General features: G+C 44.4%; 49 protein-coding genes and 2 pseudogenes (2 of these 51 only partly in view). 13 read left to right on the forward strand and 38 right to left on the reverse strand.

Features of this window, described 5'->3' with window-relative positions:
- Together P4S58_RS14550 and P4S58_RS14555 are read right to left on the reverse strand one after the other, a co-directional pair.
- Nucleotides 1-314, reverse strand: the beginning of a protein-coding gene (locus P4S58_RS14550; protein WP_337164393.1) for a LacI family DNA-binding transcriptional regulator. It extends 703 nt beyond the left edge of the window; only the first 314 of its 1,017 coding nucleotides appear in the window; it begins with the start codon at nucleotides 312-314; its stop codon lies off the left edge, out of view.
- Between the two features lie 104 nt (nucleotides 315-418).
- On the reverse strand, nucleotides 419-3,496 hold the full coding sequence (locus P4S58_RS14555) for a GH116 family glycosyl hydrolase (RefSeq protein WP_337164394.1): 3,078 nt from the start codon (nucleotides 3,494-3,496) through the stop codon (nucleotides 419-421).
- Nucleotides 3,497-3,560: 64 nt separating this feature from the next.
- Here P4S58_RS14555 and P4S58_RS14560 point away from each other — a divergent pair, with 64 nt between their 5' ends.
- Nucleotides 3,561-4,502: an aldose 1-epimerase gene (locus P4S58_RS14560; protein WP_337164396.1), complete on the forward strand. Its 942-nt coding sequence runs from the start codon at nucleotides 3,561-3,563 to the stop codon at nucleotides 4,500-4,502.
- 49 nt (nucleotides 4,503-4,551) lie between these two features.
- Here P4S58_RS14560 and P4S58_RS14565 read toward each other — a convergent pair whose 3' ends face one another.
- The 10 genes and pseudogenes from P4S58_RS14565 to P4S58_RS14610 form a co-directional block, all read right to left on the reverse strand.
- On the reverse strand, nucleotides 4,552-6,963 hold the full coding sequence (locus tag P4S58_RS14565) for a GH36-type glycosyl hydrolase domain-containing protein (protein ID WP_337164398.1): 2,412 nt from the start codon (nucleotides 6,961-6,963) through the stop codon (nucleotides 4,552-4,554).
- 76 nt (nucleotides 6,964-7,039) lie between these two features.
- Nucleotides 7,040-8,131, reverse strand: a complete 1,092-nt coding sequence (locus tag P4S58_RS14570) for an ABC transporter ATP-binding protein (RefSeq protein ID WP_042488066.1) — start codon at nucleotides 8,129-8,131, stop codon at nucleotides 7,040-7,042.
- Complete coding sequence (locus P4S58_RS14575) at nucleotides 8,131-9,480, reverse strand: GH1 family beta-glucosidase (protein WP_337164581.1); 1,350 nt, start codon at nucleotides 9,478-9,480, stop codon at nucleotides 8,131-8,133. Before P4S58_RS14575 ends, P4S58_RS14570 begins: the two co-directional genes overlap by 1 nt.
- Nucleotides 9,481-9,489: 9 nt before the next feature.
- Nucleotides 9,490-10,296, reverse strand: coding sequence for a carbohydrate ABC transporter permease (locus P4S58_RS14580; protein WP_373279509.1), 807 nt, complete (start codon nucleotides 10,294-10,296; stop codon nucleotides 9,490-9,492).
- A 91-nt stretch (nucleotides 10,297-10,387) separates the two neighbouring features.
- Nucleotides 10,388-11,377 carry a carbohydrate ABC transporter permease gene (locus P4S58_RS14585; protein ID WP_042488058.1) on the reverse strand — a complete coding sequence of 330 codons (990 nt, stop codon included), beginning with the start codon at nucleotides 11,375-11,377 and terminating at the stop codon, nucleotides 10,388-10,390.
- Nucleotides 11,378-11,440: 63 nt separating this feature from the next.
- Nucleotides 11,441-12,685 (reverse strand): ABC transporter substrate-binding protein, encoded by a 1,245-nt coding sequence (locus tag P4S58_RS14590; RefSeq protein WP_042488055.1) that lies wholly within the window; start codon nucleotides 12,683-12,685, stop codon nucleotides 11,441-11,443.
- An 18-nt stretch (nucleotides 12,686-12,703) separates the two neighbouring features.
- Nucleotides 12,704-13,710 (reverse strand): annotated as a pseudogene (locus P4S58_RS14595) (LacI family DNA-binding transcriptional regulator).
- Nucleotides 13,711-13,965: 255 nt separating this feature from the next.
- Complete coding sequence (locus P4S58_RS14600; protein WP_337164400.1) at nucleotides 13,966-15,990, reverse strand: methyl-accepting chemotaxis protein; 2,025 nt, start codon at nucleotides 15,988-15,990, stop codon at nucleotides 13,966-13,968.
- A gap of 161 nt (nucleotides 15,991-16,151) precedes the next feature.
- Nucleotides 16,152-17,435 (reverse strand): carbohydrate porin, encoded by a 1,284-nt coding sequence (locus tag P4S58_RS14605; protein ID WP_102962986.1) that lies wholly within the window; start codon nucleotides 17,433-17,435, stop codon nucleotides 16,152-16,154.
- A gap of 344 nt (nucleotides 17,436-17,779) precedes the next feature.
- Nucleotides 17,780-19,120: an MATE family efflux transporter gene (locus tag P4S58_RS14610; RefSeq protein WP_042488047.1), complete on the reverse strand. Its 1,341-nt coding sequence runs from the start codon at nucleotides 19,118-19,120 to the stop codon at nucleotides 17,780-17,782.
- A 206-nt stretch (nucleotides 19,121-19,326) separates the two neighbouring features.
- Here P4S58_RS14610 and P4S58_RS14615 point away from each other — a divergent pair, with 206 nt between their 5' ends.
- Nucleotides 19,327-20,226 (forward strand): helix-turn-helix domain-containing protein, encoded by a 900-nt coding sequence (locus P4S58_RS14615; RefSeq protein WP_102962987.1) that lies wholly within the window; start codon nucleotides 19,327-19,329, stop codon nucleotides 20,224-20,226.
- Nucleotides 20,227-20,339: 113 nt separating this feature from the next.
- Here the strand turns inward: P4S58_RS14615 and P4S58_RS14620 are convergent, their stop codons facing one another.
- The 4 genes from P4S58_RS14620 to P4S58_RS14635 all read right to left on the reverse strand — a co-directional run bounded on the left by P4S58_RS14620 (nucleotide 20,340) and on the right by P4S58_RS14635 (nucleotide 23,290).
- Complete coding sequence (locus P4S58_RS14620; RefSeq protein ID WP_042488042.1) at nucleotides 20,340-20,927, reverse strand: YhgN family NAAT transporter; 588 nt, start codon at nucleotides 20,925-20,927, stop codon at nucleotides 20,340-20,342.
- 134 nt (nucleotides 20,928-21,061) lie between these two features.
- Complete coding sequence (locus P4S58_RS14625) at nucleotides 21,062-21,298, reverse strand: YecH family metal-binding protein (RefSeq protein ID WP_081878745.1); 237 nt, start codon at nucleotides 21,296-21,298, stop codon at nucleotides 21,062-21,064.
- Between the two features lie 83 nt (nucleotides 21,299-21,381).
- Nucleotides 21,382-22,026 (reverse strand): lysoplasmalogenase, encoded by a 645-nt coding sequence (locus P4S58_RS14630; protein WP_180980134.1) that lies wholly within the window; start codon nucleotides 22,024-22,026, stop codon nucleotides 21,382-21,384.
- A gap of 895 nt (nucleotides 22,027-22,921) precedes the next feature.
- Nucleotides 22,922-23,290, reverse strand: coding sequence for a DUF4145 domain-containing protein (locus tag P4S58_RS14635; RefSeq protein WP_102962989.1), 369 nt, complete (start codon nucleotides 23,288-23,290; stop codon nucleotides 22,922-22,924).
- Nucleotides 23,291-23,524: 234 nt separating this feature from the next.
- Between P4S58_RS14635 and P4S58_RS14640 the strand changes: the two are divergent.
- A pseudogene (locus tag P4S58_RS14640) lies at nucleotides 23,525-23,853 on the forward strand (DUF2500 domain-containing protein).
- Between the two features lie 39 nt (nucleotides 23,854-23,892).
- Here P4S58_RS14640 and P4S58_RS14645 read toward each other — a convergent pair.
- The 6 genes from P4S58_RS14645 to P4S58_RS14670 form a co-directional block, all read right to left on the reverse strand.
- The gene (locus tag P4S58_RS14645; RefSeq protein WP_102962991.1) at nucleotides 23,893-24,906 is read right to left on the reverse strand and encodes an acyltransferase; all 1,014 of its coding nucleotides are present in this window, start codon (nucleotides 24,904-24,906) and stop codon (nucleotides 23,893-23,895) included.
- 206 nt (nucleotides 24,907-25,112) lie between these two features.
- Nucleotides 25,113-26,336 carry an organoarsenical effux MFS transporter ArsJ gene (gene arsJ / locus P4S58_RS14650; protein ID WP_102962992.1) on the reverse strand — a complete coding sequence of 408 codons (1,224 nt, stop codon included), beginning with the start codon at nucleotides 26,334-26,336 and terminating at the stop codon, nucleotides 25,113-25,115.
- 49 nt (nucleotides 26,337-26,385) lie between these two features.
- Nucleotides 26,386-26,898 (reverse strand): cyclin-dependent kinase inhibitor 3 family protein, encoded by a 513-nt coding sequence (locus tag P4S58_RS14655; protein WP_102962993.1) that lies wholly within the window; start codon nucleotides 26,896-26,898, stop codon nucleotides 26,386-26,388.
- Nucleotides 26,898-27,902, reverse strand: coding sequence for an ArsJ-associated glyceraldehyde-3-phosphate dehydrogenase (locus P4S58_RS14660; protein ID WP_042488023.1), 1,005 nt, complete (start codon nucleotides 27,900-27,902; stop codon nucleotides 26,898-26,900). The genes P4S58_RS14655 and P4S58_RS14660 overlap by 1 nt, the downstream gene beginning before the upstream one ends.
- Nucleotides 27,903-27,984: 82 nt before the next feature.
- Nucleotides 27,985-28,323 (reverse strand): metalloregulator ArsR/SmtB family transcription factor, encoded by a 339-nt coding sequence (locus P4S58_RS14665; RefSeq protein WP_102962994.1) that lies wholly within the window; start codon nucleotides 28,321-28,323, stop codon nucleotides 27,985-27,987.
- A 158-nt stretch (nucleotides 28,324-28,481) separates the two neighbouring features.
- Nucleotides 28,482-29,708, reverse strand: coding sequence for an EAL and HDOD domain-containing protein (locus P4S58_RS14670; RefSeq protein ID WP_102962995.1), 1,227 nt, complete (start codon nucleotides 29,706-29,708; stop codon nucleotides 28,482-28,484).
- Nucleotides 29,709-29,981: 273 nt separating this feature from the next.
- On the opposite strand from P4S58_RS14670, the gene P4S58_RS14675 reads away from it, so the two are divergent.
- Both P4S58_RS14675 and P4S58_RS14680 read left to right on the forward strand, forming a co-directional pair.
- Complete coding sequence (locus P4S58_RS14675; RefSeq protein WP_102962996.1) at nucleotides 29,982-30,983, forward strand: alpha/beta fold hydrolase; 1,002 nt, start codon at nucleotides 29,982-29,984, stop codon at nucleotides 30,981-30,983.
- Nucleotides 30,984-31,121: 138 nt separating this feature from the next.
- Nucleotides 31,122-31,949 carry a Cof-type HAD-IIB family hydrolase gene (locus tag P4S58_RS14680; protein ID WP_102962997.1) on the forward strand — a complete coding sequence of 276 codons (828 nt, stop codon included), beginning with the start codon at nucleotides 31,122-31,124 and terminating at the stop codon, nucleotides 31,947-31,949.
- 85 nt (nucleotides 31,950-32,034) lie between these two features.
- Here the strand turns inward: P4S58_RS14680 and P4S58_RS14685 are convergent, their stop codons facing one another.
- Entirely contained in the window at nucleotides 32,035-32,508 is a 474-nt protein-coding gene (locus P4S58_RS14685; protein ID WP_102962998.1) for an EVE domain-containing protein, read from the reverse strand.
- 39 nt (nucleotides 32,509-32,547) lie between these two features.
- On the opposite strand from P4S58_RS14685, the gene P4S58_RS14690 reads away from it, so the two are divergent.
- Both P4S58_RS14690 and P4S58_RS14695 read left to right on the forward strand, forming a co-directional pair.
- Nucleotides 32,548-33,582, forward strand: a complete 1,035-nt coding sequence (locus P4S58_RS14690) for a COG3650 family protein (protein WP_102962999.1) — start codon at nucleotides 32,548-32,550, stop codon at nucleotides 33,580-33,582.
- 8 nt (nucleotides 33,583-33,590) lie between these two features.
- A complete protein-coding gene (locus tag P4S58_RS14695; RefSeq protein WP_102963000.1) occupies nucleotides 33,591-34,208 on the forward strand; it encodes a tRNA-uridine aminocarboxypropyltransferase in 618 nt (205 codons plus the stop codon).
- A gap of 40 nt (nucleotides 34,209-34,248) precedes the next feature.
- Here the strand turns inward: P4S58_RS14695 and P4S58_RS14700 are convergent, their stop codons facing one another.
- The 7 genes from P4S58_RS14700 to lptM form a co-directional block, all read right to left on the reverse strand.
- Nucleotides 34,249-36,732 (reverse strand): bifunctional diguanylate cyclase/phosphodiesterase, encoded by a 2,484-nt coding sequence (locus P4S58_RS14700; protein WP_102963001.1) that lies wholly within the window; start codon nucleotides 36,730-36,732, stop codon nucleotides 34,249-34,251.
- A gap of 102 nt (nucleotides 36,733-36,834) precedes the next feature.
- Nucleotides 36,835-37,554 carry a 5-amino-6-(5-phospho-D-ribitylamino)uracil phosphatase YigB gene (yigB, locus tag P4S58_RS14705; protein WP_102963002.1) on the reverse strand — a complete coding sequence of 240 codons (720 nt, stop codon included), beginning with the start codon at nucleotides 37,552-37,554 and terminating at the stop codon, nucleotides 36,835-36,837.
- A gap of 3 nt (nucleotides 37,555-37,557) precedes the next feature.
- Complete coding sequence (gene xerC / locus P4S58_RS14710) at nucleotides 37,558-38,499, reverse strand: tyrosine recombinase XerC (RefSeq protein WP_102963003.1); 942 nt, start codon at nucleotides 38,497-38,499, stop codon at nucleotides 37,558-37,560.
- Nucleotides 38,468-39,205: a DUF484 family protein gene (locus P4S58_RS14715; protein ID WP_042487995.1), complete on the reverse strand. Its 738-nt coding sequence runs from the start codon at nucleotides 39,203-39,205 to the stop codon at nucleotides 38,468-38,470. The genes xerC and P4S58_RS14715 overlap by 32 nt, the downstream gene beginning before the upstream one ends.
- A 75-nt stretch (nucleotides 39,206-39,280) precedes the next feature.
- The gene (dapF, locus tag P4S58_RS14720) at nucleotides 39,281-40,111 is read right to left on the reverse strand and encodes a diaminopimelate epimerase (protein ID WP_042487992.1); all 831 of its coding nucleotides are present in this window, start codon (nucleotides 40,109-40,111) and stop codon (nucleotides 39,281-39,283) included.
- 11 nt (nucleotides 40,112-40,122) lie between these two features.
- Nucleotides 40,123-41,376, reverse strand: a complete 1,254-nt coding sequence (gene lysA / locus P4S58_RS14725; RefSeq protein WP_042487990.1) for a diaminopimelate decarboxylase — start codon at nucleotides 41,374-41,376, stop codon at nucleotides 40,123-40,125.
- A 41-nt stretch (nucleotides 41,377-41,417) separates the two neighbouring features.
- The gene (gene lptM, locus P4S58_RS23715) at nucleotides 41,418-41,534 is read right to left on the reverse strand and encodes an LPS translocon maturation chaperone LptM (protein WP_414628718.1); all 117 of its coding nucleotides are present in this window, start codon (nucleotides 41,532-41,534) and stop codon (nucleotides 41,418-41,420) included.
- Between the two features lie 75 nt (nucleotides 41,535-41,609).
- On the opposite strand from lptM, the gene cyaY reads away from it, so the two are divergent.
- A complete protein-coding gene (gene cyaY / locus P4S58_RS14735; RefSeq protein WP_042487987.1) occupies nucleotides 41,610-41,924 on the forward strand; it encodes an iron donor protein CyaY in 315 nt (104 codons plus the stop codon).
- Nucleotides 41,925-42,037: 113 nt separating this feature from the next.
- Here the strand turns inward: cyaY and P4S58_RS14740 are convergent, their stop codons facing one another.
- A complete protein-coding gene (locus P4S58_RS14740) occupies nucleotides 42,038-44,566 on the reverse strand; it encodes a class I adenylate cyclase (RefSeq protein ID WP_102963004.1) in 2,529 nt (842 codons plus the stop codon).
- A 379-nt stretch (nucleotides 44,567-44,945) separates the two neighbouring features.
- Between P4S58_RS14740 and hemC the strand changes: the two genes are divergently transcribed.
- Genes hemC through P4S58_RS14760 form a run of 4 tightly spaced genes read left to right on the forward strand, consistent with a single transcriptional unit; the run spans nucleotide 44,946 to nucleotide 49,141 of the window.
- On the forward strand, nucleotides 44,946-45,884 hold the full coding sequence (hemC, locus tag P4S58_RS14745; RefSeq protein WP_102963005.1) for a hydroxymethylbilane synthase: 939 nt from the start codon (nucleotides 44,946-44,948) through the stop codon (nucleotides 45,882-45,884).
- 39 nt (nucleotides 45,885-45,923) lie between these two features.
- A complete protein-coding gene (locus P4S58_RS14750; RefSeq protein ID WP_102963006.1) occupies nucleotides 45,924-46,655 on the forward strand; it encodes a uroporphyrinogen-III synthase in 732 nt (243 codons plus the stop codon).
- A gap of 18 nt (nucleotides 46,656-46,673) precedes the next feature.
- Nucleotides 46,674-47,963 (forward strand): uroporphyrinogen-III C-methyltransferase, encoded by a 1,290-nt coding sequence (locus P4S58_RS14755; protein ID WP_102963007.1) that lies wholly within the window; start codon nucleotides 46,674-46,676, stop codon nucleotides 47,961-47,963.
- Nucleotides 47,960-49,141 (forward strand): heme biosynthesis protein HemY, encoded by a 1,182-nt coding sequence (locus tag P4S58_RS14760; protein ID WP_102963008.1) that lies wholly within the window; start codon nucleotides 47,960-47,962, stop codon nucleotides 49,139-49,141. Before P4S58_RS14755 ends, P4S58_RS14760 begins: the two co-directional genes overlap by 4 nt.
- A gap of 77 nt (nucleotides 49,142-49,218) precedes the next feature.
- Here the strand turns inward: P4S58_RS14760 and hemN are convergent, their stop codons facing one another.
- From hemN to P4S58_RS14785, 5 genes are all read right to left on the reverse strand, one after another.
- Nucleotides 49,219-50,607 carry an oxygen-independent coproporphyrinogen III oxidase gene (hemN, locus tag P4S58_RS14765; RefSeq protein WP_042487969.1) on the reverse strand — a complete coding sequence of 463 codons (1,389 nt, stop codon included), beginning with the start codon at nucleotides 50,605-50,607 and terminating at the stop codon, nucleotides 49,219-49,221.
- A gap of 153 nt (nucleotides 50,608-50,760) precedes the next feature.
- Nucleotides 50,761-51,249, reverse strand: a complete 489-nt coding sequence (locus P4S58_RS14770; RefSeq protein ID WP_042487966.1) for a DUF2489 domain-containing protein — start codon at nucleotides 51,247-51,249, stop codon at nucleotides 50,761-50,763.
- A gap of 9 nt (nucleotides 51,250-51,258) precedes the next feature.
- Nucleotides 51,259-51,840: a Der GTPase-activating protein YihI gene (gene yihI / locus P4S58_RS14775; RefSeq protein WP_102954585.1), complete on the reverse strand. Its 582-nt coding sequence runs from the start codon at nucleotides 51,838-51,840 to the stop codon at nucleotides 51,259-51,261.
- Nucleotides 51,840-52,493: a class I SAM-dependent methyltransferase gene (locus P4S58_RS14780; protein ID WP_042487961.1), complete on the reverse strand. Its 654-nt coding sequence runs from the start codon at nucleotides 52,491-52,493 to the stop codon at nucleotides 51,840-51,842. The genes yihI and P4S58_RS14780 overlap by 1 nt, the downstream gene beginning before the upstream one ends.
- A 772-nt stretch (nucleotides 52,494-53,265) precedes the next feature.
- Complete coding sequence (locus tag P4S58_RS14785) at nucleotides 53,266-53,883, reverse strand: c-type cytochrome (RefSeq protein WP_102941502.1); 618 nt, start codon at nucleotides 53,881-53,883, stop codon at nucleotides 53,266-53,268.
- A 135-nt stretch (nucleotides 53,884-54,018) separates the two neighbouring features.
- Between P4S58_RS14785 and yihA the strand changes: the two genes are divergently transcribed.
- A complete protein-coding gene (gene yihA, locus P4S58_RS14790) occupies nucleotides 54,019-54,699 on the forward strand; it encodes a ribosome biogenesis GTP-binding protein YihA/YsxC (protein ID WP_102941501.1) in 681 nt (226 codons plus the stop codon).
- A gap of 465 nt (nucleotides 54,700-55,164) precedes the next feature.
- Here the strand turns inward: yihA and P4S58_RS23720 are convergent, their stop codons facing one another.
- Nucleotides 55,165-55,212 (reverse strand): hypothetical protein, encoded by a 48-nt coding sequence (locus tag P4S58_RS23720; protein WP_438356636.1) that lies wholly within the window; start codon nucleotides 55,210-55,212, stop codon nucleotides 55,165-55,167.
- Between the two features lie 196 nt (nucleotides 55,213-55,408).
- Nucleotides 55,409-57,671, reverse strand: partial view of a DNA polymerase I gene (gene polA, locus P4S58_RS14795; protein WP_102963009.1) — the 3' portion only. It continues 536 nt past the right edge of the window; 2,263 of the gene's 2,799 nt are visible here — the last part of the coding sequence; its start codon lies beyond the right edge, outside the window; its stop codon occupies nucleotides 55,409-55,411.

Here is a 57,671-nt window from a genome sequence, read left to right on the forward strand (position 1 = left end):
TGCCCGGTCGCCAGCACTAAAGAATAGCCCTGTGCCAACAGAACTCGTTCCATATCATTGAGAATGCTACTGGTGTAAGGACTGTCAGGATGCTGAACTAGGACACCAATCGTCATAGAGCGACGACTTTTATCCTGCTGCATCTGGAAGTTTGGCTTGTAGCCAAGAGTGGTGATGGCTTGTTCGATCTTATGACTCTTCTCTTCCGCTACATAGGTAGTTCGGTTCAAAAAGCGTGAAACAGTGCTGGGTGATACGCCAGCCAATTTTGCTACATCATAAACAGTTGGAGCTTTTTTCTTTTTGTCGGTCATAAGACTTACCCCCTCGTTCTATTTTTATAAGTATATGAAGTATAAAGTGGGATTGGCTTTTACACTCAATCCCACATATTCCACCTTTGAACTACCTAATCACTTTATCTATAGAGATAGGCGTAGATCATTCCAGGTCGGAAATAGCGTCCGGCTGTGTATTTCAAACCAGTACTCAACAACCAAGTGTGGAGTTCACGATAGTCGACGTTTGAAGGTAAGTTGGACAAACTCAGCGCAAACTCCTCAATGTTTTGAGTCAGATCTGGATTCACCCGACCATCAGCAAACAAGTGACCAACCTTCTGTAAGTGCAATAACAACTCACTCGCCATCTCTGACGTTAGGTCAAAGTGTTGTGCAATATCGTTGTCGCTTACAGTAACAGAACAGTTAAACCCTTCCGGAGCAGCGAAAGGAATTTTTGCCATGCTATAAAGTGCCTGATATACCGCGTCCATCAATCGCTCTGCTTGCGCTTGCTTACCCGCAAGACGCAGTGCAGTCGCAACACTAAACTGAACGCCAATCCAAACATCTTGCGCCTGAAACGCACCGTGAGGTCTACCATCTGCCAGCGTCATATTCGCAACCCCCAATTTAGGGCTGTTGGTAATAAAGTTGGTTTGATAGATAAAATCTAGCGTACGTTCAATGCGTGATGAATCAAACAAGCCCGGTAAATCGACCAGCTTCAGATAGCTGTCCGCCAATAGTGCGTCACCAAAACTGTTGTCGGAATCCGCTTCCAACTTGGCAAATTCAGCACTGAATGCTTGCGGCGCTAGCTCGATCAGTCGTTGTTTATTAGCCAAACGTTGGTCTCGCTTGCTGATACTACTCTCTACGTCGTAAGCATCTAAATAAGCGTTGACCAAGTTAGCATCATGTACGGTATTACCTGTCAGCGTTAAGCCAAGTTTTTCAAGTGATTCGAAACCGTTTCCGGTTAAATGCTTAGCCTGTACTGGTGTGATGAAGAAATGGTAGTAGCCTTTTTGCTCGTCCCAAAGTCCGCGCTCTAGTGTTTCAAGAGCATCCTTAGAACGTTGTGTATAACCCTGAGCCAGCTCTTCCTCACCGACTAACAACGCCAGCTCACTTGCTGCGCGCAACCCTGCTACCCATAAGCTACCACAGTAGATTGAAACACCATGAGAAGCAAGATTATCAAAGGTATCATCAGTACCGCGGGTCAAAGGCAGAGTGTCTCCATCTTCAATAAGATTGGTCAGATAATCGATACTCTCTTTCACAGATGACCAACAACTTTCAACCACTTCGCGGTCGCCCGTTTTTTGCCAGTGGCGATACACCATCAGAATGAATTTAGGCGCTAAGTCTTTCCACTCTTTGACGTTATGCCAGCTGTAAGCATCAGGCTCAATATCAAATGGACTGCCCAGATCGTGAATGACCGCCCCACGTTCTGCTCTGCTTCCCTGATATTTCTCGTCCACCAGTTCCGCATAAGGCTTATCTTCATATTCCCAGTAGCGTCGCAGCTTTTCGTCACTGTTTAAGATAGCTTTGGCAAAGTGTTTCATTACGCAGCCATCAAGCTCTGGAAGCAGATAGAGCAGAGAAAATGAACCGTAGAAATACACATCTAGTGAGTTAAAAAATGGGTAATCAACACATTCTTTCACCAGAAGTACATTTTCCTTATCCCATACCGTAGATTCCGCGAGGAAGGACAAGCTGTTCATCGCCATGGTGGCGAAACGAAGCGCACTGTCATTATCAACAAAGGTTTGGCTGGCATTATCAAGGAACTCGCGCTGCTGACTGATAATGTTTTGCTCTATCTCGCTCAGTCTCGGTAAAGTCTGGTTGAGAATAGATTGGGCTCGCGATTGAGCCTCTAAGTAACGGACATAAGCTTTTTCACTTTCCCAACCATCCAATAAGATTTTGCTGTGATCCATCACTTGAGCAAATCGAAGTGCAATCGTCTCACCAGGTTTAAGAGTCACTTGCACACAGACCAAAGCACTTAACGGCTCTCGACCACTATAGATACCACGATCAAAATGCGCATTGGTGCGGCCTGTTTTTAATGCTCGCTCAACTTGTTGATCCGCTTTGCTGCAGTAGACCTGAGGTTTGACGGTCACCGTTACTTGCTCAACCGTTACCCCTTCAAATTGGGTATGCACGCCATACAAGACCTCACCTGAGATATCGCCATCATAAGGTGAGTTCGATGTCATACTCACGCCATGGAACTCAAAACCCGCACCAGAGATAGTTACTGGCTGATGTTGTTGGCTGATGGCATTTTGAACTAAGTGACAACAAGAATCTTGCACACCTTCACGTGCTTTCTTATAGGTTGAACCAATCAAATTGCGTAACGGTTGAACCAAGGTGACAAGCTGAGTTTTGTCACTACGGTTACTCATCTCGAAGTGGTTCCAGTGCATCGGCAAGCTACAAAGCATTTGGTCGTTTTTCACAATAGGTGAAATGACCTGACGCGTTAGCGCAACAGACTCAAGCCCTCGATATTCGAACTCTGCGATCGGATAAAGAGCACGGTACTCTATGTTGCTTGAGTCAATAGATTCAACGCTTGAACCATTATTAGCCGTCAGCGACAGAGCTCGTGCCGAGTTGTTTATCAATAAACCATTGAAGAAATCGATCACAACAAGCAACTGGGTTTCAAGACTAGAAGGATCGTTGGTGATCGCTTGTTGGGTTTTATCGGAAAATTCAATCTGCCAACGTTCAAAGTTGGATTTATTATTTAGATAGAACAAGCCTGAACGCAAACAATTCTTTATTCCAGAAAGAATTAAATCTTTATTCTTGGCATGAAAAACATCAAAATAAAAGTCCACTGGATAATATTTTAAGAACAGTAATAATTCACCGACATTTGGTATATCCAAATTATCCAGAGAGTGTTCATCCATTACGGAAAAATAGAAGTCATTAAAGTGAATACTTTCATGTTCACAATCAACGAATATGCCTGGAATAAAGCTAAAGTTTGGTGTGTTACCTTGCGGAGTTAAGGTAAATGTCGAACCTATACCACCAACGGCCACCCCTGTATTAGCTGGTGTTGTTGAGATCGGGGTATACCAAGGCTGAAGAAACTCAACGGCATTCCCTTTACTGCATAATGCACCTGCTTGACCTGAATACGATGTATATGGAATTTTATTTATCATAATTTCAAATCCAATATTGAATATTTAAACTCATCCTTTAATATCTAAAAAAAGGAGAATATTTATGTTTAAATTAATTAAAAACAATTTTGGGGAACTCAATTCCACAACCATATTAAACTCTGAACTTGGAATTCAAGTCGATATTATTCAAGACTTCGGTGCTATCATTAATCAATATCGAGTTAACCACAGTCCATTTTCATTTATTGTGGGATACCAAGACAGTCATGATTTAATTCAATCTCATCCTTTCTTTTCGCGTAGCGCAAAGCTCTTCCCCTTTCCAAATCGCCTAAAAGCAGGCCAATACCGCTATAGACAACGTGATTACACACTGGCAGCCAACTTTCCATGGTCTGAGCATGCAGTACACGGTTTGCTCTATAACCAACCTTTTAAACTGGTCGCGCATGAAGCCAATAGTGAATACGCCGAAGCCACATTTCGCTTTGAAACCACTAAATTAGCGGATGGGTATCCCTTCGCGTTTCGCCTTGATGTCCGTTATCGAATTGACTATCAAGGAACCTTAAGCTGCAATACGACCATTACCAACTTAGGCACCGAACATTTCCCATTTGGAGATGCATGGCACCCCTACTTTTCTCTCGGCTGTGACCTCAAACATTGTCAGCTCACTATGGCGGCTCATACCGAGCTCGAACACCAACACGATTTACCTAGCGGGCAATATCTCTCTAGCAACGTCTTCTCTACCCCAACTTCATTGGAAGGCGTTAACCTCAATCACTGCTACCTGTTCAGTGACTCATCAGAGCAAACTCTTGCACTGATACGTGATGACAAGAGCGCTTCTTTGCAGTTCAACCAAGGCAAGGGCTACTCGTTCGTGCAACTCTATACGCCACCTTCGGAGCCTAGTATTGCGATTGAGCCAATGACTTGCCCTGCTGATGCATTCAATAATCACATTGGTCTACTGGAGCTGGCTCCAGAGGAAACCGTTCAATTTGAGTGGCAATGCCAAGCCACATTTGTCTAGTTCTATTGGCGAGTTCAAAAAGTGGGGAGCGCAATGCTCCCCTCATTCACTAGCCGAGTCTTACCTCTACTTGATGTTCACCTTCAGTAAACACTGGCACTTTGTTCCCTGCTAGGACTTCACCATTCACGCGCAACTCCGCCACACCTTTACTTACCTTGTCTGGGTTGGTTACGTGAATGTGGTAGGTCGCACCACGGAACTGGCGTTTAACGCGAAACTCTTTCCAATCAACTGGAATACAAGGATCAAGAATCAAACCATCAATGTCAGGACGCACGCCCAAAATCCATTGTGTTCCGGCAACATAAGTCCACGAAGATGTGCCCGACAACCAAGCGTTTCGGCCAAGACCAAACTGCGGATGCTCATCACCAAGGATATTTTGCGGGTAGCAGTAAGGTTCAGATTCAAAGATATCAATCACATCATTCTTTGATGCAGGGTTAATTTGGCGGTAGTACTCGTAAGCACGATCACCGTTACCCATTTTCGCTTCAGCAATCATCACCCAAGGGTTGGAGTGGAGGAAAATACCGCCATTTTCTTTCGCGCCCGGAGGGTAAGTTGAAACACCACCAAGGTTCGGGTTAAAGCCATTGTAACCAGGGGTTGAAAGCTTAATACCGTTTGCCGTATTGAGTTTGGTGTATACCGAGTTAAGCGCCTGAGTCGCGCGTTCTTGCTCAGCAAAGCCTGCAATCACTGGCCAGCTTTGACCATTGGTATAGATTTGGCCTTGAGCGTTGGTATGAGAACCGACAGGTTGTCCTTGCTCATCAAAGTAACGAACAAACCACTCACCATCCCAGCCACATTGGTTAACGATAGCTTTCATCTGCTCATACTGTGCCTGATATTGCGCGGCACGGTCATCTTCACCACGCAAGCGGCAGAGATCGAGCATATCGAGTAGCGCTTTACCGTACATGCTGGCAACCATTAGAGACTCAGCACCCGTTGGCAAGTTCACCGTATCGTTCCAGTCAGCGAAACCAAGCAGTGGCAAGCCATGTTGACCAGTATTACCACGAGTGAATTCAATCGCTCGGCATAAGTGTTCCCACACGCTCGCCGATTCAAGTGGTTTGCCTTGCTTATCTTTTTGATAGAACGGAATTAGCTTATCGAGAAACTCTGCATTACCTGTTTCTTTGACGTACTGCGTTACGGCATAAACAATCCACAAGTGGTCATCGCCGTAGTAATCAGGGCGATCTTCTTCTTCACGAGAGTCACCTGCGTTCGCTTCCATCGTAGATGGGAAGAACTGGTGCATCGCTGAACCATCAACGTTTTGTACCGAAAGCAGACGCTCGATAAACTCGCGCGCTTCTTCAGGCATATGAGTGATAACACCAAGAGTGTCTTGCGAAGAGTCTCTGAAACCAATGCCGCGAGCACCGTAGCCAAGCTGATACAAAGATAAATAGCGTGACCAGTTTTTCGTTGTGTGACACTGACGTGGGTTGTGAATGTTCAGCATTGAGTTCATTGCTGGATCAGGCGTTTCAACCTGAACTGCCGCAAGATAGTTGTCCCAATGAGTAGCCAGAGCGTAAAACGCCTTATCCACTTCTTGATGATCACGATACTTCGCAAGCATAGATTCAGCTTGTGCTAGGCTCGGCATTTGCGTTAGCTGTACAACGGTACGCTCGTTCTGCTGTGGTTCTAACCAACCTAAACGCAAGTTTAATGCGCCAATGTTGTCACCACGCAGACATTCACTATTACCCAGTTCAGCAGTAAACAGTTTTTCAGGCGCAGCCCAGCTGCCATAACCCATATTACCGAGGAACTTCTGGCGATCACCATCAAATGAAGTCGCTGGGCGATCTGCCGTCACCAGGTTTACCGCGTAGTCGCGTTTCATAAAGGCATACTGCTCTAGAACTGTATGTCCAGACGCTTGTTGATGCGCTTTTAAAGTCATGGTTTGAGGTACCCAGTCTGCGTTAACCAATTGTTTTAACGCGTCAAAATGGGTGAATTCAAACACAGGTACAACATCTACATGCAGCTCTTCATCACTTATGTTAGTGACTTTGATGTCTTCAAGTAGCACAGGAGCATCTTTAGGCACAAACAGAGTCACTTCACATCGAACGCCATAGCCTTCTGAAATGATTTTTGTGTACGAAAGACCGGTGTGGTTTTCGAACTTTTCCAGCGGCTTTAGTGTTGGCGTGTAAAAAGGTGAAAATACTTCAACTTTCCCTTCACGGTTGGTCACTTTCAGATAGACAGTAGAGCCTTTAAAGTCTGAGTTAGGCAGTTGGGCAATGTATTTGGTGATGCGGTTCAGCGCAGGGTCACCTTTACACAAAACAACACCACCGTTGCTGTCAACCAGACCACCAAACTCCAGTGTACCTACATAGTTACACCACTTAATCGGTGTACAAGGAGTGGTGGCGATATATTCTTTATTGTTATCGTCAAAATATCCGAATTTCATATCACTATCCTTAGCTCCCATACGTGTAGGAGCTAACTATTAAATTGATTCTTGGGTCTTGTATTTAGGCTGGTTACTAGTGAGCCAGTGATTTTTCACTCAACGCGTCAAACAAGTGAATAGCATCCAGGTCAACGTAAAGTGTCTGTTCTTTGCTCTCTACTTCTGCTGCCTGTGTTTCTACAGTCAAAGGTTGACCGCTCACTTCTGTTCTCAGCAGAATGCTTGCACCAAGCAACTCTTTGTCTTTGATAGTGACTGGAATCGGCAACACACGGTCATGATCGACTTGCTCTGGACGTAAGTGGATATCGGTTGGTCGAATGCCAAAGTGCAGAGCAAGATTCTTAGAAGCATGCGCTTTAAAACGCTCAGGGAGTGGAATCTTCACATCACCCAAAAGAATAAAGTATTCATTCTGCTCACTAATCAATTTCGCATCTAACATGTTCATTGACGGGTTACCGATGAACTGAGCAACAAACTTGTTTGCAGGACGTTTAAACACTTCCGTTGGAGTACCAACCTGTGCCACATAGCCATCTTTCAGAATCACGATGCGATCAGCCAATGTCATCGCTTCGATCTGGTCATGAGTTACATAGATAGTGGTTGTTTTCAGCTCACGGTGTAGCTGTTTGATCTCTTCACGCATCACACCACGTAGCTTGGCATCAAGGTTAGACAACGGCTCATCAAACAAGAACACTTTCGGTGTACGTACCATCGCGCGGCCCATCGCAACACGCTGACGTTGACCACCAGAAAGCTCTTTCGGCTTACGGTCCAGTAACGCTTCTAGCTCCAGCATTTTGGCAGCTTTACGAACTTCCACGTCTATGTCTGGTTTCTTCATGCCTTTGAGCTTGAGGGCAAAAGCAATGTTTTCATACACAGTCATATGTGGGTACAGAGCATAGCTTTGGAACACCATCGCCAAATCGCGATCTTTAGCATCAATCTTGTTCATCAACTTATCGTCAACATAGATTTCGCCAGAAGAGATGTCTTCAAGTCCCGCGAGCATACGTAGCGTAGTTGATTTACCACAGCCAGAAGGACCAAGGAAAACCACAAATTCGCCATCCTTTACTGTGAAATCAAAGTGCTTAACGACATCCACATTTCCAAAAGACTTTTTAATTTTACGAAATTCTACTTTAGCCATTACTTGTTCTCCTCGGCGCGCTCTAGAAGCATATTGCGGTACGCAATAGCGCTCTGCTTCAATGTTCTTTTCTGGGTTGCATAGTCAACATGGACGATGCCGAAACGCTGTTCATAGCCATATGCCCATTCGAAGTTGTCCATTAAACTCCATGCAAAATAACCATCGACACGAACACCTGCGCGGATAGCGTTATCAACCGCTTCTAGGTGAGTTTGGAAATAACGAACACGTTGTTCATCATTGACGACACCATCGATAATTGAATCATTACCAGCTGCACCATTTTCCGTAATGTATAAAGGCGGCACATTGTCGTAACGCTGATCAATTCTTACGAGAAGATCCGTTAGGCCTTGCGGATACATTTCCCAACCGATGTGAGTGTATTCAGCGCCTTCTGGCTTAATTGTTTCAATCTCATTTTGCTCATTGAAACGAGCAACACTGCGGCTGTAATAGTTAATACCGATGTAATCCACCGGTGCCGACATGATTTCTAAGTCGCCCGCTAGGATCATTGGCATATTGGCTTTTTGTTTTTCAACCACAGCACTCGGATATTGACCCTTGAGTACAGGGTCGATGAACCAATGGAAGTTCTCTGCTTCACAGTAGTCAGCCGCCGCTTGATCTTTTTCGCTCTCCGGATAGCTCGGGCTAGCATTAAATACAATGCCGTGCTTAGACTCAGGTGCATTCTTTCTTAGTACTGGCATGGCTAAACCATGGCCTAACATCAGGTGATGAGACGCGAGGTAACCTTCTTTATCACCTTGAATACCAGGTGCATGTTCACCCCAACGGTAGCCTAAGAAAGCGGCAACAAATGGTTCGTTAAGTGTGGTGTAAACATCGATCTTGTTGCCAAAATGCGCGCTGACGACTTCAGCGTATTCAGCAAATTTGTACGCTGTTTCACGGTTCAGCCAACCACCTTTGTCTTCCAAATATTGAGGAAGATCCCAATGGTAAAGCGTCACATAAACTTTCAAACCGCGTGCATGACACTCATCGATGATCTGCTCATAAAACTTAAGACCTTCAGGATTAACCACGCCGTCTTGAGGCAGGATTCTTGGCCATGCAATCGATAAGCGGTACGCATCCACACCTAGATCTGCAATCATTTCGATATCTTGCTTCCACAAGTGGTAGTGGTCACAAGCAACATCTCCGTTGTCACCTTTATCTACTTTGCCTGGTACCTTACAAAACGTATCCCAAATAGATGGCGTACGACCACCTTCATGAATACCGCCTTCGATCTGATAAGAAGACGTCGCGACACCGAAAACAAAATCTTGAGTAAGTAGTGCCGAATCTTTCGGCAACTGATATTTATTTATTGTCATTTTTTAACCTTTTACTGCACCGGACGTTAAGCCACTAATCATCTGTTTAGACGCAAAGAGATAAGTCACAACCAGAGGAAGAATCGAGATTGTGGTGCCCAACATTACTGCTCCCCAAGGAGTATTAGGAATACCTTGTACACTTCGTAGTGCCTGAGTAATTACATAGTTTTCTGGAGTCATTAGCACCACGAGAGGTTGCATAAACATGTTCCAGAAGAAGACGAACTGAACGATAGCCAGAGTCGCAAGTGCTGGTTTCATCAACGGTAGTACCACGCTCCAATACGTTCTGAACTCACCTGCACCATCCAGTTTTGCCGCTTCTAGCAGCTCTTTCGGAATGGAAGCCACTACGTGCTGACGCATCAGGAAAATACCAAAAGGTGTGGTCGTGAACGGAAGCCATACCGATACATGGTTATCCAGCAAACCTAAGAACTTAACGATCATGAAATACGGGATCAGACTGAGCACTGGCGGAATCATCATCGAACCAACCAGCATGCCAAACAGAATGTTTTTGCCACGGAACTTAAATACCGCAAACGCATATCCACCCATACTACAGAACAGCAATGAAATCGTTGTTCCTAAGAATGCAACGTAGATAGAGTTAAACATCGCCTGCCAAAAAGGCATGATCTGTTGCAGTTTGGCGTAGTTGATAGCTAGGCTGTCACCAATGGCAAAACTGATTCCTGTACCGAAGATCTCCCCACGGTCACGTGTCGAAAGCAGAGCAGACCAAATGAACGGGAAAACAGTCACAATCGCTGACACAATCAGGACAAGTGCCAAAATAACCATCAAGATCTTAGTGAAACTTTCAATCGCTCGATCGCTAGGCTTAATCGAAGCCCACAACGACGAGTTTGATGTAACAGATTGAGTCGTCATGTTATTGCTCCCCCAAACCTTTTTTACCGAAGAAGAAGAATTGAACCATGGTACAAGCTGCAATCAGAGCAAACAGCAACCAAGAGATAGCTGACGCCGTACCCATTTCAAGCCATTCCCAGCCCACCTTGTACAAGTACATAGAGATAGTAAGACCAGCCTGACCAGTACCGCCGCCACCACGAGTCAACACAAACGGTTCTTCAAACAACTGCAAGTTACCAATGATGGTCATCGTGACTGCGAAGAAAACAAACGGGCGAATCATAGGCAGTGAAATGTTCCAGAAGCGACGTAGTGCGTTGGCACCATCCATACGGGCAGCTTCAAGGATGTCTTTCGGAATAGTCATTAAGCCAGTGGTGTACAGTACGATGTTGAAACCTGTGTACTTCCAGAACACCATGATGGCGATAGATGGCTTAATCAAAGTCGCATCATCCAACCAGCGAATCGGTTGGAAATCATTAACCCAAGCAAATGCCCAACCAAACAGTGAACTGTCTGCCAGTGCTATCAACGTTTGGTTGATGATGCCGGAGTTTGGTGAATACATGTTGAAGAAAATCAGTGATGCCGCAACCGTAGAAGTGATATACGGAAGAAAATACGCTGATGTTAACCAATGACGGATCTTATCCCCCATTGATACAAGAATGTACGCAACTGGAATGGCAATTAAGTGCTGAGCTAGGCCAGAGGTAATCGCTAACCAAAAAGTATTCTTCAGAGAACGCCATAGCCATGGGTCAGTCAGAGCGATATGGTAGTTTTCAACTCCCACATATTCCATCGCTCCCAACCCTTCCACAGGGTTCCATGAGTGAAACGACAAAAAGACAGAAAAAAGTAACGGAAATATTCCAAATACAGAAAAAATAACTAAAAACGGCAACAGAAACGAATACGGTGTAAGCGCTTTCAAATTCAGGCGAGAAAAAAGGCTTTCGCCGCCTGATGTTTTCACTGAGTTACCTGTAGATTGGTTCATAGTAACAACCCCTTACCTAGGGAGGCGTAAGTAACGCCTCCCAAATTTTAAAACAACTTTGGCTTACAGATTGCGCGTACGACGTTTAATCAAGCGCTCTGCTTCTTCAAGCGCAGTCTTGATATCTTTACCTTCATCCAACACTTCCATCAGTGCATTTTCTAGGACGATTGAACGCGCCACGTGGTCACCTTTCGCTGGTGCGACTGGCTTGATGTTTTTCGCCACTTCAGCAAACAGCAAACGAGCTTTCTGACCACCTAAGAAAGGCATTTCTTGTGAGAACAGTGCATCATCGTAAGTAGTTACGTTAGCAGGGAAAGCTGCGATAGTTTCAAAGTGTTTAAGCTGTACATCACGACGAGTTGTCATGTATTCAATTAGCTTCCACGCATCATCTTGCTTGGTAGATTGAGTCGGGATAGAAAGGAAAGAACCACCCCAGCTGCCGTAGATACCATCAGGTAGGTGAGATACGCCCCATTTACCCGCAGTTCCTGGTGCAATCCAGTTGTTTAAGTGGCCAAGTAGCCAAGCACCTGATAGCTGAGTTGCAAACGTACCGTTACGGAAACCTTCATACCACTCGTTTGACCAAGCTAGAATTTTGCCATCTAAGCCTTTGTCACGAATTTTTTTCGCAACTTCAAACGCGTGCACAAAACGCTCAGAAGTGACCACTGGGTTACCTTCTTTGTCGAAATATAGACCTTCGCCTTCAGGTACTGTGGTAAAGATAATGGCTTGCGCTACGTCTGCTGCTGAAGCAATCAACTGAATGTTTTTCGCTTTTAGTTTTTCACCTGCATCGATGTAAGAATCCCAGTCTTTGATCGCTGCATTCACGTCGATACCCGCGTTTTTGAAGATATCAGTACGGTAGTACATAACACCTGGGCCAAGATCGACAGGGATGCCGTAAACATCACCATCAGCACCTTTGCCTTGTGTCCAAGCATACGGAGCAAAACGGTCAGCGTATTTGTCTGCACCATATTTTTCCGACAAGTTAACTAAACCACCAGACGCAACAAACGGACCGATCTTCTCTACATCCACAACGATCACATCACCAGCACCTGAACCTGTTGCAAGGTTAGTGGTTAGCTTAGTGTGGTGGTCACCATGGTTGTTCATCAGGTAATCAACCTTAATGCCCGTTTCTTTCTCGAAGTCAGGTAGCAATACTTTCAAGCTGCTATCAAAATCAGGGAAACCATCAAAACGGATCTGGCTATCAGCTGCGGTTGCCGTTGTAGCAAGTCCCAGCGCAATCGCACTCGAAAGTGCTAAGGTCTTAAATTTCATGCTTTATCCTTAATGTAGTTATAGGGTACTCGTTATGTCCTTGACTGAATCTCGCACTACTAACGCAGGGTTGAGTTTGAAATTCACATCTTGCTTATTCTTGTTAAGCTTTTGCAAAGTGAGCTGTACTGCCTCAATGCTCATCTGCTCAATCGGAAAATTAATCGTGGTTAAAGAGGGAGTGAGATAACGAGCAAAAATGTTATCGTCAAACCCCACAAGTGAGACATCATCAGGAATGGAATAACCGGCTTCCCGTAACACCTCAAATGCTCCAAACGCCATATGATCATTTGACGCAAAAATCGCAGTGAACCGACAGTCTCTCTTCAGCAATTTCTTCATCGCGATAACACCTGTTTCTTCAGTAAAACCTGCTTCAGAAACCAGTGCTTCGTTATACTCCAACCCTGCATCTTCCAAGGCTCTTCGATAGCCTTGTAAGCGTCCTCGAGCATCAGATTTGTCTAAAGGTCCGGTAATACAAGCGATCTCGGTATGGCCTTTCTGTAATAGATACTGCGTAGCGAGTTTTCCCCCAGCTCGTTATCAATATCAATACAGCTTCGATACATCTCTGGAATAAAGCGGTTCACTAAAACAACAGGAATGCCCTGCTCTTCCAAAGATATTAAGTAATCATCACTCAGGTGCTGAACATGGAGAATCAATGCATCGACTCTGCGCCCTAGCAGAAACTCTACAGACTCGCGTTGTCCCTGTTCAGTATTGGAACCCGCTGTCACGATGGCATGGTAGCCAAAGCGACGTAGGTTCTCTTCCAAGCAATGAAGAATGCCCGAATAAAAAGGCCCACCAAGTTCCGGAACAACAATTCCCACACTGCCAGTACGACTCGATGCTAAAGCCTGAGCGATAGAGTTAGGACGGTAGCCCAGCTCTTTAATCGCTTTTTCGACTTTTAGCTTTTTATCGTGACTCACACGACTAGTACCATTAATTACTCTGGATACTGTCGCCTGAGATACCCCCGCATGCTCAGAGACGTGTTTAATTGTTGCCACCGATACCTCAATACTACTTTTGTTGAAAACGCTTACAAGTTAAGTATTCCGTAGTTAGTGAGAGTAATGAGTGAGTATGGTCACACTAATTTTTTGGAAAAAATAGAGCTTTCATAAAAGTAGAGAGCTCTTACAATTTCATCCCCTTCCATGAAACAGTTTCATGAAACTTATTTTCCCAGTCAGGCATCCTTAGTTATAAATATTCTTATTAAAAAACTTAAAATATTTAAAACACCAAGATTTAATTCTTATTTATATGACTTCTTTATTTCTTTCTTCCGGTTGCAAAATAAAGCTATCCGTCAATTCAAATTGAATTTCAGCCAAACGCTCTAATTTTTCGCCATGCTCTGCTACTTGGGTTGAGCGCTGTAAATTTTGCTCGGATAACGAATGAATATGACTGACATTTTTCGTCACTTCACTGGCAACGGATTGGTGAACAATCGTTGCGGAAGCGATTTGTTGACTACGATGAGACACTTGATTCAGCAGTTCATGCAATTTCACAAAGCGACCATTAACCTGCTTGGCCTGCTGCATACTTTGAGTCATGCCGTAAAGGCAGTTGGAAATCTGTTTGCCAGCAATATCCGTTTGACGCTGCAAACGCTCAATTTTATTTTGAATTTCCTTCGCGCTATGGGTAGTTTGAGCAGCAAGAATCCTGACCTCATCCGCAACCACTGAAAATCCTCGCCCATATTCACCCGCACGAGCCGCTTCTATCGCAGCATTCAACGCGAGTAAGTTGGTCTGTTCAGAGATACCAGAAATGGTATCCAAGATAGATTCAATGCTGATGCTCTCTTGTTCCAGAGCTTGATTCGTTGCCGTGACCTGATTTAGCTCTTGAGAAAGTCGCTCCAACATAGCCACATTCTCAGTCATATCCGTTTGCGCCTTATCGGAGTGCTCAACCGCTTCAGTCACTAAGCTCAGTGTGTGCTCTGTCGATTGGGCAATATCCGTCACTGAACATTCAATTTCTTCCATCGCGGAAGCTACTGATACGGTCTGCGAAGTTTGCTCGTAAATAGCGTCATTGAGCTCGGTACTGATTCCCTGATTGGTCAATGAGGTGCTATTGAGCTCGGCGCTTGATTGACGTATGCGTTCAATAATCAACGATAGATGGCGAACAACCAGGTTGACCTTTTCCGCCACTTGTCCAAATTCATTGTTTGCCGAATATTCCACTTCCTGAGTCAAATCTTTAGCTGCAATTCGATTTAATGCATTGAGCAAAAGTCCGGTCGCTTTACGTACCATATTGGTAAAACTCAGCACCAGACATGCCGTAATAAAAATGGAGGCCAACGAGATACCAATAAACAGCGAACGAGTCTCACTCGACGCTTGTCTTGCTTCATCATAGAGTTGGTTGGCGATTTGATTAGCATAACGAGAAAGGTTGTCGACATTCGCCAACTGAGCATCAATTTTTTGCTCTAATTCGAAGCGTAATTCTGCGAGATTCTCCGCTTGCTCAACCACATCAACATGCATCTTTACTGCACCTGTTGGTTGGAAAGTGAGTTGTTTAAGTACGGATAGTGGTGTTTCAAGCGAAGAATAGAGCTTTGAGTGATTTTTGATCAGCAGTTGTTCACTCTCATCAAGATAACGCTGGCGATTGGTCAGGCGACGAGCAACGGAGCGGAGTTCCGTCATATCTTGCAACTTGAACACTTCGTTAGCTTCGTTGTTCAACAAACCAACTTGGCTGGTAAGTGCATCCAGGGCTTTTAGCGCCTCTGCCGATTCTGCGCTGCTGCGCGCACGTTGAAGCGCATTACCCAACTGAGTGACGAGTGATTGGAACTGAGACTGCAACAGATAGCTCTGGTCTAACTGATCTAAGTAACTGGCATGTGCGTCAATAACAGCATTCAAAACCGCTAATACCTGCTCCCCCTGCACAGTGATTGGCTCTACGTAATCGTGCAACTCTGGCCGTTGCTGTGTTTGAGCAACAAACCAACGAAGCTGAGTGTTATAAGTCTCGATATTGGCTTGAATTGACTCAACAAAGGGCGGCAATTCATCCAGATACTGCGCCGATAAATACGGCGTCAAACTGCGATTAATGTTAAGAAAATCAATGGTAAGCTGCGCTGAGCGAAGCATCAGCGGCGTTGCATCTTGAGTGATGGATTCCATCTTAGCCGTAACGTTCTGGTTACTACTGACAGATAGCCATGCAGACCCGATCATAATTGCGATAACGCACGCACAACCAAGATAGAGACGAGAAACTAACGATTGAAAGGGCATACTCCACCTACTGATAAACAATTCACTACATGCTGTTCTTTGCAAGATAAAAAATGGGCACACATTGGTGCCCAAAGTTGGAGTTAAATTGGTTGGTAAACCAAGCCCCAATAATCTGCCTTTGGGGCTAATACATAGATAGACAGTAAACTATGAGTGGATTACCACCACGCTTCGAACATTGCACCTACTGCAACTGTATCGACAGTTGTTGAAGTAGAAGAACCTGCTTCAGTGGTTTCAACATCACCCACAGTGGTGTAGAAGCGAAGCATTGGACGGCTCCAAGGTAGGCCACCAAGTGAAACGTTTTGAGAAAGTGTTACTTTCCAGCCATTCACTTCTTTGCCGTTATCCCAATCTTCCATCGCATAACCCGCTTCTAGCCAAGTTGAATGCACTTCATCCCATTGGTATTGAGGACGAACGATACCTGCGTATTCGTTTTTCTCATCTGCGTCAGCGCCAGCAATGTTTTTGTAAGAGACTAAGTAATCAATGATGAATTGATCCGATGCTTTAGCGTTACCTTCCAAACTCGCGTATACCACTTGTTTGTCACCCGCTAAGTCAAACGCAGAATTATCAGCACCATCAGTGTACTTCATAACCAGTTTGTTTGAGCTGCCTAGGCCCAATACTGCACCGACTTGCAATGAGTCTTCATTGGTTTTGTTTGCGTCTGCTTCATCAGAAGCAAAACCATAGTTAGCATACAGATCAAGATTGCCGATACCCGCGTTGATGCTGTGCAGTCTAGAAGTAATCGCGTAAATACCAGTGTCATTACCTAAAGCACTACTTCCCTCACTGTCAACTTGAGCCACAAAGCCCATGTCTAGCTTAGCGCCACCAAGATTTAAGTTGTTGAAACCCGCACCTTGACCATCGTGCGTGAATACAAAGTAATCGTTCAAACCTTGTTGTAGACGACCGTGGAAATCACGACCTGCCCACATATACAGCTCAGGTTGGCTTTCAAATATGTTGGTCACACCTGCGTACATTTTTTTCAAATTTACACCGCCAGATGAACTCCATTGGTCATTGTTCCAGTCGTCGACCATCAACACGATATCCCATTTAGCGCCATTATCTGCTTGGAATATTTTGCCGAACTGGAACTCGCCACCGTTAGCTTCGTTACCCAAACGACCTAACGATTTACCAGAACTACCGACTTCCACATAACGTTTATCACCATCCGAATAATGTGCGCCGTAGCGAGCATAACCAGAGAAAATAATTCCTTGAGGTACTTTTGTATCTGGCGTCAATACAGCTTGTTGTTGATCATTTACATAATCAATTTCAACAACCTTAGCTTCCAGCTCTTGAATACGCTTTTCTAAAGCTGACATATCGGTATCTGCCGCGAACACAGAGGCAGAGGATAAAATAGATGCCACAGCAAAAGTTATTGGTAAAACTTTAAAGTTCTTCATGTTATTTCCCTATTAAATTTAGGTTTGTTCTAATTCAGGGAAATAATAAGTAATGAAAGGTTTGAAAATATTTGCCGACTTCACACCCGCGTATCGAAATAAATAGCATGAAACAAGCGCGAAGAGTCTTTGATATGGATATTAAATTGAATTCAACTAGTTAAGAACGATTTTTCTCGTTTACTAATAATGAAATCGCTTTCATTTCATGGGGTTTAGCGAATTTAGTCACGAAATATTCGTGCTCTTTGTGCTTAAAAAACAAACTGCCCATGAAAACTTTCAACATTATGAAAACTTTCACGGACAACTTTCTTCCACCGTTATATGAAAACAGCTTTATGTTACAGAAGTTTGAACCTAACCCAAGACGATGAACGCCATCTCACCAACATAATGATGCCACGCACCCATTCATCTAAAGCTATCGCCATCCAAGCACCAATGACCCCAAAGCCCCAATGAATACCTAAAAGGTAAGAGAAACACACCCCGACACCCCACATGCACAGTATGCCTATTTGTACAGGGAAACGAACGTCCCCCGCCCCTTTCAAAGCAGAGATAAAAACAAGGTTAAACACACGTCCTGCTTCAAGAATGATCGACCCCATCACTAATGTCCCTGTGAGATACAAGATCTCCGGTTGATGAGTAAACAGAGGCAATATTGAATCTCTAAGCAAATAAATAGCACTGGCCGCAGAAATAGAGACAACAAAACTCACCAAGAAATAGATCTGCACCCGCTTAAGAATACTCTCTATCCAGCCTTTGCCGATGTAGTAACCCGTCTGAATCTGGGTTGCTTGACCTATTGCTAAAGCAAAGGCAAACGAAAAACGCGCGATATTTTGCGCATAGGTAAAAGCAGCAAGCGAAGCGGTTCCCATTTGCACAACAAAGTAGACAATTGCAATCTGTGCCATGTTATAGGACAACACTTCACCCGCATTCATTCCGCCTATTTTAAGAATTTTTTTGTATACCCCAGCAGGAACGTTCTTTAATGAGCCCATCGGCAATGAAATAGGGCTGTATTTCAATATAAAGCCAAGAGTCACCGTTCCAACAACCTGACTCACAACCGTCGCTATCGCTACACCTTGAACCCCGTAAACAGGCAAGCCGAACGGTTGATAAAGCGCAATATAGTTACCAACCACATTCAGCAAACCACTGACCATGTTCACCACCATAGGTGAGCGAGAATAGCCGTAACTGCGCAGAATGGTGGTAAAGACAATACCGATCGTCACGTTAAACGTCATTGCGCCACTGATAATGAGATATTCTTGAGCATAAAGTTCAACTTGAGGCTCGAGACCATAAAAAGAGATAAGATGCACAGCACCCAGCACCGCGGCAATACTGAGCAACACACCGACAACGACGGAAAGCGCAATACTGGCTACGCCCACATTAGTCGCATCTTGAGTTCGCTCCGCTCCATTGTATTGAGCAATAAGAATGCCAGTGCCACTACTGACAAATGTAGAAACAATGATCAGGAAAAAGGTTAGCTGAGTGATGACTCCAACCGCTGAAACCGCTTTATCTGAATAACCAGAAAGCATAAATACATCACTGGTACCGAGTGCAGTCCTCAGCAAAATTTCCACCAATATTGGCCACGTTAAAGCAACAATAGACATACGTTGATGAAATTTTTCATTTTTGGGCATTATTTTGACCTTAAAAGGGATAGTAACGCTGTCCCAGAGTGGGCTGACAGGGTGTCATCACTGGCTAGATAAAAGAGTGGTTAATTCTATATTTTTGCCCGAACGGGATATGCAAGTATGGGTTTGATATTTTTTGGCGCTTAAGTCTATGATAGGCAACAGGCAACTTCTACCAAAAACGCGACCAATAAAAGGAAAATAACGACATGGAGACCACTTATCACCTAAAACGTCATCAGCGTTACCCACACCTGAAGTTTGCTTATCTGGATTGCCATCACTACCATGATTTTGGCTTACACAGTCATGATTACTCTGAACTGTTTTTAGTGATCAGTGGCAAAGGCAACCACTTAGTTTCGTCGCACATTTACCCTCTAAATCCCGGAGATATATTCGTAATAAACGGGGATATTGAACACGCTTTTCAGGATGTCGATAAGCTAAGAATCATTAACTTAATGTTTGAAGCTGATGCCCCATTTTTTGAGACACCTTCACTCAGAAGGCTCTCTGGTTATCAAGCGATGTTCAAAGTTGAGCCGATTGCGCGTCAAACCAGTAAGTACCGCTCACAGCTAACTTTAAACGGTGAACAGTTTTCTATCGTTGAACAACTCATTCAGACAATCGGACAAGAATATGACCGAGCTGAAAATGGCTTTGAGACCATGCTGACCAGTTTAATGCAGCAACTAGCGGTTACCTTGGCGCGAATGTACCAACAACAAACGCAAGACCTTCCTCAAACCACCATGGCTTTAGGCAGAGCGCTGATATTTATTGAACAAAATTTTACCGACGGCAATATGCATAGTCGCGATATCGCCCAAGCTGCATTTATTAGCCAGCGACAGCTCGAAAGGTTGTTTAAACAGTTTCTCAACACATCGCCGAATCTGTATTTACGAGAGATGCAGCTTAAATATGCGCACGCCTTACTGACCAATGACAATCCTATTCCGATTCAGCAAGTGGCAGAGCAATCCGGTTTTAGTGACAGCAACTATTTTTCCAAATGCTTTAAGAAGAAATTCGCTTTAAGCCCACGCCAATACATCAAACAAAAAAGAAAACCAGAAACTGAAGATACAGCCCATACCTAAAACTTAAATAGCTAAACCTTAAATAGCTAAAGAAGCAGACAGGCCGTACTTTCCCATCAACGATTTTCTTTTTGACTTTTTGACTATTGCGTAGCCCAATTTTGAATAACAGACTAAAGACCAACGTAGCTTTTGATACCGTCGAGGAACATCTGCGTAGAAATCATCACCAGCAATAACCCCATCAGCCTCTCAACCGCTTTCAAACCACGCTCTCCCAGAATTTTATGGAAGAATCCATTAAACATCAGAATCACGGAAGTTCCCGTCCAGGCAATCATGACGGCCGCAGACAGCTCTAACAGCTGCGTCGGGTTTTGACTAGAGAGTAACAGTAGAGTCGCAATCACGGTTGGTCCCGCAATCAAAGGAATAGCTAAAGGCACAATAAAAGGTTCTTCGCCTGCAGCTAAGCCCGTAATACTGCCTGCACTAGGGAAAATCATCTTAATCGCGATGATGAAAAGAATAATGCCGCCAGAAATACTCAGTGTTTCAGGCTGGACATGCAGGAAGTCCATGATTGACTGACCAGCGAACAAGAACAGCATCAAAATCGCGAGAGCGAACAGCATCTCCCGAATCAGAACAATACGTCTGCGCTTGGCATCAATGTGTTTTAGGATCGATAAGAAGATAGGCAGATTGCCCAATGGATCCATGATGAGAAATAACAAGGTTGCGGCAGATAGGATGTCCATAGTGTCTCAGTGTCAATAAGCATAATGGCGCAGTATATCAACGTACTTCAGATTTTACGATTAGCAACAATCGTAGCCTGAAGCACGAAAAAACTAGCACAACTAATAGACACGGTCAGCACACTAGTCACAAATTAATGCTGACAAATCTCTGCCAGATTTAAGTGCCAAACACCATCTTTAATGATTACTTTTTGCTTGGCCTGAAAGAACTCAAGCACAGTATCTGTATCCATGCCGGAAAGTTTACAGGTACGGAAAAGCACTTGGGTGCCGAATTCAGCAGCAATAAACTGACGCAGTTGCTCTTCAGTCATAGGCTGTACCTTCAACTGATTCAAAATTTTATGAGCATGAATGTGTTGTTCCACTTTGACTCTCCTATTGAGTTTTTGAACAAAAGGCGTCTTAGCTTATCGCTGTTATTCAATCGTGACGTTGATTTAAAACAGCCTTAAATAACAACTGAAGCAGCGATCAGCGCTTGGGCGAGTAGATAACTTCCACCGATTAAAGTTTTTCCATAGCGCAAAGGCTGGCGATAATCATGGATAGCGAGAATGATTGTCGAAACGATAAAACTTAAGCTACCGATAAAACCGAGCAAAGATGCGTGTGTTGGAGTGGTAATCCAAACTTCCCCTGATGCCCATGTCATCTGGAGTAACATCATTCCCATAATGGTTACAGGAAAAATAAGAGTATCGATTTGAGGTAGCAAGAGGAAAAACGCCACAATACTTGCGGCAATGAGCAAAGCAGGTAACCACCAGATCATCGGCCCGGTAAGTTGTATCCAAAACGCTTTGCTATAAAAGAGCTGTACAACGAGAAAAGCGCTAAAACAAGCTTTAGCCTGCTTTTGCTGAATTCTATAAATATCTGCAACCACAGAAACGACCAAACCGGCAAGAATCCATAAGGATGCTACCGACCAATCATTTTGCTGATTACCTATTATCGATAACAACAGCATCAACGATAGCGAACCTAAACACAGTGTATTGAACACCACCGCCAGCTTCGCTTTATTGCTTTCAAACGCAGATATGCTGATAAATCCAGATATTAAAGCCGAAATCCAGCCCAACATGCCTATACCTCATTAACAATCTGCCGCCAGTGTAGAGAGGTTAGATCGGATGTCCAGAAATGAAAGACAAAAATTGGATCTTGATTATGATTCATTGCCATCAACTTTCCTCTGCTACCCATTAAAAACGCCTAAACACACCAATAAAAATGCATTAAACACTAAAGTTAAACCAATAACAAAGGCTAGCCACACCCACCCCTACATAATCACAATAAAACAAAAAGCCAAACGTTTGCTTTTTCAAAACAAAAGAATAAATAATTAAAATAATCAATTAAATTACAATATCTTATGAAGAAAGAATCCAAAAAACACAAAACACAAACGAGCTAATGACAAAAAACAAAATTAGCAGCCAATAATGGATAATATCTCCCGTGAGAAAGAAAATTAATGAGAAAAGATATCAACAAAGGAAACCATTTCAGGACAAACAACAATAAAATCAACTTAACAAGACCAAACCAGACCAACTCACCTTCACAATCAAAAAAGCGAAATAGAACACTATTAAAACACATTTAAAAACATAATTTTCATACACTTAAAACCAAACAGAGCAATAAAAAGCCACAAGGGTGATTAAATGAACGCACCAAAAATACACGTAAACATCACCAAAATAGAGCAAATGTGACCAGTTAAAGTTATTATTTTAAGCCATTAGAAAAGAATATGTTGATCAAGCCATTAAAACAGTGTTAATCTAATTCCACAGGTGAATAGGCAGAAAAGGAGCAGTGTTATGATTTCTTCATCTCAAAAACAAGGTTTGGTAATGATCGCAGTTATCGTTGGCTTGATGACACTGCCAATGATGTACTAACCCAATGTTATACAAATAAAAAAGGACGCAATTGCGTCCTTTTTTATTTTCAAATTGTTAAACGTTTCGCAGCTACTGAATGTGTTTACTTAGCTCTTCCCAATGTATGTAGTAGAAAACGAGAGCCGTCACAGTCATGAACATGACTAATGAAATTACAATTCCCCATACAAAACGACTACTGCGAGGTGTGAGCTCTTTTTCACACTCATTACACACAGCTAGAAATGCTCTGCGGTCTTCAAGCTTATAGCGGTCTTCATGCACGACTTTGTTGCGAATTGTCGCGACAAAACGCAGTTTCGCGATAACATCATGGGGTAAACGCTCTTCACAACTGCTGATCAGTTGATGCAGTCCTTTGCCTCGCGCGTGATACTGTTCGCGCAGCAATCTTTCTAACTTTCGAGTACGAAGAACAACTTGTTCTATGTCCGACATCGAAGTTCTCCTTTTAAAATCGCCATCAATGTACTGATTCTTCGACTTTCACTTATGGGCTCTTCTATTTATACGTATCTCACTTTAAGTATTGGCAAAGCCAATTAACAAAATGTGAAGTGCGCCGAAAAAATAAGACCAATCAACGCGCTATATCCCTTTTATAACGTTACGTAACACGAAAAATCAAACTAATACGTAAAATGAAACCATCATTTTGCTCTAGGAGTCACTATGCAGATTACTTTACTTGCAACACTCATCATGCTGCTTGTAGTGGCGCTCTTACTTTTTCTCGCTTCTACCGACGCCATATGCAAGGTGAAAACGCACCAGAGAAACAAGCTCAAGTCACCATTCTCGATAAGCAGTCCATCGCGGTAGACAATCCTTTCATCGGAGAAGATGATCAAGAATTTTGGATCTACGTGCAAAAAGGCCGCTTGGGTCCAAAACGAGAGTTCCAAGTGGGAGCGCACTACTTTCACGCTCTAAATCCTGGTGACAAAGGCATACTCACCTATCGAGGAACTCAGTTCATCCACTTTTCTTTACAACGTTAACGAGTCATCAGTGTTATTAAATAAGCCAAGTGGTCTTCACTAAGGTAACAACCAGCGAGTCTTCGACGACTGTGACAATAACCAGCTAGTAGCCAGCGCACCTGCACCGCTAATGATTATCCATAGTGGTATTACCCATGCTGGATGCCCCTGATGCCAACCAAACTCTTTCATTGGCCAAAGGAAAATTGGGTGAAGCAGATAAATACCCAAACTATGCTGGCTGATTACGCTCACCACTTTCTTCGCACCTTCTGATAATGATTCTCCAACAGCACGGCACAACACGAAAACCATACTAGCCGCCACCACTACATTAAGCGTTTTGTATGAGAACCAGCGACCGACACTGTACTCACCAGTTGCGAGACTGAGCTCAACTACCGAATTCACCGTAAAGTAGAAAGAAACACCACCTAAAACAACCGCTAACCCGACCGTTACTGGATTAATCGGAAGCTTCTTATAAAGCAGATATCCAAGCGGTAAATAGCCTGTATAGAGCCAAATCTCATAGCTCCAAGGGCCATCAATGTGGAACAGGAATAACGTTGTGGTGATTAGCCACATCCCAAGATAGACATACCAAGCCGTGTCATCCGTTCGTTTCATCAACCATTGCAGCACAGGAATAACAAAATAAAGCGGGATGAAATAGTAGAAAAAGCCCAGATGGTAATACGTCTCATGGTGCGGGCTATTTTGCAGTACTTCCACTGCTAACGCAGAATCGAAGCCAGCAGAACTCCAGCCAGAAAGGTAGGCATAGAAGACAGACCAAGCAATAAAAGGAACGAGTACCTTTCCAAGACGTCTTTTAACGTAATAACCAAAATCAAAAGGACGCGTATCACTCAGCATCAAAGCACCTGAGATCAAAATAAACACAGGTACAGCCCAACGAGTCATGCCGTTAACCGTAACAGCCGTAAGCCACTCACCATAAGGAATCGAGTTCTGTAGCTCCCGATAAGGGGCTAGAACATGAATCGCAATCACCGCCACCGCAGCCACACAGCGCATTAAATCAAAAAATATTACTCGTTTTGTCATTCAATGATTCTCTCTTATCAATCTGCACTCGAAACCATTTTTCATTTACAACTATAAAGCACAATTAAAATAATACGTCAGTCAGTGGTAAACCTTAGTCAACATTACACTGATTGAATATCAGGGAATAAACAAACAGAGAAATTAGACGTAAAAAAAGCCCTCATCGGAGGGCTTAGTGTTAGAACTCACTTCGGTGCACGAATTTAATGCTCACTGCTAAGTCTTGGTAAACGCAATGAGATGATGCTGGTCACAATTAAAAAGGCTAATGACACCCATAAACAGGCGGCTAAACCACTCACCTGAAAGAGATAACCAGACAATATGGTCCCAATCAGTCGTCCCATCGCATTAGCCATGTAGTAGAAGCCGACATCAAGAGAGACACCGTCTCCTTTGGCGTAGCTGACAATTAAATAGGAATGAAGCGATGAGTTTACCGCGAATACAGCGCCAAACAACATTAAACCAATCACGATCACCCATTGAGGATGCCAGTTTTGGCTGATACCCAACGCCACAGCCGCCGTTACGATACTTAACCCTAAAGCCCAACGAAACGCAGCATGCCCATCAGGAACTCGCCCTTGCGCCTTGCCCGTAATTCTTGGTGCTTGGCTTTGCACAATACCGTAACCAATCACCCACAAGGCTAGGAAACCGCCCACCCAGAGGTGATCCCACTCGAACACCGTTCCCAGATAGACCGGCAGAGCAACCACAAACCAAACGTCACGAGCACCAAAAAGAAACATTCGAGCCGCAGAAAGAATATTCACAGCCGGAGACTTAGAAAAAATCTCAGAGAACTTGGGTTTGTTCTTCGCTTTACCCAGCTCCTGTTTAAGCCCTAACAAGCTACCAATCAGCACAAGTGTCAAAACTGCAGCCATCAGCAGTACCGCACCTTTAAAGCCAACCGCTGTTAACAACAAGCCGCCAAGGAAAAAGCCTAACCCTTTTAACGCATTTTTTGACCCAGTTAATATTGCAATCCAACGATACAGAGCCCCCTGTTGCTCATCAGGCACCAGAGTCTTAATCGCACTTTTCGCGCTCATTTTGTTGAGGTCTTTTGCGATACCAGACATCGCCTGAGCAGCCATTACCCATGGGATCGTCAACCAAGCCGGAGGAACAGCCAGCATAACCAGCGCGATGATTTGCATCGCAAGGCCAATATTCATCGTTCTGTTCAGGCCAAGCCTTGCACCTAACCAGCCGCCAATCAGATTGGTCACAACGCCGAAGAACTCATAAAACAAGAACAAAGAAGCTATGGCTAAGGTCCCATAACCCAACTGATGGAAATACAACACCACCAGCATTCTCAATGCGCCATCCGTGAGAGTGAAGTTCCAGTAATTGAACGTCACTAACATGTATTGGCGGATCGATGAATCCAAATTTGAAATCACTTTCAACATAATACTGATCCAAAGGGAGATTTGGGATCATGATGATCCCAAAGCTTGATTAGCTGATCACAGCCGCGACGTGTTCAACATATTCACGTTGCTCGGGCTTGGTGAACGCACCCGGACGTAGCGCTTGAACTTGAGAAATAATGGTTTCCAGTTCCCAGTTCATATCCAGCAACAGATGCGCCGCTAATAATCCTGTACGGCCAGACCCCCCCATACAATGCAGCGCAACTTTATCGCCTTTTTTGAGCAGATTGCGAAGCTGTGGACTTACGGTTGGCCAATGCTCAGCAAACCTATCATCAGGCACCGCATCGTCTTCAATCGGCAGGTGAATCCAAGAGATACCATTGGCTTGCGCGATAACGCCAAGCTCTTCAACGTGTTTTTCATGCATCTCTTCACGGGTAATGGCAGTGACAATCGCTTTCACACCGCTTTCTTTTAGCTGCTGAATACTTTCCGCTAAACCCAGCTCTTTGGTGCCCGGACAAGGCATCAATACTAACGCTGATGAGTCAACAGCGAGCTCCCAAGTAGGGTGAACCTTGGTTGAATTAGACATTATTGTGCCTCCCCTACTTTACGAACGAGTTCTGCCGTACGGGTTGCGTAGCCCATCTCATTGTCATACCAAGCATAGATTTTCACCATGCGCGTCCCAACAACCATAGTCGATAGAGCATCAACGATGGTTGAACGCTGGTCACCACGATAGTCGATAGACACTAACGGCTTCTCTTCAAAACCTAGAATGCCTTTTAACTCACCTTCAGAGGCTTCTTTTAGCAGAGCATTAACTTCTTCCGCTGTGGTATCACGTTTCACATCGAAAATGATGTCCGTCAGCGATGCGTTCGCTAGTGGAACACGTACTGCGTGGCCATTAATTTTGCCTGCCAGTTCAGGGAAAATTTCCACGATAGCGGTTGCACTACCTGTTGTGGTTGGAATCAAACTCATGCCACATGCGCGTGCACGACGTAGATCTTTATGCGGCGCATCAAGGATAGTTTGAGTGTTGGTTAAATCGTGAATGGTGGTGAAAGAAGATTGCTCGATACCTAATTTCTCATGAATCACTTTTACCACTGGTGCAATACAGTTTGTGGTACAAGAAGCCGCCGTCACAATACGATGCTGTGCTGGGTCAAAAATGTGGTCATTGACACCCACAACAATATTGGCGATACCTTCTTCTTTCACAGGTGCTGAGACAACTACACGCTTTACACCCTGCTCAAGATACTTGTTGAGGAATGAAGTCTTACGGTGAACACCTGTCGATTCAATCACCACATCACAACCAGACCAGTCAATCGCAGCGATATCGCGCTCCTGAGTCGTTTTGATGCGCTTTCCAGCAATGACGATTTCATTGCCTTCTGCGGCAACTTCATGGTGCCAGCGACCTTGGATAGAATCGAATTCCAACAAATGCGCCAGTGTGGTGGCATCACCTGCCACATCGTTAATTTGTACGAACTCTAACTCAGGCCAATCGTACGCAGCACGCATCGCTAATCGACCAATACGACCAAAGCCGTTAATACCCACTTTAATTGTCATTCTCTGTTTCCCTAATATCTGAAATTAAAAAGCTTTTGCAGCAAGCGGTTCTTTTAATAAGAAGCGCATGTGGAACAATTCGTTAGCAGCAAGACGGTCTGTCTGTCATATCTCTCAAACGTTGCGTATCGACACTGTATTGCTGCTGTAAACAGTTTGAATGCTTCAAACCATCGATAATCTTGTTCAGCCACCCAGGTAACTGATCAGAAACCTTGTAGTACACCCACTGCCCTTGACGTTCGTCAGTCAAAACACCCGACTGACGCAGCTGGGCAAGATGACGAGAAATTTTAGGCTGGCTTTCATCAAGCGCATGCGTTAACTCACACACGCACAACCTTTGTTCTCTTGCGATTAGCAGTAAACATCTCATTCGAGTTTCATCTGCAAGTAGTTTAAAAAACTGATGAGGTAACATAGCTATCTCCCATATATACGGATATGTGAATATATTAGATATAAAAAAGCACGCGTCAATGCGCGTGCCGTTACTGTCATCAAAAATTCATCTAACCCAAACTACAGGGGAAATTTCGCTGTCTACTAGCTAGTTGGAAGGATTACTTATACTTCGGCTTATACCAAGCTACTTGTCTCTTGGCTCCAACGCTGTGCTTCGTTGAGATCTCGTGCCACATCTTCATATGAAAGCCCGAGTAACTCGCAGTAATCCTGCACACCTTGCCAGTCTGCTTTTTCAAAGCATTCTTCGAGATTTAGCAACTCTCCAAATGGTCCTAATCGCTTATTCAACGCTTCTTTAACAGACTCTGTCAGTGGCAATTGTTCAACAATAACGTCAAGAGAGATATCTAGCATCGCATCCAGCACCGAGAATAAGCCGATTAGAAAAGCTTGATCTTTGTGTTCATCAAACTTGCGGCGGGTAGCGGTGAGTTGACAGAACTGCGCTCGCTGCAACGACAGGTTATACAGTTCTTTAGGTTTATGATTGGAAATATAAGAAGCAACCGCCAGTGATACGAAGATCTTGAGTCGGTCCTGACCAAGATAAACCAAGGCCTGACGAAACGAAGAAATAGGTACCTCAATGCGTTCCGTTATGCTGTTGACAAAACAGAGTAGCTTATAAGAAAGCGCGACATCTTTAGCCACCAGCTTTTCCACTCGTACAAAGTCGACATGCGGTTTACACACTTCTTGGAAAAGCTGCATAGCCACAATGTGTTTTGGGCTCACATAACGTTGCTTGATGATTTCAGGCTTACTGAAAAAATAGCCTTGGAAAAATCGGAAGCCTGCCTCTCGCGCTGCACGGAACTCATCTTCCGTCTCAACTCTTTCCGCGAGATAGCGTTTTCTGCTGCCTCTGGCGAGTTGTTTTTTCACCATCGCACAAGCAGCATCAATCCCCATCGCCATAATATCGAGCTTAATAATTTGCACGTAAGGCAGAAATCTTTCCCACTCAGGCGAATAGACAAAGTCATCCAGTGCAATTAAATAACCTTCGTTATTCAGTTCAATAATTGCTTCCAGAAGCTCATCCGTTGGACGGCAAGTTTCCAGTACTTCAATCACTATTTTTTGCTTAGGAAGAGTCAGTGGCAACCTACGTATCAGGCTGTTATAAGGGAAGTTGATAAAGCAACGAGAGTTATCAATCGCAGGATTGATCCCAATCGAAAGAAAGTTTTCAACAATCAGACGATAAGTAGCACGATCAGCATCCACATGCTGAGGGAAACTATTTTGCTCGCCGTCACGAAACAACAACTCATACCCTAGAGTGTGTCGTTTCGAATTTAATATCGGCTGTCGTGCTACATAAGTGGTGTACATATTACCTTCAACGAATACAGTTCAATTAAGCTCTATTGAGTGCTCAACATTTGCAATTACACTCATAACTATAGAAGTAAATGGCCAAGGCAATTCAACTCTATACGATCAGTGAACAACTCACTACGACTGCTTAATTTTTACTCTCCACGAGGACAACAAAAATAACATCAATCGGTCTAAAAGCAAGTAGGCAGATCGATTGCATTTCCGCCTAACTCCCTTATTCTTAACATTCAATTTCAGCCACGACGGCTTTCTAGCACGTAAATTATGAGCCAAAAAAATACAACCTGTCACTCTTATACGCAAGAGTCAAACTTTTCCCAACGTATCGAAAATGAAATCAAAGCATTGTGGGAACAGCGACAAGAAGGATTTCTGCAATCATTTGATAGAAAACAACTTTACTGGTGCAAAATCACATCCCAAGAGCACAGCAAAGCGATAGTGGTCGTGAATGGCAGAATTGAATCCTGTTGGAAATACCAAGAACTGTTTTACGATCTCTTCCAGCAAGGCTATGACATTTATTCTTTTGACCATCGCGGCCAAGGCTTATCTGCTCGTTTAATTGACAACAAGCAAATGGGATATGTGGATGAATTTGAGCATTATCTTACAGATATGAACGATCTGGTTAAGCACTTTAACCTCAACCATTATCAACAGCGCTTTGTGCTTGCTCACTCGATGGGCGGCGCAGTGAGCGCACGATATCTACAAACACATCCGCAGCATCCTTTTGATGCCGTCGCTTTTAGTGCTCCGATGTTCGGTATTAACGTTCCATGGCAGATTCGTCCAATAGCCATCACCCTGACTCAGGTGTTAACCGCAACGGCCAGCAAGCCAACCTATGCACCCGGTTATACAGACTACTATCCAAAACCTTTTGAGGATAACCCTCTGACTCAGTGTGAAGTCCGCTATCGCTGGTTCCGTGAATTATATGAGCAGAAGCCTGAACTGAAACTGGGAGGGCCAAGCACTCGCTGGGTATGGCAAAGCTTAATGGCAACTAAGCAGTGCATACAGCTCACAAGGCAGATCACCATTCCGACATTAGTGCTGCAAGGTGGCAAAGATACCATCGTCAGTAATGCCGCACAGATAAAGTTTATCGCCCGATTGGCCAAGACCAACCCGGACAGCGAGCTGTTGATGATTCTTGATGCAAAACACGAAATTCTTTTTGAGAAAGATGAATTCCGCAATCAGGCATTGGATGCAGTACTGAAGCATTTCTCCAACGCAGTAAAAGCCGCTGATTAAGTTGGCTATAAGCAGCAATCTTGTCTGAGAACAAATAGGGAAATGACGGATAAAAAGGTTTTCCCTCTTTTTTCGATCCTTTTTGGCATACACTTAAGTCCAATGAACGGCAATTAATGACGTAGTTAAGAGAGAGACATGAGCGTAGTAAGTAACGAAAACCCAATCAAAATCGTGGCTTCTGATCTGGATGGCACCCTATTGGCGCCGGATCACAAGCTCAGTGCTTTCTCGAAGAAAACGCTAAAAGAGCTGCATGCAAAAGGCTTCACTTTTATTTTTGCAACAGGACGTCACCATGTTGATGTCGCGGGTATTCGCGAAATCGCAGGTATCCCAGCTTATATGATTACCTCTAACGGTGCTCGCGTTCACGATCAAAACGATGCTGAGATGTACAGCAAAAACGTACCTCAGGATTTAGTACAAGCGATCATTGATTTAGTTAAAGAAGATAAGCGAGTTATCACTCATATCTACCGCAACGATACTTGGATGATGAGCCGTGAAGATGAAGCTTTACACGCTTATCACAACGAATCTGGCTTCCATTATCAGCTGTTTGATATCAATAACGCTCCTACCGACGGTATTGCAAAAGTCTTCTTCACTAATGAAGACCACAACCATGAAATGCTGGTTGTTTATGAGAATCTGATTAACGAAAAATTCGCAGGTCAAGTGAACGTCGCCTTCTCTACTCCTTATTGCTTGGAAGTGATGGGCTCTGGCGTTTCTAAAGGTGACGCGCTTAAAGCGGTGGCTGAATCTTTGAATCTGACGTTGGATAACTGTATCGCATTTGGTGACGGCATGAACGATGTAGAGATGCTATCAATGGCTGGAAAAGGTCTGGTGATGAGTACCGCTCATGAGAAAGTCATCAAAGCGCTGCCAGAAATCGAAGTGATTGGCAGCCATGCGGATGACGCTGTCGCGCATTACCTTCACGAACACCTGTTTTAACTGACAGGCCATCCTGAAAGAGTACAAACCGTTTTTTAAAGAGTCCCCCTACTCTTTAATCAGGCAGCACACGCTGCCTGTTTTTTTAGCGTGCAGAGTTACCCAACTCTTCTTTACTGAAAATTGCCTGCCACTCTTGCTCTGACACTGGCATGATCGACAAGCGGTTGCCTTTTTTCACTAACGCTAACTCACTAAGCTCAGGCATAGCCTTTAGTACACCAAGTGGAATCACACGTTTTGTCTTACGTACAAATTCCACATCCACCATAACCCAGCGTGGATTTTCCGGGCTCGACTTTGCATCGAAATAATCACTTTCAGGGTCGAATGCAAAATGGTCTGGATAGGCTTCACGCACGACTTTGGCAATCCCTGCGACACCGACATTTTTGCAAGATGAATGATAAATTAGAACTAAATCGCCAATTCTGATGTCATCACGTAACATGTTTCTCGCTTGGTAATTTCTCACCCCTTCCCAGCAGGAAACTTGTTGGATGCGTAAAGTATCAATAGAAAAGGTGTCTGGTTCAGTTTTGAATAACCAATATGCCATAATGAAATCCGTTCGTTTTTGCCATGAGGAAAAGCAACCATGAAGGTGCTGATTACCCCAATTGCCATTTTATCGGCTTGTCTTTTACAAGCTTGTTCAACAACGTCATCTGCGCCTGAGTCTATGCAAGATAACGTAAAAGCCAGTTTAGATCAGCCTTCCAGCGTCAAGCCTCAGACTTTCATCGTGCGCGGAGAAGTTGTGATTGGCAGTGACACACGGACGTTCACACCTTGTGGCAGCAACCAGCAATTCTTGCTCGATATGCCTGCCTCTTTAGTGCAGCAAACAATGAAGCTTTCTCATTCACCTTATCAGGCGATGTACGGTGAACTGATTGGTCATTTAACACCACCGAGCAAAACCAGCTACAAAGGCGACTACAGTGCGAAATTTGTGGTAGAGAACATCAATATCATCAGTGCAGAAAACCCTAAGCGCTGCCAACGGCCAAGTTCTCCCACTACCGCGTTCGGTACTGAACCAAACTGGAACATTAAGCTGGGTAAAGACAAATTAACTTTCCAGCCGATGGGTGAAGAACCACAGGTCACCACGTTAAAAGGCAGTGAAATTTCACCGGCCACACGCCATTACCAGTTCAAAGGCGGTCAACTTACTCTTGTACGTCAAACCTGTTCTGATGGCATGAGCGACAGTTTATACGGTTGGTCTTCCAACCTCACCTTGGCCAATCGCAGCTACAAAGGCTGTGCAACATTAGGCAACAGTGATCCGACACTATCATGGACAGGAGAGTACTTCGCCAGCTCGACACAAAACACCGACTTTAGTGTCACCCTCACGCTGAGCAGCGACCACACAGCAACCACTGAATACACTTATAGCAATGGCGATCCCGCTATAGTTGAAAAAGGCTATTGGCAACAACTGAATCAAACACAAGTACAAGTGGTGATGACTCACCACCAGCAGCAATACTTGGTATCCGAGCGAATTTTCACCAAGCAAGATAAGCAGCTTATTTCTGAGAAAGAACGGGTGGGCAACATCGTCTATCCGATTGCGAACGGTGGCTTAGTTCTGTTTTCAGCCAAAAGCACAACCGAGTAATTCAAAGTATGTCGTTAGATTTAGTGTCTCAAGCTTCAAACTGTGCGTGCCCCAAATGCGGATTGCGTTTGCAATGCGTCTGCCAAAACATCCCGACGTTGGACAGCGACATGCCATTGTCTCTGCTGATGCATGAAAATGAGTATCTGCGGGAAACCAACACAGGAAAATGGCTGCTTGAAGCTCTGCCTTTGTGCCAAGAGTTCAAATGGAGCCGAGTGGAAGAAAACCGATCGCTTGTTGCAAGAATTAGCAACAGTGAATACCTCTCTTTTCTGGTGTACCCCAGTGAAGAGAGCATTCCTTTAGATGTGGCGTTAGAAACCGCCAAACAACACGGTAAGAACGCGCATTTTATTATTCTTGACGGAACCTGGCAGGAAGCGAAGAAAATGGAGCGCAAAAGCCCGTGGCTGGATGATGTTCCAAGAGTCCACCTTACCCCAAGTCAGGTATCAAACTACCAGCTGAGGCGTAATCAAAGCGAAGGACACCTGTGTACACTAGAGGTTGCCAGCGAAATTTTGGCGATAAGCGGAAACCTTAGTGATGCAGAAAAACTCAATCATTTCCTCGCCCATTTCAGTAAGGTTTATCAGGCGGATAAAAGCGGGCATGTTTATTAATGTCTGCTGGTAAGCAATGTCCGCTTGTAAGGCGAGAAAACTAGGTTAGACGGCTTGGCTGACCAAGATAGAAACCTTGTAAGTAATCAATACCCATATCCTCACTGATTCGGCAAACCTCTTCATTGTGAACAAACTCGGCAACCGTTTTTGCATCGAGCACCTGACATAGCCTGACAAGCTGCTGGGCAATTTTGCGTTGCTTGACGTCTTTATCGATATTACGAATCAGGCTACCGTCGAGCTTAATTATTTGAGGTTCTAACTTCACAATCTCGTCAATATTGGAATAACCGCATCCAAAGTCATCGACAATGATTGAAGCCCCCAGAGAGCGGAAATGATTACACACTTCAATCATGTGCCCGTAATCTTTGATTTGCTCCGTTTCTAACACTTCCAGACCGACTCTGGTTGGGTCAGCCAATTTCTGGATTGCGTCTTCTAAATGACGAAGCGTTTTGTCACTCATAAAATCTTGTGGCGACAAATTGATAGAAAACGACTCACTGCGAGAATGCATGAGTTCAAAAGTACGAGATATCATCTGACGGCTTAAGCGCGAATATAGATGTGTCCCTTCCACAATAGGAAGGAAGCGCCCCGGTAGTATGATTTCACCGTTGTCTTCGATACGAACTAAGCATTCATAAGACGACAACTCATGAGTTTTAGCTTTTACTATCGGCTGCGCAAATACCTGTACATTCTTTCCAAGCACAGCTCTGCTCACACATGAGAGCCAGCTTAACTGCTCCTGCCGAACCTGATCTCGGGTTCGTAAATCACTGGCACAGTAGAAATGGCGATTCTGATTCTGCGCAAATCGGCGCGCTTCAATTGAACGTAGCAAGAGCTCATCTTTTCCTAAATTAGGAAAGTCTCGGCGACTAATAAAGCCGGCACAAAGCGATACTGATAAGTAATCCACCTCTGGCAAACCATAAGGCTCAAAGTTGAAATTTTCTAACTGCTCAACAAACATTGAAAATTGCTGGTGGATATATTCGCTATCAAAATCACTGCGGAACACGCATGCCCACTCACCCACCCCAATGGCGTATAAGTTACTGCGCCCCGCCAGCATTTTATTCATATACTGCTGAAAATGGTCACTGAGATCTTGCAGCAGTTTATCACCCACTTGGTAACCGTATTTCTCGTTAATAAGGCTAAAGTTGGTTAACTTCAATGTGATCAAATGATCGTTATTTCCCATCAATGCCAAACGTTCATGCAAAACTTCTCTGTTCGGTAATCCTGTGCGTTTATCGACTCGATAACTGGCAGTGAGTAATGATGCCTGTGTCTGAATCTTCTTCTCCAGATTACGATTCATCCTGTCTACATCAGCTAAAGCATTACGAATAAGACTAAATAACGGAGCGATAACGTTATGACCTTGCCTTTCTTCAGCAGGGGTCTCAGCACTGATCTGCGCCTCACCTTCTCTCAAAGCCAAAAACGTCAAACTGTGGTGCAACATTTGTTGATGTTCACCTGTGCGAATCAGCTCACCTGCGCAGTAACAGCCGTAACAATTAGCCACTTCCTGTAATGGGATAAGCTCTGTATTTCCATGCATAAACTCAAGACGAGACAAGCAGTTATAGACAAATATTTGATCAGGTTGAAATTTCTGTAAACGCTCAGCACCAAGCTGAACTTGCCCAAGAGTTAATGAAGGATGATCAAAACAAAAACGAACTTTATCGCCTACCTTTAGCTCACGGTTTAACAAAATGCCGTTTTCAGAGAAGCTTAACGGCAAATAAACATCCTGTTTCTTACTTTCACCTTTAATCAAAGGAAAATGTTGCAGTAATTCTAAAGGTACAGATTTAGAATCACCCAAATAGCGGTCATAAACAGTATGAACAGACTCACCATCTAAACTTTGTAAGTTGCGCCCCGTGGCTTTAGTTACCGTTAATTGTCGTCCTATAGGATTCCACTCTGTGTAACACTCACTGGTCAGATGCAAAGTGTCACTATGGAATGCCACGCCAACAATGGCATTTTCGAAAAATTCGTTACCTAAAAGAACCCATCGGCCACCATCAGTCCGACTTGAAGCACCACCAAAAATAGGAACTGGCGAAAACTGGCTGAATTGAGTAATTCTCTCCTGTCGAGCAAACTCCATACGACTGGCAAAGCAGATAATCGCTTTGGAATTACTTTGCAAATTCAGTTTCTGGGCAAAATTAGAGCTATCGGCAAGCAAATGGTCGGTGTAGTTCACCACCGCCGAACTGAGTGACACGTTCTTGAAATGGGTAAAGACGAGCAAAGTGGCATTTTTGTGAATCGAGCCTTGGTGAATCACATTTGATGAGCTCATACCAATAATATGAGCGTTGGGATATACATCCAAAAGTTGGTTAGCGATTTCAACCACTTCGCTTGGTGGCTGACTTGAAAATAGCTGAATAAGTGTAATGCCATCATGAGTAACAGCATTTTCATCAACAACACTCTTTACAGATTGTTCAGCAGTGATTAATAGCGATGACGTGAACATGAACGTTGGCTAGCCCGACTAATGGAGAAAGATTCACATCAAAGCGTTATGAATCTTTTGTTATTATTGTTAATAATTATACTGCATGGACGCATAGGTATGTCATCTTATGAGTTGTGATAATTGCTCTATTTGATTAATTTCGAGATCTGGAAGGATTTTAGCCTTACGCGTTGCAAGTAATGTGAGACCTCGATCATTATACCAACACGCTTGAAAGCCGTGCTTCTTAGCCCCCATCACATCTTTTACGGGATGATCTCCGACATGCAAGATGGATTGCGCGGGCAAGCCTAAAAATTCCTGCGCACGTAAAAACATATCCGGATACGGTTTTGCATGTCCGTCAGGACCGGCTCTTAGTATCAGCTGAAAATACTGGGCTAAACCGATTTTCTCAGGGTCAACATTGCCATTAGTAATCGCCACCAACGGAATTTTAGCAGCAAGTTCGGCAAGGACTCTGTGTGTCTCATCAGGCACATCCACTAAGTTTCGCAGCCGATGTACTTCCAGCATCGCATCGGTAGCCGCGATACGCGCATCGGTTTCCGAATAACCTAACAGTATCAAGCCTTGACGAATTTGCTCAAAACGCCACAAGCTCACATCATGCGGCAACCAAGGGTCATCCTTAGCTAATTTGGCTTTTAGTGCCTTCCACCATACTAATGGTTTGCTCGCCGTCACTGGATGATGTTGAAACAGCCAAAGAGCCACTTGCTCTTCGACATGATGAATGACTGGACGGTTGTCATAAAGGGTATCATCCAGATCAAATGTCATCGCCTGAATGGGTGAAAGGCTGCGATAAATTTGCATCACTCACTCCTTATCTTTGTTTTGCTTGCGCTTATGAGCTCTTGGATGGGCTTGGTCGTAAACCTGAGCTAAATGTTGGAAATCCAAGTGAGTGTAGATTTGGGTTGTCGAGATATTCTCGTGCCCGAGCAACTCTTGCACAGCCCTAAGGTTATTACTTGATTCCAGTACGTGTGTGGCAAACGAGTGACGCAATTTGTGAGGGCTAATATGACTAGGAACCGCTTGTTTCTGTCCCCACTCGGCCATACGTTTTTGCACACTTCGGTGAGAGATTCGGCTACCCAGCTTAGAGACAAATAACCCGTCTTCATCTGCGTTTGCTAGCTGCCCACGAATTTTCAACCAGTTGTTCAGCCACTCTTTCGCCATTCCAGAAAAAGGAGCGACACGTTCTTTGTTCCCTTTACCGACAACACGTATTTCACCAGCGCTGAAGTTAACGTCTTTGACATTAATCGATACCAGCTCAGCCAAGCGCAAGCCAGAACCATACATCAACTCCATAATGGCGCGATCACGAATAGACAGAGGGTCATCTTCATTCACTTCGAGCAACTGCGCCATTTCATCCACATCAAGGTTTTTCGGCAAAGGACGCTTTTTCCTTGGCGCAGACACCCCTTTGGCGGGATTGGCATTCATTTCGCCACGCAATATCAGAAAATCAAAGAAACTACGCAGTGAAGAAAGACGAGTGGCGATGCTGCTCTCTTTCATTCCCGAACGCATACCTTTACTGGCAAGCTGACGCACCCAACCGGCATCAACATTTATCCAACCGTCGACGCCGACAGACATGAGATACAAACCCATGCTCTCTAACTGCTGCTTATAGTTTCGCTGCGTATAAAGACTCAGGCCTTTCTCACTGCGTAAGTACTCGTAAAAGCGTTCTAGAGGCTCAGCAAAGTTAGTTGACAAATGAGGTGTTGATTCGCTCATGGGACTCCTGCTGCCAAGGTAAGGTGTCGATTAAATGAGAAACGACTAAAGCAAGATGGCGCAAGAACAGAGTATCCATAGAAGGTTGGAAGTGACCGCCGTCTTCACTAGCAAACGCCAATATCCCCAACGGGTTACGTTTAACTAACGGCAAAATCACGTAAGAGCCCATTTCGGGTGCAAATCGTTCTTCACCGACCAATTTTCCACCAAATAACTGTTCACCAAACAGCAGATGGCGATCAGCTTTTCTCAGGCGGCCAAGGTAAGCGCTTTTGCCATTAAAATGATTGGTCGAAAAACGGCTCCACTGCTCTTTGGATAAGCTGTACTTAGTATCTTGATTGTTCAGCAAACGTACATAACCAATCAGGTTCAATGTACGCGCCTTCTCTTCAATCATGGCACAGACGTCGGCAAAGCATTCACATTTTAATATCTGTTCTTGCAGATCCATGAACTCATGAAAAGTACGATCATTACTCGCAGCTAAAGACATCAAAGAAGTAATTTCTTCTTCTAAATCTTCAATTCGCTGACGCTGACGAGCCATTTGAACGTGAACTAAAGAAACCGAGCCAGACTGCTGGCTCGGTAAAGATAAGCGGTCCACCAACTCTGGGCGGTGCTTAAAAAAGTCTGGGTTATCTTTTAGATACTCAGCAACCACTTCTGCTGTCAGAGCATCTGCTTCCAGTTGTGACAAAACGATGTATTCCTTAACAACAATTCATCCCTTAACTCAGTGGCTTCTTCAATGCAGCCACAAGGGAAAATGAGATTAGCAGGAAACCTGACCGTCATAGACGTGAGTCGCAGGACCTGTCATGTATAACGGATAGCCTAAACCTTTCCACTCGATTTCTAAACGGCCGCCCGGTAGATGAACAACCACTTCGTCATCCAGCAAACCTTGCAGAATACCCACAGCGACTGCCGCACACGCGCCACTTCCGCACGCTTGAGTTTCTCCTGCGCCTCGCTCATAAACACGAAGCTTCACTTCATCACGGCTAACCACTTGCATGAATCCAGCATTGACTCGTTCAGGAAAACGCTCATGGGACTCAAGTAATGGACCTAACGTTTCCACTGCTGCTGTGTCGATATCATCAACAACAGTGACCACGTGTGGGTTACCCATGCTGACAGCGCCGCAAAACAGGGTCTGGTCTTCAACGCGCATGATGTAAGTCTTTTCCATCTGCTTGGCGCGGAAAGGAATTTTGCTTGGTTCGAACTCAGGAACACCCATATTGACAGTGATATCATCGCCATCACCGACATTTAGGATCATCTTGCCCTTTTTGGTGCTGACGCTGATGCTGTACTTATTGGTTAAACCTTTCATACGCACAAAGCGAGCGAAGCAACGGGCACCGTTCCCACACTGTTCTACTTCACTGCCATCAGCATTAAAAATGCGGTAGTGAAAATCCGTTTCCGGATCATAAGGGGCTTCAACCACTAACAGTTGGTCAAACCCCACACCAGTATGACGATCCGCCAAACGGCGGATCAAGTCTGGAGAAAAATAGGTGTTCTGAGTAATGCAATCCACAACCATGAAGTCATTACCCAAACCATGCATTTTAGAAAAGTGGAAGTGCATAATAGGTCACTTTACTCCGGCAAAATATTTTCTAGAGCCCATAGGCTACTTAATTCTTCACGCTTACGCACAAGGTGAACCTTATCGCCATCAACCATCACTTCCGCCGCTCGGGCACGAGTGTTGTAGTTTGATGACATGGTAAAGCCATAAGCCCCCGCAGAACGCACTGCCAGAAGATCACCCGCTTCCAATACCAAAGAACGGTCTTTACCTAGGAAGTCGCCAGTTTCACAAACTGGGCCAACTAAATCGTAAGTTGTTGGCTCACCTTCACGAGGAACCAGCGGAATGATGTCTTGCCAAGCTTGGTAAAGCGCAGGACGAATCAAATCGTTCATTGCCGCATCAATAATGGCGAAGTTCTTGTGTTCAGTGTGTTTCAGGAATTCGACTTTGGTTAACAACACACCCGCGTTAGCCGCAATCGCACGTCCCGGCTCAAAAATCAGCTCAAGGTCTTGATGGTTCTGCAAACGAGCAAGCAGTGCTTTCGCATAGTCAGAAGGTTGCGGAGGTAGTTCATCGCGATAGATAACACCTAAGCCACCACCCACATCAAGGTGCTTAATCTTGATGCCAGAAGCGGTTAATTCATCAATTAACGCCAGCAGACGATCTGTTGCATCAATGAAAGGTTCAATCGCTGTAAGCTGAGAACCGATGTGACAGTCAATACCGCATACCGATAGATTCTCTAAGCTTTGAGCTAGACGGTAAGCGTGTGGTGCGCGGTCAAAAGCGATACCAAATTTGTTATCGCGCAAACCTGTCGAAATGTAAGGGTGAGTTTTAGCATCCACATCAGGGTTAATACGCAGTGAAATCGGCGCTTTCACACCAAGCTCGCCCGCGACTTTGTTCAAACGTTCCAATTCTGGCTCTGACTCTACGTTGAAGCATTTAATCTTCAGCTCCAAAGCACGCTTCATCTCTGCTTCGGTTTTACCCACACCAGAGAACACCACTTTAGCCGGATCACCACCAGCAGCGATAACACGTTCAAGTTCACCGCCCGAAACGATATCGAAGCCAGAGCCTAAACGAGCTAATGTGTTCAAGACACCAATGTTTGAGTTTGCTTTCACCGCATAACACACAAGGTGCGGATGATCTGCTACAGATTTATCAAACGCATGCCAGTGACGTTCTAATGTTGCGCGAGAATATACGTATAAAGGAGTGCCAAACTGCTCCGCAAGTTGCGTTAAAGCGACGTTTTCCGCCCAAAGCTGGCCATCATCCTGATAATTGAAGTAATCCAAAATTCTTTCCCTTATTTTTTCATTCGTTATTTACTAGAGCGTTATTTGCTCTGCTCACTGTTTTGAGCGTCGTCTGGCATATAGAGTGGCCCTGTTTGCCCGCACCCTGCTAATGCAAGTGCAGACAAAAGAAATAGTGCTGTAATGGACTTTTTCATTTTGCATATCGTGATTATTGATTCAATGCCCCCTATAATCGCACCACAATCAGGAAAAGCAATAGGACAGATAGGATGAACGAGACTGAATTTCATCAACTGGTCGATAGCCAGATGCAAATCATCGAACAAGCCATTGATGATTCGGGTGCCGATATCGATTATGAAACGACGGGTAACGTGATGACGTTAGAGTTTGACGACCGCAGCCAAATCATAATCAACCGCCAAGAGCCGATGAAAGAGATCTGGCTGGCATCTAAATCAGGCGGTTTCCACTTCCAGTGGCAAGACGAACAATGGATCTGCTCTAAAACGGGTGTTGAGCTTATCAGTATGGTTAAGCAAGAGTGTGAAAAACACGCTGGCGAAGAGATTGACTGGGAATAAAACCCTGCGCCTTACGTGAAATGTTCCCTCTTCAAAGGACAATGAGCAAAAAGAGCACCTAGGTGCTCTTTTTTACTTTGATTCTGATTATGTTCATCTGAAGATGACTACCGTTACCCGTTGACCGCTTTCGATGGTCGGGAATAAAGCGATGAGTCGTTACGATAAGGCACAACGTATGTTTCGCCTTCTACCGGATGAACAATCTGGTAATACTGAGGCAAATTGAAGTTGATCAGTTGAGAGGCCAATTCATTATCATCACGAACCGATGTGTAGAATGAGTTCACGCTGGCGATCATCTCATCTTTCTCACCGTTGAACTGGTGATAGAGTTCTACGCGGTTGTTTTCATCTAATACGTAAATATTGAAGCCCTTCTCTGTATCTTCAAAAAAGAACTGCACCAAACCTTCGCTGGCAAATCCATCAACCACATCAGGCAGTTGATAATCTTCATCACGGTCAAGCATCAACAACGGTGAGCCTTTCAGCTTGTTGGATGAAATGCTGCGGTAGAAATCCACCGAGTTCTCAAGTTTTTGTACCGACACACCTCGACGTTCAAAGAACAGACCGTACATCTGGTCGCCAATACGCAACGCTTTGAAACGACGGCGCTTCTCTTGCTCAACTGGTTTCAAACGTAAATCGATACATTCAGCCAGTAGCTGATAGACCAGATTACGCATCACGCCACGTAAGTTCTTGCTGTAGCAGAACACATCCACCGATTCTGGTGGCAAAGCGTCTTGGTGCATTTTACCGAGTACCGTTTTAAGGGCATCCATCATAGCGGTTTCACCCTTAAAGTGTAGGGTACGCACTTCTTGCCATGAATTTCGGTACACCAAATCGACACTGCCGACTAAACATTTCTGTTCTGCACCAAAGCTGAAAATATCCGCGTTCTTCAAGTCAACTTTCAAAGACTTACCGCTTAAATCCGCAGTAGGGTCATTTTCAAAGTTGATGAACATCGCCAACTGGCTAATTTCACACGGGCTCGCCAATGCTTGCATCGTTGGGCGACGTTTACGCAGCGAGAAGGTATTCCGCAAATCACTCACCATCTGGTAGAACTTATCAATATCCAGATGAGCGCCGCGAACCACAGAGTGCAAACGCGTCGATTCGGTGATCATGCCGTTAAAGAATGACCAAGCGACGAGCTTACTGAGGTATTCGTTGTGCTCTAGGTAAGGCTGACCAATGATGCGGTGCGCTTCGATTGGTTGCTTATAAAGATACCAGCCTGCTTTGTTAGTTCGGCCTTTACTCACCTCGATGAAGGTTAAGTCTGGCTCATGCAGGTCAGGAGAAATCTGTGGGTTTAGCAAGGTAACTTTGCCCGGCAGAACTTCAAAAGCCGCGTATAACTTACGCGCCAGAATCGAAATATCTTGTGGGCTAATTGCCGATGTAATGTCATTACGGCGCGCAAACTGAATCAGGTTACGATAGCTAAGCATCAATGCGTCAAGTAGTGAGTGGTGAACCACTTTCACTTGCTCAACCTTCCAATGGCGGCGGTTATCCAGCTCTTCAATCACAGAGCGAGACCATCCCCATTGTTGAGTCAATTCACCAAGAGCCTCACGACGCCACTCAACAGAACCGACACCCGGCTCACGAGACAGCTTTTCATGAGTTTTGAGATAGAAACAGCGGCGCACCAAGTCTAAGCGTGTATTGTCACCAATTCGTTCCAGATAACGCGTCACTTTTTCCAGCATCAGATAGTATGAGTCCATACTATAGAGGTCAGGATCATGAGCAAAGAAACGACGCTTGCTGTCGACACTCAATAACTGAGTTTGTGGGTACTCCCACGAATAAGCCTCTAGGAGTATCGCCTTCATAACCGATTTGTACGGTGAGTCGATACTCTTATACAGCTGCCATAAGTTCGCACCAAAGTACTCTTCTGCAGGGATATGGTTAAGCTGACCGAAGTCAATCCATTCTGAGCAGTCGATATAGGATTTTGAACACAGCTGAGTGACGTATTCGTCGTAGCACTCTTCCATCTCTGGCGGCACAATTTGCCACAAAAGACGCTTACCAGCTAAACGTACTGCCGAGCGATAAAACTCATCCAGTAACAGCATGTGTTGTGACGAGCCACAGTTTTCGCCCGTCATCGCGTCTGATTGTTTAGAGCGGAATCGTTGCTCATCCATCAAGAAGAAGTTTGCTTCTACACCTTGGCTCTTAGCCCAATCCGTGATCAATAAACACTTATTGGTTAAACGTTCACGCGCTTCACAACCCATCAAAGAGCTAACACATACCCAAATATCCAAATCACTAGACGTGCTTTGACCAATAGACGATGTACTGCCCATGGTATACAGACCCAAAATTTCTGTGTGTTCTGTTGTTTTCAAAGGTTGGTTTAGCGTTAATTCCGCGTCACTAACAAACTGTTGCTGAACATCATTAAGTTCAAAACATTGAATGCCATATGGAACTTCGTTACTGAAATAACCTGGAATAAGCGGATGATTGTAGTGAAATAAAGCGGGGATCAGGTGGAATACTCGCTGACTTTGCAAATCCATAAGAGCCAGCGCACGCTGAATGCGTTGCCGGTTTAACTTGTCTAATCTCTGGATTAACGTATGTGTGTAAGCCTGCAAGGTATGGTCCTTGGTTGAAACAAAAATGCGCACTTTGGTTGCATTTCACACTAAAGCGCCATTAAAACGTGATCAATTTAACACTTTAATCAGCACTGGTAAAGCGTTCTTGGTACTATGTCACACTAAAGTATTATTGAATAAGATGGCTTGAAAGCCCGTCAAATAAGCGTTGTAACTATCCACCGTAAGTAAATAATAAGAACCGTCAATATAGAGTGTCACTCGTCACACTTACTCCTCCTTTTTTCGTAATAAAACACCACAAGCACAAGACAAAGAACTAGTAGTGAAACTTTATTTTTTCCAGTGGTAGACTAGGAACCTGTAAATCTTCTAGGTCAATTGCCTTCAAACTTATATTTTTATCAGGATTACCATGACACAGACAACACCTATTCGAATCGCGACTCGTCAAAGCCCACTGGCTTTATGGCAGGCTCACTATGTAAAAGATGCTCTACAAGCTGCCCATCCGGGTCTCGAAGTTGAATTGGTAACCATGGTAACGAAAGGCGACATTATTCTAGACACACCACTAGCAAAAGTGGGCGGCAAAGGTCTATTCGTAAAAGAATTGGAAGTTGCCATGTTGGAAGATCGCGCAGATTTAGCGGTGCATTCAATGAAAGATGTTCCTGTCGATTTTCCTGAAGGCCTTGGCTTAGTGACTATTTGCGAACGAGAAGACCCTCGCGACGCTTTTGTGTCAAACACTTACGCTTCTATCGATGAATTACCACAAGGTGCGGTGGTTGGTACTTGTAGCTTACGTCGTCAATGTCAGCTAAAAGAAGCTCGCCCTGACTTAATCATCAAAGAGCTTCGTGGCAACGTCGGAACGCGCTTAGGTAAGCTAGATGCTGGTGAATACGATGCAATCATTCTTGCAGCCGCAGGTTTAAAACGCCTTGAGCTGGAAGAGAGAATCCGCAGCTTTATTGAACCAGAACAATCCCTTCCAGCGGTTGGACAAGGTGCTGTAGGTATTGAATGTCGTCTGAATGATGAGCGTCTGCTAAAACTGCTGGCACCGCTTAACCACCTTGATACAGCTGACCGTGTGAAGTGTGAGCGCGCAATGAACCTGACATTGGAAGGTGGCTGTCAGGTACCTATCGGCAGCTATGCTCTTCTTGAGGGTGATGAACTTTGGCTGCGCGCTTTAGTCGGTGAGCCGGATGGCACAACCATTGTTCGCGGTGAAATCCGAGGCGCTCGCCAAGATGCCGAAAGTTTAGGTATCGAACTTGCTCACCAACTTCTCGATCAAGGTGCCAAAGAGATCCTCACTAAGCTTTACGCTGAACACGAATAAACTCTGACAGCAGAATAATAGATGGTGGCTAAGTAACTGATGGCGGTATTGGTAACGCGCCCCGAGGCGCAAGGCATAGAGTTGTGCCAACAACTCGAAAATGTGGGTCTCACCGCCCTACACCATCCTCTAATGACTATCGAGGCAGGTACCGACCTGCCTCACCTTCTTCCCGATATAAAGCAATGTGATACCATCATTGCGGTCAGTCAGCACGCTGTTGATTTTAGTGACCAACATTTGAGACAACAGCAATCAAATTGGGCAACATCAACAAGATACCTTGCCGTTGGTCAAAAAACAGCACACCTTTTAAGCAAAGTCACCGGACAATCAGTAAACTACCCTCACGTCAGTGATAGTGAGCATCTGCTTGAACTGGCAGAACTACAATCAGTCTCTGGGCAGAAAATTATTATTTTGCGCGGAAACGGCGGACGTGAACTGATACATGAAACACTGAGTGAACGAGGCGCTTTGGTGGCCTACAAAGAAGTGTATCAACGTAAAGATTTGCCTTTTGACGCCAGTGCTTATTGCAAGCAATGGCAACAGCAAAACGTTGATACCCTAATTATTACCAGTGGTCATCAATTGGCTTTTTTTATGTCTCAACTAGATAACCCTTCAATGGCGTCGTGGGCTCATCAGTTGAAGCTATTGGTACCAAGCGAACGTATCGCCAATGATGCAAGAACAATGGGATTTGAACACATCGTTGTTACTCGCAGTGCAGCGAACCAAGATTTAGTGGCCGCTCTCCAGCCATAACAAACAGGACTCTCAGCAATGACAAGTAAAAAAGATAATCCGCAATCAGAACCGGAAAAAAACCAAGAAACACTTTCTACTGCTGCTCCAACTGAGACTTCGTCTGACTCAACTTCGTCAGACTCTACTTCGTCAAATACGGACTCAAAAGAAGCACAATCAAAAGCGGAAACCGCACCAACTCAAGAAGCTTCTCCAGAGATCAAACCAACAGAGCCTAAGCCAGCAAAAGACAACGTAAAATCCAATGCTGAGCAAATGAATAAGTTAGACAAGCAAAGCAAGAAAGGAACAAAACTGGCAACCGTTGCCATTGTTCTTGCCGCGCTGCTAGGCGGTGGTCTTGCAATTCAGATGCAGCAACAACAAACGCAGTACGAAGCACAAATTGCAGCACTGCGTTCCGAGTTAAATCAAACTCGCAGCGCCGTTGATTCTCAGCTTGCAGAAGTGACCCAACAAGCAGCAGCCAAAGCGACTGAAATTACTCATCGCGCAGAAACCGTGCTTGAACAGCAGCAAAAAAGTATCCAAAGCTTGCAGCTAGCCATGGCTGACGTCAAAGGTCGTCGCCCGAATGATTGGCTATTGGCAGAAGCTGATTATCTAGTAAAACTGGCCGGACGTAAGCTGTTCCTTGAGCACGATGTGGAAAGTGCAACCCAGTTGATGGAAAGTGCCGATCAGCGTATTGCTTCATTGAATGACCCAAGTTTAACGCCACTGCGTAAAGCAATGGCGAATGACATTACCAAACTAAAATCCGTTCCCCTGATTGATCGTGATGGTCTGGTTCTTCGTCTGATTAGCCTGCAACAACAAGTCGATGCCTTACCTCTGGCAAACGCTATCTTGCCTGACGCACCACAAGAGACACAACAAGTCGTCTCCGATGACATCAATAACTGGCAAGACAACTTGATGACCTCACTGAAGGACTTCGCAGAAAACTTCATCACTTTCCGCACTCGTGATGGCAATGTGATTCCACTACTCTCTCCTGAGCAACATTTCTACCTGAAAGAAAACGTGAAGGCGAAGCTGGAAACCGCAATTAAGTCTGTTTATGTGGAACAGCAAGAGATCTACACCACTTCACTAAAAACGGCTCAAGAGTGGTCAACGTCATTTTTTAATCAAAATGACAATACCGTACAAACCTTCCAATCGACACTGGCTAAACTAGCTGAACAAAAGGTTCAGGTTGATTACCCGGTAAAACTGGAAACGCAAAAACAGTTGTCTGATGTAATTAGTGAGCGCTTACGCCGCGAAGTGACTTCGGTGATTAAGGAGGACAAAGAATGATTCGTTTAATCTTTCTTTTCGTTGTCCTTGGTGCGGGACTGTTCGTCGGCACTCAATACGCAGGGCAACAGGGTTATGTTCTCATCTCAATTGCCAATAAAACCATTGAGATGAGCGTTACAACTCTGGTTATCTTTGTTATCGGCGCTCTGGCTGTGCTGTTCGCGCTTGAGTTTGTTGTGAAGAAATTCTTCTACATGAGCTTCACAACCTGGAACTGGTTCAGTATCCGTAAGCAGCGCCGCTCTCGTCGTTATACCAACCAAGGTATCATCAAGTTACTCGAAGGTGACTGGAAACAGGCAGAGAAAAAAGTAACACGCTGGGCAAGCCACCACGATATGCCTCTGCTCTGTTATCTTGTCGCTTCTGAAGCGGCAAATGGCATGGGTGACCGCGAAAAACGCGACCGATACCTAGAGATGGCGGCAAAACAAGAAAATGCGACCTTAGCCGTCGAGCTGACCAGAGCGAAGCAACAAATCAGCGATGGTGATTACGACAAAGCAACGCAAACACTGACGACTTTGCAACATCAGCATCCGAATAACACCATCATCTTGAACTTGTTGAAGCAAGCTTACCTTCAGCAAAAAGAGTGGGCTCCTCTGCTCGAACTTCTGCCTAAACTAGTGAAAGCAAAACGCCTAACAGAACAAGAAGCAGAAAAACTTACATTAACGGCTCAGTGCGGCGCTCTAGAATCGATTGCCAGCCAGAAAGGTACAGAAGGCCTGCTTGCACACTGGAACGGTTTAGCGCGAAAACTAAAGGCAGAACCAGTATTAGTTAATGCCTTGATTCAACAACTGATTAAGCGCAAAGCTGACAATGAAGCATTCACCTTAATCAAAGAGAATCTGAAGAAGCAGGCAACACCTGAGCTTTATGCTTTGATCCCTGAACTCAATATTAGTGACCGCTATCCTGCGATTGTTATGTTGAAAGATGCTGTGAAGAAAAACGACAGCAATGCGGAAGCTCATAGTGCTCTAGGACAACTCTATTTCCGCGAACAGGAATGGAAACTGGCACAGGAACATCTGGAAAAAGCCTTATCGCTCCGCTCTAGTGTTTCCGATTACGCTTATTTAGCCGATGCTTTGCAACAGCAGAACATGACTCATGCTGCTCACGATGTTACTCGTAAAGCGCTAAGCCTGTTAGAAACAAACTAAAGCGTGTTCTAAAAAGCAAAAAGCCAGCAACTAAGCTGGCTTTTATTTTGTTCTCTGTTCGTCGATTTATCTGTTCACTAAATCACGCGTGAGAATTGCTGCTGACGAGCACGTTGACGCAGATACTTGTCAAAACACATACAGATATTACGAATCAACAAACGACCACGAAGTGTAACTTCAATATACTGATCATCCACCACAACCAGTTGGTCATCAATGAAGGTCTGAAGCAACGCTAAATCATGCTTAAAGTATTGGTGGAATCGAACACCAAACTGCTGCTCAATAATTCGCTTATCCAGTTTGAAGTTACAAATCAGCTGCTTAATTACTTCACGACGTAGCAAGTCATCACTATCTAAACTCACACCTTTCCACAAGGCGTGGCGCATCTCATTCACTTGCTCGTAGTACTTTTTCAGCTCTTTTTGATTTTGCGCGTAAGCGTCACCAATCATTGAGATAGCTGACACACCAAAACCAACCAAATCACATTCACCTTGGGTGGTATAACCCTGAAAGTTACGATGCAAAACACCATTACGCTGAGCAATCGCCAGTTCATCATCCGGCAATGCGAAATGGTCCATACCGATGAACTGGTAGCCCGCTTCGGTTAAAGTTGAAATCGAGTGCTGAAGAATCGCCATCTTTTCATCGGCTGACGGCAAATCCGCATCTTTGATTTTACGTTGAGCAGCAAATAACTGAGGCATGTGTGCATAGTTAAACACTGACAAACGGCCCGGTTTCATCTCCAGAACTTTTTCGAGTGTCTGACTAAACGTCTCTAATGTTTGCTTAGGCAAGCCGTAAATCAAATCTAGGTTGGTAGAACGGAAACCTAACTGCTTAGCGCGCTCAACAAGCTGTACGATGAACTCTTCGTCTTGCTCACGGTTAACGAGCGCCTGAACTTCTTTATTGAAATCTTGAACACCGATACTCAGACGGTTAAAGCCTTCACTTCTCAAGTGGTCAAGAACACTCAATTCAATTTCACGCGGATCGACTTCAATACTGATTTCCGCGTCATCTTCAAAGAAGAATTCGCTACGCAGTAGCGTCATCAGGCGTGTTATTTGTTTATTGCTCAAGAAAGTCGGAGTACCGCCACCAAAGTGCAACTGAGTGACGCGACGACCTTGCAGTAATGAAGCGCGTTGCTGAATTTCGTGAGTCAGAATGTCCAGATACTCATCCGCTTTGTGCGAATGGCGAGTAATTACTTTGTTACAACCACAGTAGTAGCAAAGCTTGTGACAAAATGGGATATGAACGTAAAGCGACAGCGGTCGCTCTGGGTACTGTGCACATGCCCTATCGTAATCTGCAATGGTAAAAGCTTCATGAAACTCTACCGCAGTAGGATAAGACGTGTAGCGAGGCCCAGAGTAGTTGTACTTGTCTAAAACAGCCTGATCCCAAACGATCTGCTGGCTCGGTACGACTTGCGACGACATAGTGACTCTTTCCGTTATTTAGGGTCTTTTGACCTAGTATCAATAGGTGTATTTTGCCACACGACAAGAAAAGCGGCGGGCAGCAAAATTAAATTTAGCGACAAAATGTTCGAATCTGCTAGCGCGATCACTTACTAGCAGATGAACGATTTATCACACCATTTGAATGGCAATTTGATTATTCAGTGGCTGAACACGTTTTTTCAACGCGTGCAGTTCTTCAATGATGGCGTCATTCAAGCGGCCTTCAGCCTTCTGACGAGTGAGATTTTGTTTCATGCGCTCTTGTTTCGCCATTCCCTGACGAGCTTCGCCACGAGGCATATCTTTAACAATATGATACAGCTCAGAGATCGCAGGGTATTCAGCTTCGAAATCGACGCGTTCTTCGCCTTGCACATAATCCATGATGCAGTAAACGCGAATACTTATCTCAGAAAGGTCACATTGTCCCTGAATACCTGCCATGCACAATACATTCACACTTTCGAAAATGTTCGCATTGCGCTTTTCAATAGCCAGAGACTGATGTTGCTGCTGCAACACTTTTTGCTTTTTCAGTTGCAGCAGAAGGTAGCCAGCATAAGATGCCAGACCAACAATGATCGCAGCGCCAACTATTACTAATAGGGTTACGTTCATTGAAAATCCTTAGCCTTTATAATCGTTTAGATCGAGGTTTTCGAAATCAGACAGGTAGTCATCATCTGATTTTGGCTGACGCTTAGTCGCTTTCGGCGCTGGTTGTTTACTAGCAGAAAGTGACTCGTCTTCGTCTTGCTCGTCTTCAACATCAAGCTCTTCTTCGTAGATGCCCAACTGCTTCATCAACATTTCAATACGGTCTAATTTCTCATCCACGTATTTTTGCAGACCAGCACCCAGCTTCTCGCCGTTGTCGATACGGTCCAACAATACGTTTAATTGAGCATCATTCTCTAGCATTTCCAGCTCTTTCTCAGCCGAAATACGACGCTCTTGTTTTGTTGGTTTCTTAGTATCAACAATCAAAGGAATCTTTTTCTTGCTACCTAGACGAGGGTCACGAGCTTGCGCTGCCGCTCTTTCTGATTGCTGCTTGCCTTCAGAGTGACGATTACCGCTTTTCAATCCTTTGTGTTTCTTCGCTTTCTTGCGTTCACGACCTTCAACTTCGTCATTCTTACGGTTATGTTTACGTGCGAAAACGAGATCGCCGTTAATACCTGTTTTAGTTTTCTTTTCTCTAGACATTACTGGGGTTTCCTCAGCAAAATTACATCGTTGCCTATAAATTCAAGTTCGAGCTTATCTCGCTCAGCCAAAAACTGGAATGTGGCGCGACTAAAGAAGATCACATGTGTGAGGTCATTCTTGTAGTGCCAACTAGCAAAAGCATCTCTGTCTTTTACCATTTTGGTCATCAGACCAATCCAGCCTCCGGGTTTAACCAAATTCAACCATTGCTGCCACACAGTATCTGGGTGATGTAAGTGTTCTATCACCTCTGTAGCAGTCATAAAATCGTATTCTGTCTGTAGCGCCTGTTCATTTGGATGAAAGAAGATATCGTACAAAGCCACGTCGTGACCTGCTTCTTCTAACATCAAAGAGAGTGTTGGTCCGGGACCACAGCCAAAATCTAACCCTTTCGAATCTGGAGCCAGTCTTTCAAGCATAGGATCACATACACGAGATAAAAAGCGACGATAGCCTGCGTCGTTTGGATCGTTTTCATGTAAGTCATAAAACGCTTTTTCACGCTCAGCACTTAAACGGTGCTGCGGGTTTACAAATACCAACTGACATGTCTGACATTGAAGATACTCTCGATGTTTATCTTCAAAATACGCATCGGTTTTATCGCCATTGCATAAAGGGCAGCGACATTGAGGGCAGTTGTGCATTTCGGCATCCTTTAACGGGGGATGCGAAACATACCAGAAACTGACGCTAGAGTGGAGACTCGACGAACATTTTTTCAACAATTTAGTTAAAAATAAAAAAAGCGATAGGGTTACCTATCGCTTTCTAAGTCGCCACGTATGTGACAAAAAGTGGGTCATACCGATTCGGTACACCAATATTCCATTTGTTTTTAATGCTTTCCCTGCCAAAAAGTGTGTTTTGTCATCATCCTGATGAATTTTGGCCTTCCCTCTTATTGCTACCTTTTATAGCATATATCGCTACTTTTTATAGCAAATGTTACTTCCTGTAGCAAAGCGGTCCTTTGCTCGATCCTTTACACTGTCTTACCATTAGACGAAGTGACCATCCTTATCCCAATAAGCATCCTACTTATTGTCTGTCCCTTACCGGAATGCAAGCTATCCCTACCTGCTCCTTGGAGACCTTCATGGTCTGAGTTCCTCTGTCAGCATCTTGCCAACACAGGAACTTTACGCCGATGACGCGTTTAAACAATGGATCTAGCTCTAATTTTTAAGCCAATTTTCTCAACCTTAATCAAGCTCTATACAAATCAATTAGTTAAGATTTGGTTAACAATAAGATAAGCAGTCAGTATGGCAAATATCTCACAAGGTCATCAGCCATTTCTGATACTGAGCCTTTATGGAACCATGATTAGAGAAGAAAATTTAGCCCTAAAACGCAACAACCCCGAAGCGCACTTCAGGGTTGTTTACAACATTGCTCGAACTTGGCTAGGCTTCGTTAGTGCAGACCACCAACATATTTAGACAAAATTTCGATGTCAGCATCAGTTAACTTCTTAGCAACATCACGCATCATAGCGTTCATGTCATTACCACGCGAATCATCGCGGAATTTCATCAGCTGAGCTTTAACATAATCAGCATGCTGACCAGAAATTTTAGGGAACCCTGAAAGTTCTGTACCATTACCACGTGGGCCATGACATGCGATACACGCTGTTAGACCACGAGAGGCATCACCCGCTGTATATAGTGCTTTACCCGTGCTTACTACATCTTCAGGTGTAGAGTTAGAAGAGATAGGGAGTGAAGAGAAGTAAGCGGCCAAGTCAGACATGTCTTCGTCGCTAAGTGGCATCGCCATAGCACTCATTACAGGGTCGTAACGGCCTTGTTTACCAGCACTCGTCGCACCAAGTTTGAGATCTTTTAGCTGCTTCTCAATATACTTAGCGTGTTGGCCAGCAAGTTTAGGGTAAGTTGTAATTAGACTGTTGCCATCAGCACCGTGACAGGCAACACACGTTTCGGATTTTGCTTTGCCAGCTTCTATGCTGCCTTGGGCCCATACGGAGCAGCTGGCTAAAAGACTCAATATTAGCGCTAATTTATTCATGACATTCCATTTATAATAATCAAGCTTCCAGTACCACTGTGGTACAATTGGCGACTTTATGCCGAGCACGGTTATTTTACACAATTTCACAAAAAAGTAATCAATCGACTACACAAAGTCGAGATGGAGTTAACAGTGAGCGTAAAAATTCATTATCAAAACACGCATTTCATTACCAGTGCACCAGACATTCGCCATCTTCCAGCTGACGAAGGTATCGAAATTGCGTTTGCAGGACGCTCAAATGCTGGCAAATCTAGTTCTCTCAATCGATTAACCAATCAGAAGAGCCTAGCAAAAACCAGTAAAACCCCAGGACGAACTCAGTTAATTAACTTGTTTAAAGTGACCGAAGGTTGCCACATTGTTGACTTACCGGGCTATGGTTTTGCTCAAGTTCCACTAGAAATGAAGAAGAAGTGGCAACAATCGTTAGGTGAGTACTTACAAAAGCGCCAATGCCTGAAGGGTTTGGTGGTTTTGATGGATATCCGTCACCCGATGAAAGATCTCGACCAACAACTCATTGTTTGGGCGGTTGAGTGTGGCATCCCAGTTCAGGTACTACTTACTAAAGCGGACAAGCTAAAGAGCGGTGCTCGTAAAGCGCAAATTCTGAAAATCCGTAATGATGCGAAAGAATTTGGTGGCGACGTAAGTGTTGACGGCTTCTCTTCATTGAGCGGTATCGGCGTTGATATTCTGCGCGCTAAGCTTGATGCTTGGTTTGCACCGGCACTTGCTGAGCAATTGGTTGAAGAAGTACTTGAAGACCAACAGCAAGATGCTGAAGAAGAACAAGCTAAAGAAGAATAAATAGAAAGATTCTACCTTCTCAGAAACATGAGCCCTGCCAATTGGTGGGGCTTTTTGCTATTTAAAAGTGGCAGATACAAAAATCCCCACCTAAGTGGGGGAATGGAGAGAATAAAAGCTAATCGTTATTGTTATGCGGTTTAGCATTCCCCAAACGCCTAGTAAAAACAATATGGCTTGATCACGAAAAATCCCTTCCACATTAGCTTCACTTTATTTTTATTAAATATCAGATAGTTACAAAATCATTTATAGAATCATTACTCTAAAAACAATCATTAATCATGCTGATATAAAATTACGAAACTGACATTAGAATTCACGAAAACACTGTATAGGAATCGGCAGTATAAGGAGAAAAGCTCAGAAGATTTTTGGCAAAAGAAAGGCAACTTACGAGAAGAAAAAAGTTTTGTAACGCACAAGAAAAAACGCCCCAGTCAAAAGGAGACTGGGGCGGCTGAATCAGCCTAATCCAATAACGTGAAACAAAAGGTCTGAAAGATAGAACATCTTACCTCTGTACCCTACGAAAGTTAATGTACAACAATTGGTCAGAAATGAAAACCACTTTTGTAATTTTTTTTCATTAAGTTTTTATTAAGCTACATAAACATTTGAAATGCGTTTATTTTTTTATAGGTAAAAATAAAGCCAGCAATTGTGCGCTGGCTCATATTTATCTCGATTTTTAGACGATTCTGTGTGATTAGTGTGCCTGATCCCAGTTGTCGCCATGCCCTGCTTCCGCAACCAGTGGCACTTTAAGTTCAGCGGCAGATTCCATCAATTCTCGTACTTTACTTTCAATTTCGGATAAAGCTGACTCTTCAACCTCAAACACCAATTCATCGTGCACTTGCATCAGCAGTTTCACACGACCGTTGCCCTCTTGGCGAATCCATTCATCAACCAGCAACATGGCTTTCTTGATGATGTCAGCAGCGGTTCCTTGCATTGGCGCGTTGATCGCTGCACGTTCCGCAGCTTTACGACGCATACCGTTACGAGACTTGATTTCCGGCAAGTGAAGACGACGACCAAAGATGGTTTCAACATACCCCTGCTCAGAAGCCGCACTGCGTGTATCTTCCATATACTGCATCACGCCAGGGTAGCGTTCGAAGTATCTGTCCATATAGGTTTGTGCTTCACCACGTGGAATGCCCAGTTGTTTAGCCAGACCAAATGCACTCATACCGTAGATCAAACCGAAGTTAACCGCTTTCGCTCGGCGACGCTGTTCACTGCTAACCTGATCAATACTGACGCCCAAGATCTCAGCAGCCGTTGCAGCATGGATATCTTTACCTTGCTGGAACGCTTCTAACAGTGCTTTGTCACCTGACAGGTGCGCCATAATGCGCAGTTCGATTTGCGAGTAGTCGACAGCCATAATTTTCCAGCCATGCGGAGCAATAAACGCTTGGCGAATACGGCGACCTTCCTCGTTACGAATTGGAATGTTCTGTAAGTTTGGATCGGTTGAAGATAAACGACCTGTTGCCGTTACCGCCTGATGATAAGAAGTATGTACGCGCCCAGTTGTTGGGTTAATCATCTTAGGTAGCTTGTCGGTGTAAGTCGATTTCAGCTTCGCCAAACCTCGATATTCCAAGATCACAGCCGGTAGAGGGTAATCCAATGCCAGCTCTTGCAGCACTTCCTCGTTGGTTGATGGCGTGCCTGAAGGCGTTTTCTTCACAACCGGAAGCTTCATCTGATCGAACAGAATGGTTTGCAGCTGTTTTGGTGAGCTCAAGTTGAACTCTTGCCCTGCAATTTCAAACGCTTTCTTCTCTAGCTCATCAAGACGCAGAGCAATTTCTTGTGATTGAGTACCAAGCAGCATGTCATTAATTAACACGCCCGTGCGCTCAATACGCGAAATCACAGGAACCAGTGGCATTTCAATATCACGGTAGATAGAAAGCAGTTTTTCATCTTGCTCAATTAACGGCCACAAGCGATTGTGGAGACAAAGAGTCACATCCGCATCTTCTGCTGCGTATGGCGCTGCTTGCTCTAAATCGATTTGATTGAAAGTCAGCTGGTTCTTACCCTTGCCCGCCACTTGCTCAAACGAAATACAGCTGTGCTGCATAAAGCGAAGTGCCAAGCTGTCCATATCGTGCTTACCGCCCACACTGTTGTAGACGTAAGAGGCCAGCATAGTGTCGTGCGCAATGCCGCGCATCTCAATACCATAACGTGCAAGTACGCTCGCATCGTATTTCAGATTCTGGCCAACTTTATGTTTTGACTCATCTTCTAAAATCGGTTTTAGCTGCTCCAGCACCCATTCACGACTGAGCTGCTGTGGTGCATCAAGGTAGTCATGAGCAACCGGAACATATGCCGCCTCACCTTCCGCCACAGCAAACGACACGCCCACTAAGTTAGCGACCATGTAATCTAGGCTGTCCGTTTCAGTGTCAAATGCAAACAGCTCTGCTGATTGCAATTTCTCCAGCCACGCTTTAAACGTCTCTTGATCGAGAATGGTTTGATACTGACTGCGGTCGATTTTTACTGCTGAGGTATCAGCTTGAAGTGCGACACTCGCTGCAGACGCTGTGGATGCGGTATCACCGCTCTTCTCAACGGCTTCAACAACACCTGATCCGCCCTCTAGCAACTCAGACAACCAAGATTTGAATGCCATTTTGCCGTAAAGCTCAATCAGAGCATCACGATCCGGCGTTTGTTTATGCAGAGATTCAGGGGTATTTTCTAGCTCAACATCGAGCTTAATGGTTGCCAACTTGTAAGACATGTACGCGTTTTCGCGATTATCTTCGAGTTTCTGAGCCATGGTTTTAGAACCACGGAAACCCAAGTCTGCAATCTTATCTAGGTTCTCATAGAGCGCATCCAGACCGCCAATACCTTGCAGTAATGCCGTTGCGGTTTTATCACCCACACCCGGTACACCCGGAATGTTATCGACCTTATCACCCATCAGTGCGAGG

The sequence above is a fragment of the Vibrio sp. Hal054 genome (genome assembly GCF_037162405.1).
Taxonomy (GTDB): domain Bacteria; phylum Pseudomonadota; class Gammaproteobacteria; order Enterobacterales; family Vibrionaceae; genus Vibrio; species Vibrio diazotrophicus.

Bases quoted from the DNA above. Each gene is read 5' to 3' on its own strand.
- P4S58_RS14555 (WP_337164394.1), bottom strand. From the start codon at position 3,496: ATGATAAATAAAATTCCATATACATCGTATTCAGGTCAAGCAGGTGCA.
- P4S58_RS14560 (WP_337164396.1), top strand. From the start codon at position 3,561: ATGTTTAAATTAATTAAAAACAATTTTGGGGAACTCAATTCCACAACC.
- P4S58_RS14565 (WP_337164398.1), bottom strand. From the start codon at position 6,963: ATGAAATTCGGATATTTTGACGATAACAATAAAGAATATATCGCCACC.
- P4S58_RS14570 (WP_042488066.1), bottom strand. From the start codon at position 8,131: ATGGCTAAAGTAGAATTTCGTAAAATTAAAAAGTCTTTTGGAAATGTG.
- P4S58_RS14580 (WP_373279509.1), bottom strand. From the start codon at position 10,296: ATGGTTATTTTGGCACTTGTCCTGATTGTGTCAGCGATTGTGACTGTT.
- P4S58_RS14585 (WP_042488058.1), bottom strand. From the start codon at position 11,377: ATGAACCAATCTACAGGTAACTCAGTGAAAACATCAGGCGGCGAAAGC.
- P4S58_RS14590 (WP_042488055.1), bottom strand. From the start codon at position 12,685: ATGAAATTTAAGACCTTAGCACTTTCGAGTGCGATTGCGCTGGGACTT.
- P4S58_RS14600 (WP_337164400.1), bottom strand. From the start codon at position 15,990: ATGCCCTTTCAATCGTTAGTTTCTCGTCTCTATCTTGGTTGTGCGTGC.
- P4S58_RS14605 (WP_102962986.1), bottom strand. From the start codon at position 17,435: ATGAAGAACTTTAAAGTTTTACCAATAACTTTTGCTGTGGCATCTATT.
- P4S58_RS14610 (WP_042488047.1), bottom strand. From the start codon at position 19,120: ATGCCCAAAAATGAAAAATTTCATCAACGTATGTCTATTGTTGCTTTA.
- P4S58_RS14615 (WP_102962987.1), top strand. From the start codon at position 19,327: ATGGAGACCACTTATCACCTAAAACGTCATCAGCGTTACCCACACCTG.
- P4S58_RS14620 (WP_042488042.1), bottom strand. From the start codon at position 20,927: ATGGACATCCTATCTGCCGCAACCTTGTTATTTCTCATCATGGATCCA.
- P4S58_RS14635 (WP_102962989.1), bottom strand. From the start codon at position 23,290: ATGTCGGACATAGAACAAGTTGTTCTTCGTACTCGAAAGTTAGAAAGA.
- P4S58_RS14645 (WP_102962991.1), bottom strand. From the start codon at position 24,906: ATGACAAAACGAGTAATATTTTTTGATTTAATGCGCTGTGTGGCTGCG.
- arsJ (WP_102962992.1), bottom strand. From the start codon at position 26,336: ATGTTGAAAGTGATTTCAAATTTGGATTCATCGATCCGCCAATACATG.
- P4S58_RS14655 (WP_102962993.1), bottom strand. From the start codon at position 26,898: ATGTCTAATTCAACCAAGGTTCACCCTACTTGGGAGCTCGCTGTTGAC.
- P4S58_RS14660 (WP_042488023.1), bottom strand. From the start codon at position 27,902: ATGACAATTAAAGTGGGTATTAACGGCTTTGGTCGTATTGGTCGATTA.
- P4S58_RS14665 (WP_102962994.1), bottom strand. From the start codon at position 28,323: ATGTTACCTCATCAGTTTTTTAAACTACTTGCAGATGAAACTCGAATG.
- P4S58_RS14670 (WP_102962995.1), bottom strand. From the start codon at position 29,708: ATGTACACCACTTATGTAGCACGACAGCCGATATTAAATTCGAAACGA.
- P4S58_RS14675 (WP_102962996.1), top strand. From the start codon at position 29,982: ATGAGCCAAAAAAATACAACCTGTCACTCTTATACGCAAGAGTCAAAC.
- P4S58_RS14680 (WP_102962997.1), top strand. From the start codon at position 31,122: ATGAGCGTAGTAAGTAACGAAAACCCAATCAAAATCGTGGCTTCTGAT.
- P4S58_RS14685 (WP_102962998.1), bottom strand. From the start codon at position 32,508: ATGGCATATTGGTTATTCAAAACTGAACCAGACACCTTTTCTATTGAT.
- P4S58_RS14690 (WP_102962999.1), top strand. From the start codon at position 32,548: ATGAAGGTGCTGATTACCCCAATTGCCATTTTATCGGCTTGTCTTTTA.
- P4S58_RS14695 (WP_102963000.1), top strand. From the start codon at position 33,591: ATGTCGTTAGATTTAGTGTCTCAAGCTTCAAACTGTGCGTGCCCCAAA.
- P4S58_RS14700 (WP_102963001.1), bottom strand. From the start codon at position 36,732: ATGTTCACGTCATCGCTATTAATCACTGCTGAACAATCTGTAAAGAGT.
- yigB (WP_102963002.1), bottom strand. From the start codon at position 37,554: ATGCAAATTTATCGCAGCCTTTCACCCATTCAGGCGATGACATTTGAT.
- xerC (WP_102963003.1), bottom strand. From the start codon at position 38,499: ATGAGCGAATCAACACCTCATTTGTCAACTAACTTTGCTGAGCCTCTA.
- dapF (WP_042487992.1), bottom strand. From the start codon at position 40,111: ATGCACTTCCACTTTTCTAAAATGCATGGTTTGGGTAATGACTTCATG.
- lptM (WP_414628718.1), bottom strand. From the start codon at position 41,534: ATGAAAAAGTCCATTACAGCACTATTTCTTTTGTCTGCACTTGCATTA.
- cyaY (WP_042487987.1), top strand. From the start codon at position 41,610: ATGAACGAGACTGAATTTCATCAACTGGTCGATAGCCAGATGCAAATC.
- hemC (WP_102963005.1), top strand. From the start codon at position 44,946: ATGACACAGACAACACCTATTCGAATCGCGACTCGTCAAAGCCCACTG.
- P4S58_RS14750 (WP_102963006.1), top strand. From the start codon at position 45,924: ATGGCGGTATTGGTAACGCGCCCCGAGGCGCAAGGCATAGAGTTGTGC.
- P4S58_RS14755 (WP_102963007.1), top strand. From the start codon at position 46,674: ATGACAAGTAAAAAAGATAATCCGCAATCAGAACCGGAAAAAAACCAA.
- P4S58_RS14760 (WP_102963008.1), top strand. From the start codon at position 47,960: ATGATTCGTTTAATCTTTCTTTTCGTTGTCCTTGGTGCGGGACTGTTC.
- hemN (WP_042487969.1), bottom strand. From the start codon at position 50,607: ATGTCGTCGCAAGTCGTACCGAGCCAGCAGATCGTTTGGGATCAGGCT.
- P4S58_RS14770 (WP_042487966.1), bottom strand. From the start codon at position 51,249: ATGAACGTAACCCTATTAGTAATAGTTGGCGCTGCGATCATTGTTGGT.
- yihI (WP_102954585.1), bottom strand. From the start codon at position 51,840: ATGTCTAGAGAAAAGAAAACTAAAACAGGTATTAACGGCGATCTCGTT.
- P4S58_RS14780 (WP_042487961.1), bottom strand. From the start codon at position 52,493: ATGCACAACTGCCCTCAATGTCGCTGCCCTTTATGCAATGGCGATAAA.
- P4S58_RS14785 (WP_102941502.1), bottom strand. From the start codon at position 53,883: ATGAATAAATTAGCGCTAATATTGAGTCTTTTAGCCAGCTGCTCCGTA.